Source organism: Silvania confinis, assembly GCF_025564085.1.
GTDB lineage: Bacteria > Pseudomonadota > Gammaproteobacteria > Enterobacterales > Enterobacteriaceae > Enterobacter > Enterobacter confinis.
On the sequence record NZ_JAMGZJ010000072.1, the window covers coordinates 115,343 to 173,013 of the forward strand.

At 57.4% G+C, this 57,671-nt stretch carries 54 protein-coding genes and 1 pseudogene (2 of these 55 running past the window's edge); 35 read left to right on the forward strand and 20 right to left on the reverse strand.

Features of this window, described 5'->3' with window-relative positions; translation table 11 throughout:
• The 10 genes in view from M8013_RS08375 to M8013_RS08420 are tightly spaced (at most 56 nt apart) and all read left to right on the forward strand, a layout consistent with a single transcriptional unit that may run on beyond the window.
• Positions 1–710, forward strand: the final stretch of a protein-coding gene (locus tag M8013_RS08375) for a putative virulence factor (RefSeq protein WP_271267330.1). Its footprint begins 1,942 nt before the window's first position; the window shows 710 of its 2,652 coding nt (coding positions 1,943–2,652); the start codon falls outside the window, past its left edge; its stop codon occupies positions 708–710.
• A 6-nt stretch (positions 711–716) separates the two neighbouring features.
• Positions 717–1,679 (forward strand): hypothetical protein, encoded by a 963-nt coding sequence (locus tag M8013_RS08380; protein ID WP_271267331.1) that lies wholly within the window; start codon positions 717–719, stop codon positions 1,677–1,679.
• A 9-nt stretch (positions 1,680–1,688) separates the two neighbouring features.
• Positions 1,689–3,644, forward strand: a complete 1,956-nt coding sequence (locus M8013_RS08385; protein WP_271267332.1) for a vWA domain-containing protein — start codon at positions 1,689–1,691, stop codon at positions 3,642–3,644.
• Complete coding sequence (locus tag M8013_RS08390) at positions 3,644–4,330, forward strand: ABC transporter ATP-binding protein (RefSeq protein ID WP_271267333.1); 687 nt, start codon at positions 3,644–3,646, stop codon at positions 4,328–4,330. Before M8013_RS08385 ends, M8013_RS08390 begins: the two co-directional genes overlap by 1 nt.
• Before the next feature lie 31 nt (positions 4,331–4,361).
• Positions 4,362–5,543, forward strand: coding sequence for an ABC transporter permease (locus M8013_RS08395; protein WP_272501587.1), 1,182 nt, complete (start codon positions 4,362–4,364; stop codon positions 5,541–5,543).
• Positions 5,533–7,068 carry an SUMF1/EgtB/PvdO family nonheme iron enzyme gene (locus tag M8013_RS08400; RefSeq protein ID WP_271267335.1) on the forward strand — a complete coding sequence of 512 codons (1,536 nt, stop codon included), beginning with the start codon at positions 5,533–5,535 and terminating at the stop codon, positions 7,066–7,068. Before M8013_RS08395 ends, M8013_RS08400 begins: the two co-directional genes overlap by 11 nt.
• Before the next feature lie 23 nt (positions 7,069–7,091).
• The gene (locus M8013_RS08405; protein ID WP_271267336.1) at positions 7,092–7,799 is read left to right on the forward strand and encodes a hypothetical protein; all 708 of its coding nucleotides are present in this window, start codon (positions 7,092–7,094) and stop codon (positions 7,797–7,799) included.
• 10 nt (positions 7,800–7,809) lie between these two features.
• Positions 7,810–8,292 (forward strand): hypothetical protein, encoded by a 483-nt coding sequence (locus M8013_RS08410; RefSeq protein ID WP_271267337.1) that lies wholly within the window; start codon positions 7,810–7,812, stop codon positions 8,290–8,292.
• A 56-nt stretch (positions 8,293–8,348) separates the two neighbouring features.
• Positions 8,349–8,825, forward strand: coding sequence for a hypothetical protein (locus M8013_RS08415; protein ID WP_271267338.1), 477 nt, complete (start codon positions 8,349–8,351; stop codon positions 8,823–8,825).
• 11 nt (positions 8,826–8,836) lie between these two features.
• Positions 8,837–9,271: an IrmA family protein gene (locus M8013_RS08420; RefSeq protein WP_271267339.1), complete on the forward strand. Its 435-nt coding sequence runs from the start codon at positions 8,837–8,839 to the stop codon at positions 9,269–9,271.
• Between the two features lie 152 nt (positions 9,272–9,423).
• Here the strand turns inward: M8013_RS08420 and cspE are convergent, their stop codons facing one another.
• Positions 9,424–9,636: a transcription antiterminator/RNA stability regulator CspE gene (gene cspE / locus M8013_RS08425; RefSeq protein ID WP_271267340.1), complete on the reverse strand. Its 213-nt coding sequence runs from the start codon at positions 9,634–9,636 to the stop codon at positions 9,424–9,426.
• 693 nt (positions 9,637–10,329) lie between these two features.
• On the opposite strand from cspE, the gene M8013_RS08430 reads away from it, so the two are divergent.
• Entirely contained in the window at positions 10,330–10,605 is a 276-nt protein-coding gene (locus M8013_RS08430) for a hypothetical protein (RefSeq protein WP_271267341.1), read from the forward strand.
• A gap of 241 nt (positions 10,606–10,846) precedes the next feature.
• Here M8013_RS08430 and M8013_RS08435 read toward each other — a convergent pair whose 3' ends face one another.
• Positions 10,847–11,413 (reverse strand): DUF6622 family protein, encoded by a 567-nt coding sequence (locus tag M8013_RS08435; RefSeq protein ID WP_418939529.1) that lies wholly within the window; start codon positions 11,411–11,413, stop codon positions 10,847–10,849.
• A gap of 517 nt (positions 11,414–11,930) precedes the next feature.
• On the opposite strand from M8013_RS08435, the gene M8013_RS08440 reads away from it, so the two are divergent.
• Positions 11,931–12,095, forward strand: a complete 165-nt coding sequence (locus M8013_RS08440; RefSeq protein WP_271267343.1) for a con-10 family general stress protein — start codon at positions 11,931–11,933, stop codon at positions 12,093–12,095.
• 92 nt (positions 12,096–12,187) lie between these two features.
• Entirely contained in the window at positions 12,188–12,688 is a 501-nt protein-coding gene (locus tag M8013_RS08445; protein WP_271267344.1) for a YciE/YciF ferroxidase family protein, read from the forward strand.
• 60 nt (positions 12,689–12,748) lie between these two features.
• Here the strand turns inward: M8013_RS08445 and M8013_RS08450 are convergent, their stop codons facing one another.
• From M8013_RS08450 to M8013_RS08460, 3 genes are read right to left on the reverse strand one after another with little or no spacing between them, the layout of a single operon-like run.
• The gene (locus M8013_RS08450; RefSeq protein WP_271267345.1) at positions 12,749–13,273 is read right to left on the reverse strand and encodes a 2-oxo-tetronate isomerase; all 525 of its coding nucleotides are present in this window, start codon (positions 13,271–13,273) and stop codon (positions 12,749–12,751) included.
• A complete protein-coding gene (locus tag M8013_RS08455) occupies positions 13,270–13,722 on the reverse strand; it encodes a DUF421 domain-containing protein (RefSeq protein ID WP_271267346.1) in 453 nt (150 codons plus the stop codon). Before M8013_RS08455 ends, M8013_RS08450 begins: the two co-directional genes overlap by 4 nt.
• Before the next feature lie 9 nt (positions 13,723–13,731).
• Complete coding sequence (locus tag M8013_RS08460) at positions 13,732–14,244, reverse strand: hypothetical protein (protein WP_271267347.1); 513 nt, start codon at positions 14,242–14,244, stop codon at positions 13,732–13,734.
• A 133-nt stretch (positions 14,245–14,377) separates the two neighbouring features.
• Between M8013_RS08460 and M8013_RS08465 the strand changes: the two genes are divergently transcribed.
• The 10 genes from M8013_RS08465 (at position 14,378) to M8013_RS08510 (ending at position 29,250) form a co-directional block, all read left to right on the forward strand.
• Positions 14,378–14,767: a YdeI family stress tolerance OB fold protein gene (locus tag M8013_RS08465; protein ID WP_271267348.1), complete on the forward strand. Its 390-nt coding sequence runs from the start codon at positions 14,378–14,380 to the stop codon at positions 14,765–14,767.
• Positions 14,768–15,049: 282 nt separating this feature from the next.
• Positions 15,050–16,672, forward strand: a complete 1,623-nt coding sequence (locus M8013_RS08470) for a ShlB/FhaC/HecB family hemolysin secretion/activation protein (RefSeq protein ID WP_271267429.1) — start codon at positions 15,050–15,052, stop codon at positions 16,670–16,672.
• On the forward strand, positions 16,672–17,220 hold the full coding sequence (locus tag M8013_RS08475) for a toxin-activating lysine-acyltransferase (protein WP_271267349.1): 549 nt from the start codon (positions 16,672–16,674) through the stop codon (positions 17,218–17,220). The genes M8013_RS08470 and M8013_RS08475 overlap by 1 nt, the downstream gene beginning before the upstream one ends.
• Positions 17,213–25,702, forward strand: coding sequence for a two-partner secretion domain-containing protein (locus M8013_RS08480; RefSeq protein WP_271267350.1), 8,490 nt, complete (start codon positions 17,213–17,215; stop codon positions 25,700–25,702). Before M8013_RS08475 ends, M8013_RS08480 begins: the two co-directional genes overlap by 8 nt.
• A complete protein-coding gene (locus M8013_RS08485) occupies positions 25,686–25,910 on the forward strand; it encodes a hypothetical protein (protein WP_271267351.1) in 225 nt (74 codons plus the stop codon). Before M8013_RS08480 ends, M8013_RS08485 begins: the two co-directional genes overlap by 17 nt.
• Before the next feature lie 90 nt (positions 25,911–26,000).
• Positions 26,001–26,249 (forward strand): hypothetical protein, encoded by a 249-nt coding sequence (locus M8013_RS08490; protein WP_271267352.1) that lies wholly within the window; start codon positions 26,001–26,003, stop codon positions 26,247–26,249.
• Between the two features lie 134 nt (positions 26,250–26,383).
• On the forward strand, positions 26,384–26,803 hold the full coding sequence (locus M8013_RS08495) for an SMI1/KNR4 family protein (RefSeq protein WP_271267353.1): 420 nt from the start codon (positions 26,384–26,386) through the stop codon (positions 26,801–26,803).
• 430 nt (positions 26,804–27,233) lie between these two features.
• Complete coding sequence (locus M8013_RS08500) at positions 27,234–27,650, forward strand: Imm63 family immunity protein (protein ID WP_271267354.1); 417 nt, start codon at positions 27,234–27,236, stop codon at positions 27,648–27,650.
• Between the two features lie 13 nt (positions 27,651–27,663).
• Entirely contained in the window at positions 27,664–28,308 is a 645-nt protein-coding gene (locus tag M8013_RS08505) for an SMI1/KNR4 family protein (RefSeq protein ID WP_271267355.1), read from the forward strand.
• Positions 28,309–28,689: 381 nt separating this feature from the next.
• The gene (locus tag M8013_RS08510) at positions 28,690–29,250 is read left to right on the forward strand and encodes an Ail/Lom family outer membrane beta-barrel protein (protein WP_271267356.1); all 561 of its coding nucleotides are present in this window, start codon (positions 28,690–28,692) and stop codon (positions 29,248–29,250) included.
• 92 nt (positions 29,251–29,342) lie between these two features.
• Here M8013_RS08510 and M8013_RS08515 read toward each other — a convergent pair whose 3' ends face one another.
• Positions 29,343–30,230: a LysR family transcriptional regulator gene (locus tag M8013_RS08515; RefSeq protein ID WP_271267357.1), complete on the reverse strand. Its 888-nt coding sequence runs from the start codon at positions 30,228–30,230 to the stop codon at positions 29,343–29,345.
• A 97-nt stretch (positions 30,231–30,327) separates the two neighbouring features.
• Here M8013_RS08515 and M8013_RS08520 point away from each other — a divergent pair, with 97 nt between their 5' ends.
• Complete coding sequence (locus M8013_RS08520) at positions 30,328–30,930, forward strand: short chain dehydrogenase (protein WP_271267358.1); 603 nt, start codon at positions 30,328–30,330, stop codon at positions 30,928–30,930.
• Here M8013_RS08520 and M8013_RS08525 read toward each other — a convergent pair.
• The 7 genes from M8013_RS08525 to M8013_RS08555 all read right to left on the reverse strand — a co-directional run bounded on the left by M8013_RS08525 (position 30,873) and on the right by M8013_RS08555 (position 39,579).
• Complete coding sequence (locus M8013_RS08525) at positions 30,873–31,658, reverse strand: class I SAM-dependent methyltransferase (RefSeq protein ID WP_271267359.1); 786 nt, start codon at positions 31,656–31,658, stop codon at positions 30,873–30,875. The genes M8013_RS08520 and M8013_RS08525 overlap by 58 nt on opposite strands.
• Positions 31,659–31,830: 172 nt before the next feature.
• On the reverse strand, positions 31,831–33,219 hold the full coding sequence (locus M8013_RS08530; RefSeq protein ID WP_271267360.1) for an amidohydrolase family protein: 1,389 nt from the start codon (positions 33,217–33,219) through the stop codon (positions 31,831–31,833).
• A 70-nt stretch (positions 33,220–33,289) separates the two neighbouring features.
• Positions 33,290–34,240 (reverse strand): carbamate kinase family protein, encoded by a 951-nt coding sequence (locus tag M8013_RS08535; protein ID WP_271267361.1) that lies wholly within the window; start codon positions 34,238–34,240, stop codon positions 33,290–33,292.
• Positions 34,241–34,355: 115 nt separating this feature from the next.
• Positions 34,356–35,900: a xanthine permease gene (locus tag M8013_RS08540; protein WP_271267362.1), complete on the reverse strand. Its 1,545-nt coding sequence runs from the start codon at positions 35,898–35,900 to the stop codon at positions 34,356–34,358.
• A gap of 11 nt (positions 35,901–35,911) precedes the next feature.
• Positions 35,912–37,330, reverse strand: coding sequence for a YlbE family protein (locus M8013_RS08545; protein WP_271267430.1), 1,419 nt, complete (start codon positions 37,328–37,330; stop codon positions 35,912–35,914).
• Positions 37,327–38,868, reverse strand: a complete 1,542-nt coding sequence (gene fdrA / locus M8013_RS08550) for an acyl-CoA synthetase FdrA (protein ID WP_271267363.1) — start codon at positions 38,866–38,868, stop codon at positions 37,327–37,329. Before fdrA ends, M8013_RS08545 begins: the two co-directional genes overlap by 4 nt.
• 105 nt (positions 38,869–38,973) lie before the next feature.
• A complete protein-coding gene (locus M8013_RS08555; protein ID WP_271267364.1) occupies positions 38,974–39,579 on the reverse strand; it encodes an ankyrin repeat domain-containing protein in 606 nt (201 codons plus the stop codon).
• 319 nt (positions 39,580–39,898) lie between these two features.
• On the opposite strand from M8013_RS08555, the gene M8013_RS08560 reads away from it, so the two are divergent.
• Positions 39,899–40,828: a LysR substrate-binding domain-containing protein gene (locus tag M8013_RS08560; protein WP_271267365.1), complete on the forward strand. Its 930-nt coding sequence runs from the start codon at positions 39,899–39,901 to the stop codon at positions 40,826–40,828.
• Here M8013_RS08560 and M8013_RS08565 read toward each other — a convergent pair.
• Positions 40,825–40,983 (reverse strand): YqaE/Pmp3 family membrane protein, encoded by a 159-nt coding sequence (locus M8013_RS08565; protein WP_271267366.1) that lies wholly within the window; start codon positions 40,981–40,983, stop codon positions 40,825–40,827. The two genes, M8013_RS08560 and M8013_RS08565, sit on opposite strands and share 4 nt — an antisense overlap.
• A gap of 210 nt (positions 40,984–41,193) precedes the next feature.
• On the opposite strand from M8013_RS08565, the gene M8013_RS08570 reads away from it, so the two are divergent.
• Together M8013_RS08570 and alaE are read left to right on the forward strand one after the other, a co-directional pair.
• A complete protein-coding gene (locus tag M8013_RS08570) occupies positions 41,194–41,373 on the forward strand; it encodes a hypothetical protein (RefSeq protein ID WP_271267367.1) in 180 nt (59 codons plus the stop codon).
• A gap of 275 nt (positions 41,374–41,648) precedes the next feature.
• The gene (alaE, locus tag M8013_RS08575; protein ID WP_271267368.1) at positions 41,649–42,098 is read left to right on the forward strand and encodes an L-alanine exporter AlaE; all 450 of its coding nucleotides are present in this window, start codon (positions 41,649–41,651) and stop codon (positions 42,096–42,098) included.
• Positions 42,099–42,128: 30 nt separating this feature from the next.
• On the opposite strand, the gene M8013_RS08580 is transcribed toward alaE, so the two are convergent.
• The gene (locus M8013_RS08580) at positions 42,129–42,482 is read right to left on the reverse strand and encodes a DUF2002 family protein (protein ID WP_271267369.1); all 354 of its coding nucleotides are present in this window, start codon (positions 42,480–42,482) and stop codon (positions 42,129–42,131) included.
• Between the two features lie 159 nt (positions 42,483–42,641).
• Here M8013_RS08580 and M8013_RS08585 point away from each other — a divergent pair, with 159 nt between their 5' ends.
• The 5 genes from M8013_RS08585 to nrdF all read left to right on the forward strand — a co-directional run bounded on the left by M8013_RS08585 (position 42,642) and on the right by nrdF (position 47,284).
• Positions 42,642–42,968 (forward strand): ElaB/YgaM/YqjD family protein, encoded by a 327-nt coding sequence (locus tag M8013_RS08585; protein ID WP_271267370.1) that lies wholly within the window; start codon positions 42,642–42,644, stop codon positions 42,966–42,968.
• Positions 42,969–43,536: 568 nt separating this feature from the next.
• The gene (nrdH, locus tag M8013_RS08590) at positions 43,537–43,791 is read left to right on the forward strand and encodes a glutaredoxin-like protein NrdH (protein ID WP_271267371.1); all 255 of its coding nucleotides are present in this window, start codon (positions 43,537–43,539) and stop codon (positions 43,789–43,791) included.
• The gene (gene nrdI, locus M8013_RS08595; RefSeq protein ID WP_271267372.1) at positions 43,788–44,198 is read left to right on the forward strand and encodes a class Ib ribonucleoside-diphosphate reductase assembly flavoprotein NrdI; all 411 of its coding nucleotides are present in this window, start codon (positions 43,788–43,790) and stop codon (positions 44,196–44,198) included. The genes nrdH and nrdI overlap by 4 nt, the downstream gene beginning before the upstream one ends.
• Positions 44,171–46,315, forward strand: coding sequence for a class 1b ribonucleoside-diphosphate reductase subunit alpha (gene nrdE, locus M8013_RS08600; protein ID WP_271267373.1), 2,145 nt, complete (start codon positions 44,171–44,173; stop codon positions 46,313–46,315). The genes nrdI and nrdE overlap by 28 nt, the downstream gene beginning before the upstream one ends.
• Before the next feature lie 9 nt (positions 46,316–46,324).
• Positions 46,325–47,284, forward strand: coding sequence for a class 1b ribonucleoside-diphosphate reductase subunit beta (gene nrdF, locus M8013_RS08605; RefSeq protein WP_271267374.1), 960 nt, complete (start codon positions 46,325–46,327; stop codon positions 47,282–47,284).
• A 19-nt stretch (positions 47,285–47,303) separates the two neighbouring features.
• Here the strand turns inward: nrdF and M8013_RS08610 are convergent, their stop codons facing one another.
• Positions 47,304–48,176 carry an EamA family transporter gene (locus M8013_RS08610; RefSeq protein WP_271267375.1) on the reverse strand — a complete coding sequence of 291 codons (873 nt, stop codon included), beginning with the start codon at positions 48,174–48,176 and terminating at the stop codon, positions 47,304–47,306.
• A gap of 68 nt (positions 48,177–48,244) precedes the next feature.
• Here M8013_RS08610 and M8013_RS08615 point away from each other — a divergent pair, with 68 nt between their 5' ends.
• Positions 48,245–48,763 (forward strand): MarR family winged helix-turn-helix transcriptional regulator, encoded by a 519-nt coding sequence (locus tag M8013_RS08615; RefSeq protein WP_271267376.1) that lies wholly within the window; start codon positions 48,245–48,247, stop codon positions 48,761–48,763.
• A gap of 291 nt (positions 48,764–49,054) precedes the next feature.
• Positions 49,055–49,945: an EcsC family protein gene (locus tag M8013_RS08620; protein ID WP_271267377.1), complete on the forward strand. Its 891-nt coding sequence runs from the start codon at positions 49,055–49,057 to the stop codon at positions 49,943–49,945.
• Between the two features lie 315 nt (positions 49,946–50,260).
• On the opposite strand, the gene M8013_RS08625 is transcribed toward M8013_RS08620, so the two are convergent.
• A complete protein-coding gene (locus M8013_RS08625; protein ID WP_200640315.1) occupies positions 50,261–51,226 on the reverse strand; it encodes a hypothetical protein in 966 nt (321 codons plus the stop codon).
• Between the two features lie 328 nt (positions 51,227–51,554).
• Between M8013_RS08625 and M8013_RS08630 the strand changes: the two are divergent.
• Positions 51,555–52,437, forward strand: a pseudogene (locus M8013_RS08630) (PhzF family phenazine biosynthesis protein).
• A 139-nt stretch (positions 52,438–52,576) separates the two neighbouring features.
• On the opposite strand, the gene fdhF reads toward M8013_RS08630, so the two are convergent.
• From fdhF to hypF, 3 genes are all read right to left on the reverse strand, one after another.
• Positions 52,577–54,724, reverse strand: a complete 2,148-nt coding sequence (fdhF, locus tag M8013_RS08635; RefSeq protein ID WP_271267378.1) for a formate dehydrogenase subunit alpha — start codon at positions 54,722–54,724, stop codon at positions 52,577–52,579.
• A 168-nt stretch (positions 54,725–54,892) separates the two neighbouring features.
• On the reverse strand, positions 54,893–55,912 hold the full coding sequence (locus tag M8013_RS08640; protein ID WP_271267379.1) for a HoxN/HupN/NixA family nickel/cobalt transporter: 1,020 nt from the start codon (positions 55,910–55,912) through the stop codon (positions 54,893–54,895).
• Between the two features lie 15 nt (positions 55,913–55,927).
• Positions 55,928–57,671, reverse strand: partial view of a carbamoyltransferase HypF gene (gene hypF / locus M8013_RS08645; RefSeq protein ID WP_271267380.1) — the 3' portion only. The gene runs 482 nt beyond the window's last position; the window shows 1,744 of its 2,226 coding nt (coding positions 483–2,226); the start codon falls outside the window, past its right edge; its stop codon occupies positions 55,928–55,930.

Sequence of the window (57,671 nt, forward strand, 5' to 3'; positions counted from 1 at the left end):
TGCCGACGCGCCGTTCGTTGCACGCCCTGTACATGCAGCAGGTGAGCCTGCCTGATGCGGCAGAAGAAGAAGATGTGTTTGATATCGGCCTCGACGATACCCAGGGTAGCAGCGCCACCAGCGTCAAGAGCCACAGCCACGAAGTCGCCTTTGCCCGCCAGAGCGTTCAGCACTGGATCAACCACCTGCGCGGCCTGCCGGAAACCCCGGCGATGCTCAATTACATTGGCCTGCCACGCGCTACCGCCGAAGAGCTGGTCGATGAACTGATCACCGGTCTGCTGCGTCTGCGTGCCGAAGAGGCGCTGGTTGCGGTGATGCAAAACACCGACCAGGCGGGCGTGCGTCGCGACTGGATGGTGAATCGTCAGGTGTCGCGCGTTCTGCACGTCATGAGCGATTTTATGACCTGGCTTGGCTATCAAAGCGTGCCGGAGAAGAAGCGTCCAACCCGCCAGAACCAGCCCGATCAACCGATCTTCACCCGTCCGGCCCAGTGCGACAGCGTGGTGTGGAAGGATGATGAGCGGCTGGTCAGCCTTACGCCGCAACAGCTGAACTACAGCGGCTATTTCATTCTTGACTGGCTGATCGGCCTGGAAGCCCTCATTACCGAGAACGCCGGGCACTCAGCCGGTCGTGAAATTAGCGTGGCGCAGAATGAAAAGCTGGGAGCCATCCTCAACCTTATTCAGCGTTCACAGGAGTAACCGGACGTGATCAAACCCGAATTAAAACCCTTAAACCCCGTCAATCCTGGCTACGCCACCCTGCTGCTCAAGGGCTGGAAAGGCGGTACCGAGGGAGTTGAGATCTCCATCCTGCGCAACCAGGACAGCCTGTACCTCGACAGCCGCGGCGGTTGGGTGAGCGGTGAAATGTTCCTTGGCCTGCCCGCCCTGAGCCTCGTTGACGAAGTGCCCGCCGTGCAGGTTGGCCCGTCGTTTATCGACCCGCTGCTGGCCAACCGTCAGGCGGCGTATCGCATCACCATTAAAGACAGCGCCACCCGCGATGTGGGCATTCTGGCCATCACAGACGGCCTGCTCAGCTCCCAGGCGGGAGGGGAAAACCCACTGGCAGAGAACAGCCAGACGCTGGATGTCACCCCGCCCGCCCAGCCTGAGCCGGTGGTGGACGCCCCGGCACCGGACCCGGTCGCTGACGTGCCAGCCGCCCCCGCAAGCCGCAAAGCGCCGTTGGCCATTATCCTCGCGGTGATCGCCCTGCTGCTGGCCGCTGCCGCCGCCGGATGGTGGTTTATGCGTACCCCTGCGGCGGCCGACGCGCCCGCCCCTGCTCCCGCGCCTGTTGCTGCCCCGGTAGCCAAAATCAGCGGCCCATGCGGTGACGACCAGATGAGCAGCGGCAACGCCATGGATTTCGTCAAAGGTTGTCTGCGCAGCCAGCCAAGCAGCGCCCAGCTGCTGGATGTGATTGCCAAAGCGAAAGCCGACAAAAAATGTGATGTCGCCCAACGCCTGTATGCCTACAAGGCGCAGTCCGGCGATAGCCAGATGGCGATGCGCTACGCGCAGGAATATGACCCGAAATCCGCCCAGGCGGAGGGATGTTTCAGCCCTGACCCGCAAACAGCCAGCTACTGGTACGAAGCGGTGGTGAATCAGGATCCGCAAAACGCCGAGGCGAAAGCCCGTTTAGCTGAGCTGAAAAAATAGGACGACGTAATGAAAAAGAGTCATGGATTCAGCGGCCTGCTGTGTGCGGCGGCATTAAGTTTGCCTGCCCACGCCGCGGACACAAAGCCGCTGCTACAGGAAGGTAAACAGACCCTGTTCCAGCGGGTGCTTACCTATCCGGGCTGCCAGCTGGCCGCCAAAGCCGGTGAAGCGGGCAAAGAGCAGCCTGCATTCAGCCGCTTTTACGTTTACCAGCGCGAAAAACAGGGCCAGGACGAGTGGTTGCAGATCGGACCGGACAGTTTCGGCCACGTCTCGGGCTGGATGAAGGCCTCGTGCACCGTGGACTGGAAAGTGCAGCTCACGCTGGCCTTTACGAACCCCGCCGGACGCCACCCGATGCTGTTCTTCAAAGAGAAGAGCGACGTCGAGTCGCTGCTGAACAACGCCAAACCTGCCGCCGCGCTGGAGCCGATGATCGCCAGCCTGAATAAGAACCAGCCGGTGCCGCAGGTGCTGGCCCGTGAGCCGGAGTACATGGTCGATCAGCTGAAAAACTTCTACCTGCTGCCGGTACTCGGTTCTGACGATGTCTTTACCGATACCGGTTTCCAGGTGCGGGTGCTGAACGTGGCCTCGGTCAGTGAGAAAGGCAGCGCCAGTGCCCCAGCCAAATCCACCGACGAGAAGAACATGATGAAGGGCTTCTCGGCGTCGGTGGTGTTCGTGATCGACTCGACCATCTCGATGGGGCCGTATATCGATCGCACCAAAGAGGCGATCGACAAAATCTACAAACGGATCGAAAAAGAGCAGTTACAGGACAAAGTGAAGTTTGGCCTGGTGGCCTACCGTTCCAGCGTCAAGGCGGTGCCCGGGCTGGAATACGATGCCAAAATGTATGTCGATCCGAACACGGTGAAAGACGGCAACGATTTCCTCGCCAAAGTGCATGACCTGAAGCAGGCGACCGTCTCCAGTAGCAAAGTGGATGAAGATGCCTACGCCGGGGTGATGACCGCGCTGGATAAAGTCGACTGGACGCAGTTTGGTGCGCGCTATGTGGTGCTGATCACCGACGCGGGCGCGCTCGACGGCACCGACAGCCTCTCTGCAACCCATCTGGGTGCGGAGCAGGTACGCCAGGAAGCGGCCTACCGTGGCGTCGCGCTGTACACCCTGCACCTGAAAACACCGGACGGGAAGAAAAACCACGCTTCGGCGGCGGCGCAATATCAGGAGCTGACGATGAATCCGTTCCTGCATAAGCCGCTGTACTACCCGATCGATTCCGGGGATGTGAACAGCTTCGGCACCATCGTAGACAGCCTGTCCAATGCCATTACCGGTCAGATCAAAACCGCCTGGAGCGGTGAAGAGACGGCAGGCAGCGCCCTGGGTGCCAGCCCGGAATATGCCGGTAAGAAAGCCGATCCGCTGCTGAGCGATGCCGAGAAACTGAGCAAGGCCATGCGTCTGGCGTACCTCGGTGACAAGCAGGGCACGCAAGCGCCGCCGGTCTTTAAATCGTGGATTAGCGATCGCGATCTGGTGAATCAGAACATCCCGGCGACCGACGTCCGCGTCCTACTGACCAAAAGTGAGCTGAGCGATCTGAGCGACGTGATGAAGAAGATCGTCAACGCCGCCAACGAAGGGATGATCTCGCCGGATGACATGTTCGCCAGCCTGCGATCGCTGGCGGCGACCATGGGCAACGATCCTAACCAGGCAAAAGGCAAAAATGCGACCCGCCTCGGTGAAATGGGCCTGCTGGGCGAGTACATCGAAAGCCTGCCGTACCTGAGCGAAGTATTGAGCCTCGATGAAGAGACCTGGAAGAGCTGGGATGGGCTGGAGCAGGAGCGTTTCATTCGCCGCCTGAACACCAAACTCAACTACTACCAGCGCTACAACGAAGATGCCGATCGCTGGGTTGCGCTGGCACCAGACAGCGACCCGCGGGATAACGTCTACCCGGTTCCGCTGGAGAACCTGCCCTGATGCTTCACATTCGCGATATGGACATCCGCCGGGGTGGGCCGCAGGGCTTCTACGTCTCGCTGCCGGGGCTTACGCTCCGGTCCGGCGAGGTGGCGGCGCTGACCGGCCCCAGTGGCTGCGGCAAAAGCACGCTGCTGGAGATGATCGGGGCGATCCTACGCCCCGGCAGCCTCGGTGCCTATCAGCTGGGCGAGCGTGACATTGCCGCCCCGCTGCTGGCCGAAGACGAGCCTGCGCTGGCCGCGATCCGCGCCCGCGAGCTGGGTTTTATGCTGCAACATGGTGGGCTGCTGCCGTGGCTGTCGGTGATGGAAAACATCACCCTGGCGCGACGGCTGGCGGGCCTGACCACTCAGTCATCCTGGCTGGAGACCGCCATCGATACGCTGGGCGTACGTCATCTGCTGAAGAGCCTGCCGTCCCGGCTCTCCATTGGCGAACGACAGCGGGTGGCGTTTATCCGCGCCATCGCCCATCAACCGCGTCTGCTGCTGGCAGATGAACCGACCGCCGCGCTGGATCCCGACAACGCCAGCCGCCTGTTTGCGCTGATCGTCGACATGGTACGCAGCCTGGAGATGACGGCGATAGTCGTCAGCCATGACTGGCAGCGCGTGGATCAATTCGGCCTTAAACGTTACACCGCCAGCATTGAGGAGGGGAAAAGTGTCTTCCTGCCCGGTTGACAGGCCGCCTGAACGCGGCCTGCTGTGGCGCATGGCGCTACGCGATCTGATCCACGATCGCAAAGTCGCCCTGTGCATTATCTTTTCGCTGATTGCGGTGATTGCCCCGCTGCTCCTGCTGTTCGGGCTGAAAAACGGCATCGTCAGCCAGCTGCGCCACCAACTGCTGGACGATCCCCGTACCCGTGAAGTGCGGATCACCGGCAACGGAAATTACGATTTCAGCTGGCTGGAGCGGCTGGCGGAACGCCCGGAAGTGGGCTTTTCAATCCCCCTGACCCGCTCGCTGAATACCCAGGCGGATCTGGTGCGCGATGGTCAGCATTTTATTGCCGGTGCGGAAGTGATCCCCACCGGCTCCGGCGATCCGCTGCTGTCGGACGTTGCGGTGCCTCGCCAGGATCATCAGGTGGTGTTAAGCGCCAGCGCGGCCCGCCGACTCGATCTCAAACCCGGCGAGTCATTCCGCCTGATGGTCAACCGCAAAGTTGAGGGGCAAAACCAACGCGCGGCCTTCGCCCTGACGGTGAGCGGCGTGCTGGACGACGCGCGTTTTACCCGCCCGGGAGCCTTTATCACCCTGCCGCTGCTGGTGGCACTGGAGGACTATCGCGACGGCTACCAGGTGCCGCTGCTACAGGTTAGCGAGGGCAAACCGCCCCGGGAGCGCACACGCTTCTCCCGCGCGCGCCTGTACGCCAGCACGCTGGATGATGTCCCGGCGCTGGCTCGCTGGCTGGAAGAGCAGCACATCGACGCGGTCACCCAGGCGGCACAGATTGAGGCTGTACGGGCGATCGATCGCGTACTGGGGGTTATCTTCGGGGTGATCGCCTGGATCTCGGCGACGGGCTGCATCGCCTCGTTGATCGGCGCGTTTATCGCCAATATCGATCGCAAAAGAAAGGACATGGCGGTACTGCGGCTGCTCGGTTTCCGCCGTCGCGCCGTGACCCTGTTTATTGTTATCCAGGCGCTGTTCCTGACCGGGGTGGCGTTCAGTGCCGGGCTGGTGCTTTATCTGCTGGGCAGCACCTTGTTTAACCGGGTGCTGGGCGTATCACTGCCGGACCAGGCGTTTGTCTGCCACCTCGAACCCCTTCATTTTTTGGCGGCGCTGCTGTGCGTGCTGGTGGTTGCACTCAGCGTTGCCGCTATCGGGGCATTACGCGCCCTGAAGATCGAACCTGCGGAGAGTTTACGTGAAATTTAAACTGGCACTGGGCCTGTCGCTGATTGGGCTGGGCTACTCCTGCGCCGTGCAGGCCACCTGGGATGAGAAGTTCTGGAACCCGAAACCGCTGGCGGACGATGTGATCCTGCCGATGCCGTGCGACGGCGCGATGGCGTTTCGCAAGGTCGCCATTCCGCAAAACAAGCCGTTGGAAGATTACAACATCACTCTCGGCCAGGAGGGCGATGAGTGGGGGTACGTGGAGCAATCCCGTCAGGAGCATATTGCCGGCAGCTTCCCGGATCCAAAGAACAAAGGCCGTTACTACCTGATAGCAAAATACGAACTGAGCGATGTGCAGTTCCGCGCCCTCTCTGGCGAGTGCCCGACAGCCGACATGAAAGGCCGCCTGCCGAAAGTGAACATCGGCTGGATGGATGCGATGGCATTCGCCAACCAGTACAACCTGTGGCTGCGTAAAGAAAAACTCGCCTCGCTGCCAAAAGACGACGGACAGCCGGGCTTCCTGCGTTTGCCGACGGAAACCGAGTGGGAATTTGCCGCCCGCGGCGGGCTGGCGGTATCGCCGTCTGAGTTTCGCGATCAGCACTTCCCGATGCCGGAAGGGCTGAATGGCTATGTCTGGTTTGCCGGAGCGCAGTCCTCCAACGGCAAGTTGCAGCTGACCGGCCTGCTAAAACCGAACCCTCTCGGCCTGCATGACATTCTGGGCAACGCCGCAGAGATGATGTTTGAACCTTTCCGCCTCAACAAGCTGGATCGTCTGCACGGTAAAGCGGGCGGCTATGTGGTGCGCGGCGGCAGCTATGTCACCACCCAGGGGGATATTCGTAGCGCCCTGCGCGGCGAAGAACCTTACTACTCCGACAGCGGCGAGAACGTGAGTAAAACCACCGGCGTGCGCCTGGTGATGGTCTCCACCACCCTCACCTCCCGCGATCGCGTGAAAGAGATCGAGAAAGAGTGGCAGGCCCTCGGCAGCGCACCCAAAACCGCCGCACAAGGCAAGGCCCCGGACTCACTGCAAAACCTGAATGCCATCTCTGCCAAAGTGCAGGATGACGGACTTAAAAAGGAGCTGGAAAAACTGCGCGGCGAGCTGCGCGCGAATGGCCAGCTGCGCGATGAGCAGCGCGACCAGGCCATTCGCACGTCGCTGCAGCTGGGCGCATTCCTCTGCACCAAAATGAAAGATGACGGGGAGTTCCTCGACCGCCTGAACCAGCTTTACAGCAAAACCTGCGCCGCCGACAGCCAGCTGGACGCCAACTGCGCGCGCCGCCAGGAGCAGCTGGGTCAGCACCAGAAAGCGCTGGAATTTATCTCCAGTTACTACGCTGACACGCTGGTTGATATGGGCTCGACCTACAACAAACCGCTTATCGACCCACAGATCGCCGTGGTTCAGCAGCAGATGGCTGCCCGCGGAAAAACAAACCTGAACGGCTACCTGGATACCTACTGGATGAACCTTCAGGGCTACTGGAAAGATGGCAAAGTCGCGCGCGATGCGTGGCTGATGGCATGCAAAAAAAATAATTAATTTCGACATGGAGATAGCAGTTAATGGTTACTTTTAAAGCGTTACGCACAGCAGCAGTTGCAGGTCTGATGGTGATTCTGGCGGGTTGTCAAAGCACGGGTGGCAGCAGCAGTGGCGGCGGCGTAGATCCTCGTCTGGCCAATAATCAGGACGTTGAGTTCTTTAACAAATCAGGCTGGCAGGCTTGCGCCGGCGGCGCGGCGCTGGGTGCGCTGGCGTGTGCCGTCAGTAACTCCAGCAACAAAGCGGTGTGTATGGCGGCGGCAGCGGTAGCCGGTTGCGGCGTCGGGATGGGTGCCAACGCCTATCTGGATAACCAGCGTAAGAAATATGCCTCGAAAGAGCTGCAGTTAAACGCGGCGATCAAGGATGTGGAAAGCGAGAACGCCCGTATTCAGAGCGCCACTAACGTTGCCAAATCGGTTATCGCATCCGACAAACAGACGCTGGCCAGCATCGAAAAAGAGATGGCGGCAAAAACGGCGAAAAAAGACGCTGTGCAGAAGCAGATCAAAGGGGTGGATGCCAATATCGCCTATCTGCGTAACACCATCACCGACATGAAAAAGCATGAAAAACAGTGGCAGGACGTCTCTGCAAGCATGGATAAAACCGGCAGCGACACCAAGGATCTCGACAGCAAAATTGCGCTGATGCATGACAAGATCGGCTCCCTGCAGGGCGAGATTGATAGCCTGTACACCCAGCGTACCGCGCTGAAAGTGGGATAAGGAGAGAAGGATGCGTTATTTACTGTTGGCCGTTAGCGCCCTGCTGTTAAGCGGCTGTGCGACCGACGCACGCGACTGTGACCCGACCACGGGCGATGTCAGTATCGTCACCAAATTTAACTGCAACTATTCCGGTACCTGGGATAAGCGGGTGGATGACAAACAGAGCACGCTGGCGCACGAGCAAGTGCTGAACGCCGAATTTAAAGCGGTGAACGAAGCCATTGAGAAAGAGAAAATGCAGAGCAACGCCAGCGTTGCCAGCAAACGTCAGTCTCAACAGGCGCTGCAAAACTCGCTGAATAAGCTGGTTGCACAGCTTAAAACGAAAACCGCCGGACGCGCCGGTGCGCAAAAACAGGTCGCCGACCTCGAAAAAAGTATCAAAGAGGCACAAAACCGGCCGAGCGACTCTGAAATGCAAAAACAGATGGAGCTGCAAAAGCTGCAGGGCCAGTTAACCGAACTGCAAGCCACCCTGGCGACCCAGTAACGTGCACGACCTGCCGGGTTCACACCCGGCAGGTTTACCCTTATCAGGACCACACCATGCAAAAAAACCTGATTGCCCTGAGCCTGCTGGCAACGGCAACGCTGATGAACCAGGCCGTCGCGGCCCCGCCTGACCCTGAACTGCTTTTCAACTGTGATTTATCCAATGACAAAATGGTGGTTGTGCGTCTCAATAACGACGTGCCAACCTACTACTACGGCTCGATTGATAAAGTCGAAATGACCCTGCCCAAATTTGAAGGGGATAAAACCCAGGTTCGTTCCGGGCAGATGGCCTTCGCCGGGGGCGGGGCGTCTTATTATCGCTTTATTAATGGCGTTTACAGCTATGTGGTGTACAGCGGCATCGGCAGAGGCTGGGAATTTACCGGCCTGAAGGTCTATAAAAACGCGAAATTGCTGATGAAAAAAGAGTGCACCAACGGCGGGTTCCTGACGCAGACGTATCGGGGAGAAAACCTGGTGCAGGAATCAGATACCGGCGACGACGGCACCTACGGGTATGCCGATTAATGACAGGTTCTATGATGAAGCAACAACTCAAAGCCGTTTCGATGCTGGCTGGCCTGCTGTTTGTGGCTCCCGTCAGCGCGCTGGAAATTTGGCACTCAAACACCGTATGGGCGAATCAGGGGATCTGTAGCGCCACCTTCATGCTGGACAGCGGCATGACAGAGGTGGGCCCGCTGGAGATTGGCGTAGAGCTGGTGAATGCGCAGGGCGTGGTTGTCGCCATCGAGACGCTGAACGTCGATGCGTTTGGCGATTCAGAAGCGACCCGCTATCAGACAACCTATCTGGAAGACGAAGCCGTCTGCGAGGATGACCTCACGGTTCGCTTCACCTCTCTGACGCAGGTTTCAGGCCAGAAGAAAACAGCGTTGCCCTTAAGTGAGCTGCAGATCCGTGATTTCAAACCCTTCAGGCTCATCAACCCACAAGAGGACAAGCGGGGATAGTCCCGCTTCGGCTAACCGCCACTGAAGAACAGCGCGTCAATCGGGCAACAAAAAACCCGCACAGGGCGGGTTTATTTTCTTATCAGCTTAGCTTATCTGCTCAGGTCATTGCCGTCATCGCTGTTGTAAACATTGCTGATAGTGGGCACGGCTTACAGCGGAGTTACGTTGCCCGCTGAAGGGCCTTTCGCGCCATTTTCAATGGTGAAGGAGACTTTCTGGCCTTCTTCAAGCGTTTTGAAGCTGTCGCTCTGGATAGCAGAGAAGTGTACGAATACATCTTTGCTGCCGTCGTCAGGAGTGATAAAGCCAAAACCTTTATCTGCGTTAAACCATTTTACTAAACCAGTCATTTTGTTAGACATAGATACTTCCTTAATTGATGAGCCACGCAGTGTGGCGATAATGGCCTGTATTAGAGTAGCTTATTTGGCACTTAGGAGGAGGCTCACGAAGAAGGGTATCTGAGGATAACACCTGAACTGAGGACTGCTTTACTAAAACTGCTTTCATAAGGTCTGTGTTCCAAACCGATGCCGTATTAAGACACAGGCAAATTCTTATAGCAACGTTTAAGTTTTTTATTTTGCACGCTTAAACACCTGGACGGCTGAATGTCCGTAACCGGAAAGGCGCAACCCTTTCAACACTTATATTAACGGGAGGAATTAGCACAACCCTTAATAACCCGTTTCAGGGTGACTGCCTGCCAGGAAATATAAAAAATTAAGTAGGCGTTTATGACAAATGTGATTCGGTTATAAGGACGAAGGGATTATTTAAATCAGCGAGATAACTCGTCATTGATGCCTGAAGTCAAATGCACGCCACTCGCGCTGCCACCTTCCTCGACAACGGCAACAATTCTCCAAATTTACAGGCTGCTCTGAAGACGCCTCGCAGGAATGAATTTGGCTGCATATCGCTGCTGTAACAGCGCTTATTTGCGGCGTATGTTGCTTGCACGCCAGCAATATCTGGCGTCGGGATTGGCATCCTGGGTAACATACTGGTGGCGCAGAGCTTTTTTTGCGTTATGCGTCCGGCTACACTCTCTGGTGGGCAGGGCGAAGGCGCTGAAAAGCGCGCCGGTTATCAGTATGTCCGGTTATGCCAACCTCGTCCGGCTCCGCCACCCACTTATCACCGCGCCATCCGATCACCACACGGATTTCACCGAGCTGGCCGATAACTGCGAGCGCTTCTGTGAAGCGATGCTGGAAGAAGAGGATCAGGCTGTCAGAACCGCGCTGTGCGGCCGTCTTGCCACCTGCCTGACGCTGCTGAAACCGACGCGCTATGTAGCTACTGTGAGGCAATCACGCAGCTATTAATCAGCAATGCGCTGGCTCGAAACCGAAGCGGGCGTGGAATGGATTAACTGACGGCGTGGCGGATCACTCAGTAAATTGTATTCCGTAAGCGATGCATTTCTGAAATTAAATGATGGAATTACAGCGATGACCTGGTCCGGCTGTAAGCATGTTCCCCCTCACCCTAACCCTCTCCCCAAAAAGGAGAGGGAACAGTCCGTGCCAGTATGTCCCCCTCTCCCAGAGTAGTCCGTGCCAGTCGTCAGCCAGGTATGACCTCTGCCGCCCTGTACACCCCCACATAGCGCACAAATTTCCCGACAAACACCCCGGCAAATACCCCACCGACGATAATCACGCAGGCGCTCACCCCGGGGCGCTGCAGCAGCTCGGGCGACATGGCGGTCATCACCCCCAGCGCGTACTTCACCGCAAAGGTCAGCAGCATAAAGGGCAACGCGGTGTAATCCGCCGGGCGATGGATACTGCGCGGCGCAGGGGCGCGGGTCACCGCCGCGCGTTTGATCAACGCGTACCCTATCGCCGCCCCGCAGAGTAACCCCACCAGCCACAGGGACCAGTTGGCGACGCTCTGGTCGCGGAACATCACCATGTCGTACAGATCCCAGGCAAGAAAAATGGCCGGGATGATGGCCAGTTTTTCCAGGGCGACAGTGGCAGGCTTGCGCGCTTTAATACCCCGGCTGATCAGAAACACCAACAGAACATACACCCAGACGGGCGTATGGGTCACAATCCCGGAAATCGTCTCAATCATAGGGTCCACCGTCGCTGACAACAGAAAAACAGTCGGATCAGTATTGCGCATCGCCGCCGTTACGCCATCATACTTTATAAGGTTATTCCCCCTGTGCCTACGCCTGTTGATGTAGAGACGTGCCGCACGGTGAGTCCATGTAATCGCTGAATAATATGCTCAAGCGTGACGCATTATTATTTAAAATATCATCAAAAACCCCTGCAATAATATAAAAACCAATTAAGAAAAATCCCACGTATTTTTATTTTTTATGCACTATAGCCGTTTTAACAAGATCGTAAATCTACGTAAAGACCCCCGTCACGCCTGGACCACAGCGCTTTACCGAGACGATGAAAAATCATTTCACCAATAGTCAGCGAAGGTTGTTTGAATACATCATGTTGCGCAACACTTATTCCAACAACAAACGAAGCGCTATTTATCAAAAACAGAACTTCACGAAAATATTTATCGAAGTTACCGCGTTTGACTCTTCAATAATAAAGACTAAATTTAAATCTGAACGACAGCGGAGATGAAAAAAATATCTCCACAACTAATAGCAACAAAGAGGATTGATAAAATGGCAGACCAACGCGAAAACCGTGATAAAGCCTCTGACACTGGCAAAAAAGGTGGTCAACAAGGCAGCGGCAATTTCAAAAATGATCCGCAGCGTGCTTCTGAAGCAGGTAAAAAAGGTGGTCAGCAAAGCCATGGTGGCGGGAATAAATCTGACAAATCCTAATTCATCTCATTATTAATACCTGTCTAACACGTTAACCAATAATCTGCGGGTCTGTGGACTCGCAGAGTTTTTGTGCCACTGGAGAAAGTCATATGAATATGAAGTCAATCGAAGATGTCTTTATTCATCTGCTATCAGATACCTACAGCGCGGAAAAACAACTCACTCGCGGTCTGGCCAAACTTTCTCGTGAAGCCTTCAGCCCTGAACTGAGCGCTGCGTTTAAAGCACATCTTGAAGAAACCCACGGCCAAATTGAACGTATCGACCAGCTTGTCGAGAAAACCCCCAACGTCAAACTGAAAAGAATGAAATGCGTGGCGATGGAAGGTTTAATTGAAGAAGCTAATGAAGTCATTGAGAGTACAGAGAAAAATGAAGTTCGCGACGCCGCACTGATCGCCGCTGCGCAAAAAGTCGAGCACTATGAGATTGCCAGCTATGGCACTCTGGCCACCCTCGCGCAGCAATTAGGCTATACCCAGGCGGTAAAATTATTAACCGCCACGCTGGAAGAAGAAAAATCTACCGATCTTAAGCTGACCGATTTAGCTGTCGGGAATATTAATCAGAAAGCGGAGAGCAAAGCCTGATACGCAATACAGTTCATCAGGCCGGGTCAACGATCCATAGCGCTGCGCTCGATCCCTGCGTTAATGCAGCTGTTTTTTCCACTGCGGTATTCGCCGGATCACCTCAGTCAGGGCGTAGCGCACCGCCTTTTCAATCACGTCGTCGCATTCGCCGGTAAAGTGCTGCACGGCCGCGCGCACCTCGCCGTGAAAACTCCATGCAAACCACACCGTCCCGGCAGGCGTGCCGTCATCGCCGCCGTCCGGTCCGGCGTAGCCGCTGATGGCGACGGCGATATCCGCCCCGGCGATGCGCAGCGCACCCTGGGCCATTTCGCACACCGTTTGCTCACTCACGGCGCTGTATTTCTCTAAGGTTTCGGCCTGCACCCCCAGCACCTTCTCTTTAGCTTCATCGGTAAAGGTGATTACGCCCACGCCATAAAAATCGGCGGTGTCATCCTCGGCACACAGGGCAGATGCCAGCTTCCCGCCGGTGCAGGATTCCGCGGTAGTCAGCCGCCATCCCAGTTCACTCAGTACATACGCCACCTGTTTGGTCAGCTCGGCGGCGGTTTTTGCCTCGTTCCAGATATTGGCTGTCATGATTCACTCTCTTCCGGAATAATGGAAATATGGCCATTGCTTTCAAGGATCGCGTATTTAATTTTCTCAAGCAGATAGATACCGTGATCCTGCCGGGCAGAGACCATCACGTCGTCGCAGGAGACGTTAACCTGCTTTAATTTCTCTTCCTGCGGTTTACCGTGCGCCACCAGAATAACCGGCGAACCGTCCAGTAATGATTCAGCGCGGGAGGAATATTTCTTCAGATAGCCAAACAGCATATCCACCACCACCAGCGTCACAATGGTCAGCATCGCGCCGGTTATCGAGAAGTCATTGCCCAGCAGCGCCTGCTGTGTGGCTTCGCTAATGATCAGCAGCAGGATCAGATCAAAACTGGTCATTTGTAACAGCGCCCGCCGCCCGGCAATTTTAAATACCACCAGCAGGATCAGATAGACGGCCACGGCGCGGAAGATCATATCCATCGCATTCTCCTACGGATAGATAAACTGCCAGAACGACATGCCCGGCGCGTTATTAACATGCAAAGTGGTGACCGCTTTTCCGGGCTGATCCGGCGCGGTATAGATCCAGACAGAAAAATCCCCTTTCTGCCCGGCGGGATGATAAACCAATATTAATTCCTGCCCCCGGCTGTACATATTATCCGGCTGCGGCCAGATAGCGCTGGTTTCAAATGACGCCATATATTCACCGCCAAGCACCAGGGTGGTATTTTCCCCAGGCTCTCTGGCAACGGTAATTTTTAACTGCATTTGATTTTGCAGCCGTCCGAAGCGTTGATATTGAAGATGGACGGTATTATTTGCACCGACCTGGCTGGCGTGGCTGAAATACCCCACCGAGAATACGCCCGACAGCGCAGCGGCAATAATGATAAGCAGAAAAACAAGACCGTAACGGCGGAAGCCGGCCTCCAGCGCCATAGCGAAGCGGTTCTCCTCTACCCCGTGCAATTTATCGGGAGTGTCTTTCCCATTCGCCATTTTTCACCCTACCGCCTCGTTTATCAACATTATGATTTTTAATCATAATTCCGTTTAAGACAGTTCTTGTTTGCAAAGGTAAAAATAGCAACCAGGCTTAATCTGTCAAGCCACTACGCACTCAGGAGGCAGTATGAAATTATCCGTTGCGCCGCTGTTTTGTTGTCTGTTAATCCCAACGGCCTGGGCCGATGATAATGGCGGATTGAAAAAAGACGCCGCACCGCCTCCGGCCCATGCGCTGGACGAAGGTTATCGCGGAACTGAAGATGCCAGAATAATGACCGTGGCGCAGGCAAAAGAAATGCATGATGGTGCCACTATCTCATTACGCGGTAATTTAATTGATGGCTCCGGCGATAAATATGTTTTCCGTGATAAAACCGGTCAAATCTATACTATTATTCCGCAATCTGTTTTCGATGGCCGAACGGTGAAACCGGATAATATGATCAGCATTAATGGCAGCTTTGATAAAAAATCCAACCCGCCGGTAGTACGCGTCGATCGTATTCAGAAATAACAGCGCCATAATTTCACTTAAGTTTCACGTGGATATTCCTGGATATCTACGTGAAACCCCCAATATATCCTCCCCCCTCCGCCAAACCTACCAGATTTAAGGAGGCCTGAACTCGGATAATTCCGGGCTTTAGGATTAATCCCCCTTTTATTCACCTCACAATAAATAAACAATTTTACACAAATTCACACAGCATCTCATTTGCTTACACGGCACGGATCCTCGATGAACGCCCGACACAACATTGCCATAATAATAACGACAGCCGCTGGCCTGCCTTTAATGTTCTCTGCCTACGCAGCGGAGCCGGATAATCAATTTATTATTCAGCAGCAGCGTCAACGCGCCTTAGAGCAGCAATTAACCCCGCCGGCGCCCGATGTGCGACTGTCTGAGCCGACCTCAAGCTTTGGCAAGATTGCCTTCCCAACGGAAACCCCCTGCTTCCCGATTAACCGCGTCGAACTGAGCGGCCAGCAGACCCTGCCCCACTGGCTGCCGCTGCAGCGAATGGCAGACCAGGCGCAGGGGCACTGTCTGGGCGGCAAAGGGATCAATCTGCTGATGAGCACCCTGCAGAACCGGATTGTCGATCACGGCTGGATCACCACCCGCGTACTGGCCCCGTCGCAGGATCTGAAAAGCGGCACCCTGCGGCTTGCCATCGTGCCGGGCACGGTCCGCCACGTCACGCTGACCCAAGAGAGCGACGACTATATCCAGCTGTACAGCGCCTTCCCGGCCCACGACGGGGAACTGCTGGATCTGCGTGATATCGAGCAGGGGCTGGAAAACCTGCAGCGCCTGCCAACGGTAGAAGCCAATATGGAACTGCTGCCCGGCGAAAACCCCGGCGAGAGCGATGTGGTGATCACCCGCAAGCAGCGCAAAATGTGGCGCGTCGGCCTGTCGCTGGACGATGCCGGAACCGAAACCACCGGGCGCTATCAGGGCGGCGTGACCCTGTCGCTGGATAACCCCTTCTCGCTGAGCGACTTGCTTTACGTCTCTGCCAGCCACGATCTGAATGACAAAAGCGGCAAAGGCAGCAAAAACTACACCGCTCACTATTCCGTGCCGTTCGGCTACTGGATGCTGGGCATCACCGGCAGCGACTACGACTACCACCAGACCGTCGCGGGCCTCAACGAGGATTATCGCTACAGCGGTAAAAGCAAAAACCTCGACATTCAGCTTAGCCGGGTGCTGCACCGCAGCGGCTCGCAAAAAACCACCTTCACTTACGACGTGCTGGCGCGGGAAACCCGCAACTTTATCGACGATACCGAAGTGGGCGTGCAGCGCCGTCAGACCGCAGGCTGGCGCGTGGGACTCGAGCATCGCCACTATATCGGCCAGGCGACGCTGGATGCGGGCATCAGCTATCAGCGCGGCACCCGCTGGTTTGGCGCGCAGCCTGCCCCGGAAGAGTACTGGGGCGATGCCACGGCGCTGGGCAAAATTACCCTGCTGAGCACCCAGCTCGATCTGCCGTTTACCCTCGGCTCGCAAAACTTCCGCTACAACGTCCAGTATCTGCGCCAGGTAAGCAACACCCCGCTCACCCCGCAGGATCAGTTCGCCATCGGCAACCGCTGGACGGTGCGCGGCTTTGACGGCGAGCGCACCCTCAGTGCCAGCCACGGCTGGTACGTGCGCAACGATCTGGCCTGGCGCACGCCGCTGCCTAATCAGGAATTTTATCTGGGGGCCGACTACGGCGAAGTGGGCGGCTACAGCTCGGATCTGCAGGTCGGTAAACACCTGGCGGGCGGCGTGGCGGGCCTGCGCGGGAATGCCTTTAACACCGGTTACGACCTGTTCGCCGGAACGCCATTCTCGAAGCCGGACGGCTTTGCGACCAGCGATTTGACGCTCGGCTTTAACCTGAACTGGAGCTGGTGATGCGGGTCGGAAATCTGGAGATCAAAGCGCCGCTGATCCTCGGCGGCGAAGAGAACGAAGCCGAAGTGCTGGGCGCCACCGTCTGGCTGTGGATGCACTCCCCGATGCACCGGGATGCCCCGCTGCATGCCCTGCCGACGCTGCTGCTGCCGATCATTAAGCGCCGTCAGTACGTGCTGGTGGTCGAAAACGACCGCCCGGTCTTTTTCCTCAGCTGGGCCTGGCTGAACGAGGAATCGGAAGCGCGCTTCCTGACCCGCCCGTCGATTGAGATGCCCGAGGCGGACTGGGACAGCGGGGAGCGGATCTGGTTCTGCGACTGGATCGCCCCGTTCGGCCACACCGCGCAGATGTCGGCCCTGCTGCGTCGGGAGATCTTCCCCGACCACATCTGCCGCGCGCTCTGGCACCGGGGTGCCGAGCGTGGCAAGCGCGTGATGCTGTTCCACGGCAACCACGTCAGCCGCCAACACGCCAGAGCCTGGCAACAGAATCACCCGCTCGCCGTAAACCTGCCGGAAGCGTTTAAAGGAACGAACCATGAATAAGAACCTGTACCGAATTGTGTTTAACAAAGCGCGCGGCATGCTGATGGTGGTGGCCGATATCGCCCGCTCCGGCCGCGCCGGTTCGTCCCGTTCTTCCGGTTTAGGCCAGACCCACAGCCGTCTGATTGGTAAGGTGAGCGCCTTAAGCTTTAGCCTGTGGCTGGCGATGGGGGCAGTGCACACCGCGCAGGCCAACATCGTTGCCGACGCCGGTGCGCCAAAAAATCAGCAGCCAACGGTCGTTAACAGCGCCAACGGCACCCCGCAGATCAATATCCAGACCCCGTCCCAGGCCGGGGTATCGCGCAATAACTACACCCAGTTCGACGTCGATAACAAAGGGGCGATCCTTAACAACTCGCACAGCAATGTGCAGACCAATCTTGGCGGCATGGTGGCGGGCAACCCGTGGCTTGCCAGGGGCGAAGCCAAAGTGATCCTCAACGAGGTCAGCTCCCGCGACCCGAGCAAGCTCAACGGCATGATCGAAGTCGCCGGCAAAAAAGCGCAGGTGGTGATCGCCAACCCGTCGGGGATCACCTGTAGCGGCTGCGGCTTTATTAACGCCAACCGCGCCACCCTCACCACCGGTCAGGCGCAGATGAAAGACGGTAATCTCACCGGCTTTAACGTCGAGCGCGGCGAAGTGGTGGTCGACGGTGCCGGGATGGACACCTCCGGGGCAGATTACACCGACATTATCGCCCGCTCGGTGAAGGTTAACGCCGGGCTGTGGGCCAACGATCTGAAAGTCACCACCGGACGCAACACCGTCGATGCCGCCCACGAGACCATCGAAAAAGGCAGCGACGATCCCGCCACCCGTCCTCAGATGGCGGTCGACGTGGCCAGCCTTGGCGGCATGTACGCAGGCAAAATCCGCATGGTCGGCACCGAGCAAGGCGTCGGGGTGCGTAACGCCGGAGCCATCGGCGCGCAGGCAGGCAGCGTAACGATCTCTGCCGACGGACGCATCGAAAACAGCGGTGTGATACGCGCCAGCGACGCTGCCCGCCTGCAAACCGCGGGCGAGGTCAGCAACAGCGGCGCGATCACCGCCGCCAACGCCACCCGGGTGCGCGCCGCCAGCTTTAGCGGCAGCAAAACCAGCGTGCTGGCCGCCGGGGTGACAAGCGACGGCAAGCTCGCCGACGCGGGCGATCTGGAACTCAGCGCCAGCGGCCAGATTAGCGCCCACGGGCAAACCCTGGCGGGCGGCACTCTCAGCGCCAGCGGCCAGGGGGTGGACGTCAGCGGCAGCCAGACTCAGGGAAAACGCGTCCTGCTCGACGGCGGCGCGGAGGACGTGACCACCGCCAGCGCGACGGTCAACGCCCGCGAGCTGAACGTGCGTAGCGGGAAATTACTCAATAACAACGGCGGCGCGCTGGGCGCAGAGACCATTAACCTCAACGCCCACGACATCAGCAACCAGAAAGGTAACATCGTCCAGCGCGGCAGCGGCGCGCTGGCGGTAAACCTGCCGGGCACCCTCGATAACCAGCAGGGGCAGATTGGCGCGGCGAACGGCGTGCAGCTGAAAGCGGGCGCGATGGATAACACCCGCGGGCAGATCGTGGCGGTGGCGGGCACTACCCGGCTCGAGGCCGGTGTGCTGGACAACAGCCGGGGGCTGATCTCTGCCGCCGCAGGTGACAGCGAGATCGCCAGCCAGACGGCGCTCAACAACGCCAGCGGGCGCATCGAGGCGGCGAAAACCCAGCGCATCAGCGCCGGGACCCTCAACAACCAGCAGGGGGTGATTGTCGCCGACGGCGCAACCCTGAACATCAACGACGAAATGAACAACCGCGCCGGCTCCCTGCTCTCGCTCGGCTCGCTGGACGTAGCCAGCGGCGGGCTGAATAACCAGAGCGGTTTCCTGGCAAGCGACGGCGACTTTACGCTTAACGCGGGCGCTATCGACAACAGCGACGGCCAGATTGGTGCCAATCAGCGCCTGAGCGCCAGTTTCGACACCCTGATTAATAATGACGGCACGCTGAAATCGGTCGGGGCGATGACCCTGACCGGCGGCCTGCTGGATAACCGCCAGGGCGCGACGCTCTCCGCCGACAGCCTTGCGTTTTCCGGCGACCAGCTTAACAACGCCGACGGGACACTGGCGGCGGCCAAAGATTTGTCGCTCACTGCCACCCGCGGGCTGAACAACCAGAACGGCCTGCTGCAGGGCGACGGCGTCAACATCACCGCCGCCACGCTGGATAACCGCGCGGGCGGGCGCATCATTGGCGAGGCCGATACCGCCGTGCACAGCGCCAGCCTGCAAAACGGCGGCGGGCAGATCCAGTCGGTCGGCGATCTGCTGCTCGACAGCGCCACTGGCCTGGTGGACAACGCCGCCGGGCTTATCCGCAGCGGCAAAAGCGTGACTCTTAACGCCCTGAACTTTGTGAACCAGAACACCCTCGGGGCCAATCAGGGTATCGAGGGGCAGAGCCTGGCGCTCACGACCGGTGCCCTTAATAACCAGCGCGGCAGTATGCTGGCCAATAACGCGCTCAACATCACTAACAGCGGCGTGCTCGACAACCGCGCGGGGGTACTGGCCTCGGCCGGTTCGCTGGATCTTAGCGGCAACGGACTGAATCTGATCAACGCCGGAGGCACCCTCAAGGCGGGTAAAACGCTGAACGTGGACGCCGCGTCGCTGGATGCAAGCGGTCAGCTGCTGTCGCTGGGGGACATGAATTTACACAGCAACAGCGGCGTGACCCACAGCGGCGACACCCTTGCCAACGGCAATCTGACCTTCACCACCGGGGGCGATATCACCAACAGCGGCACGCTGATGGCGGGCAGCGCGCTTAACGTGCAGAGCGCCAACCTGACCAACCTCGCCAGCGGCGAGATCAACGCCGGTAGCACCACGCTCAACACCGCCGGGACGCTACGCAACACCGGCCTGATTGACGGGATCATCACCCGCATCAACGCCAACACCCTGACCAACATCGGCACCGGGCGGATCTACGGCGATGCGGTGGGTATCAATGTGGATACCTTTAACAACCTCGCCGAAAACGGCACCGCAGCGACGCTTGCCGGACGCGAGCAGGTCAACCTCGGCGTGCAGACCCTGAACAACGTCGATCACGGCCTGATCTACAGCGCAGGCAGCATGAACATTGGCGGCGACCTGGACGACAGCGGCGCCGTTATCGGCCGCGCAGGAGCGATCAATAACCACAGCTCGACCATTGAGTCCGCCGGGGACATGGCGATTGCCGCCGGGCAGATCAACAACATTAACGACCACTTCGCCACCGAAGTGGTACGGGTATCGCAGCAAGATCTGACTGACTACCAGCACTCGGGTTCCACCAACCGCTGGAGCTCGACCGACGAGGGCGTGTGGGTCGATCGCAACTCGGCCGACGGGCTTAAAAACCTCAACACGCCGGATAAAACCGGCCACGGCAACGACAATTTCAACCAGTACGACTACACCCGCACCATTGACGAAACGCGGATCACTGAGAGCGATCCAGGGAAGATCCTCGCCGGGGGCAACCTGCTGCTGACCGGCGACAAACTGTTTAACGACAACAGCCAGGTGATTGCGGGCGGCACGCTGGCGATTGACAAGCTGACAAGCGTGCAGAACGACGACGTGCCCGGCAAGCGCTACACCAGCGATGAGGGCACCGTCACCCACTACCACCGCATTCGCCACAAAGGCGACGATGAGCAGGGTCGCGATCGCACGGCGTACACCCCGCCGACGGTGATCCAGGGCATTTCCCTGAAACCGGGTCAGCTGGTGAGTAACGGCAGCGTCGAAGGCAGCAACCTCAATATCACCCCGCTGGTGCTGACCGGGCCGAATGTGGCGATCGGCCAGGCCGCAGGCGTTAACCCTGCGCCGCAGCAGACCGTTTCGCCGGGCGAGCCGGTGACGCCGCCTGCCGGACAGCAGTTTGAAGTGACCCCGGCCGAGGGGGCAATCCGCATTATCGGCCCCAACACCACCCTGCCGGATAACAGCCTGTTCAAGGTGAATCCGTCGGCCGAGGTGCCGTATCTGGTCGAAACCGATCCGCGCTTTACCAACGAGCGCCAGTGGCTCGGCAGCGACTATATGCAGAAGGCCTTCACCACCGATGGCGACACCACGCAAAAACGGCTGGGGGATGGTTATTACGAGCAGCGCCTGATCCGCGAACAGGTGGTTGGCATTAGCGGCCAGCGCTACCTCGACGGCTACAGCAATGACGAAGAGCAGTACAAAGCGCTGATGGATCAGGGCATTACCTTCGGCAAACAGTACGCGCTGAAGATTGGCGTGGCGCTGACCCCAGCGCAGATGGCGCTGCTGACCGGCGACATCGTCTGGCTGGTCAACACCCGGGTGAAGATGCCGGACGGCACTATGGAGAACGTGCTGGTGCCGCAGGTGTACGCCAAAGTGAAACCGGGAGATATCGACGGCTCCGGGGCGCTGATTGCCGGGAACAACGTCTCAATCAAGCTCAACGGCGACCTGTTTAACCAGGGCACCCTTGCCGGGCGCAAAGTGTTGCAGGTGGATGCCGACAACATCACCAACCAGTCCGGCACGCTGCAGGCGGCTGACGTGAGCCTGAACGCGCGCACCGATATCAATAACGTCGGCGGCGCGATCGTCGGCGACAGCAGCGTGCTGGCCAGCGCCGGACGCGACATTACTCTCACTACCACCACCGTCAGCGCCGACAGCGTCAACGGCGAAAACCGCTTCGCCCGCACCACCCTCGACAGCGTGTCGGGCATTTACGTGCAGGGCGACGACGGCAGGCTGGCGTTGCAGTCCGGGCGCGATATCACCCTGACCGGGGCGCAGGTGATTGCCAGCGGCGAGAACGGCAAAGCGCAGCTGGTGGCCGGGCGGGATATGAATCTCAACACCGTCACCACCGCCAGCCGCGATAATCTGGTGTGGGATGCTGACAACACCCTCAAACAGGGCGAAACCCGCAGCGTCGGCAGCGAAGTGACCGGCAAAGGCAACGTGACCCTGGCGGCAGGCAATGACCTCACCGCCCGCGCCGCGGCCCTTTCCGCCGGACAGGCGCTGAACGTCAGCGCCGGGAATAACCTGACCCTGGCGGCAGGCGAAAACACTCAGGATCTGGACGAACGGCATAAAGTGGTCGGTGGTAACGGCTTCCTGTCGAAAACCACCACCACCACCCACGACCAGGTTTCCCGTCAGACGGTGCAGAGCAGCGAACTGAACGGCGACACCGTGAACCTCACCGCTGGCAACGATCTGACCGTGCGCGGCAGCAACGTGGCGGGCACGGGCGATGTCGCCCTGCTGGCGGGCAATAATCTGACCGTCGATACTCAGGGCGAACGCAACACCGAACTGCACCAGAAGCAGGAGAAAAAATCCGGGCTGTTAAGCTCGGGCGGGATCGGCTTTAGCGTCGGCACCCAGAGCGTTAAAACCACCGACACCGGGGCGGATACCACCCAGGCGGGCAGCACCGTCGGCAGCGTTAACGGCGACCTGTCGCTGCGCGCGGGCGATCGCCTGACGGTGAGCGGCTCGGATCTGGTGGCCGGGCAGGATATGGCCCTCAGCGGCAAAAACGTCGATATCACGGCGGTGAGTAACCGCAGCCAGCAAACCCACGAGGTAGAGCAGAAAACCTCCGGGCTGACGCTGGCGCTCTCCGGTACCGTCGGCAGCGCGCTGAACAGCGCCGTCGAAGCCTCCCAGCAGGCGAAATCCTCCGGCAGCGGTCGCTTACAGGCGTTGCAGGGCGTGAAGGCCGCGCTCTCCGGGGTGCAGGCTGCCCAGGCGGCAAGGATGGATCAGGCGCAAGGTGCGGCTGCCGACAACACCAACACCGTCGGGATCAGCCTCTCTTACGGCAGCCAGTCGTCGAAATCAACCCAGCACAGCGAGCAGAATATCGCCCAGGGCAGCACCCTCAACGCCGGGCGCGATCTCAGCGTGACCGCCACCGGCAGCGGCGAGCGCGGCGCGGACGGGGATCTGACCGTCGAAGGCAGCCAGCTGCGGGCGGGCAACGATATCACGCTCGCCGCCAACCGCGATCTGTACCTGCGCTCGGCGCAAAACACCCAGCTGCTGGACGGTAAAAACGAAAGCAAAGGCGGCAGCGTCGGGGTCGGGATTGGCGTCGGCTCCGGCGGCTTTGGCCTGAACATCTCCGCCAGCATCAACCGGGGCAAAGGCAGCGAGAGCGGCAACGGCACCACCCACAGCGAAACCACCGTGGATGCGGGCCGCCAGGTCAATCTCCTGACCGGACGCGACGCCACCCTGACCGGGGCGCAGGTGAGCGGCGAAACGGTGAAAGCGGACATTGGCCGTAACCTGACCCTGACCTCCGAGCAGGACAGCGATCGCTACGATTCTAAGCAGCAGAACGCCAGCGCCGGGGGCAGCTTCAGCATCGGTTCCATGACCGGCTCGGCCAGCATTAACCTCAGCCGCGACAAGATGCACAGCAACTACGACTCGGTGGTGGAACAGACCGGGATCTTCGCCGGCAAAGGCGGGTACGACGTCACCGTCGGCGAGCATACCCAGCTCAACGGGGCGGTGATTGGCTCCACCGCCACCGCCGATAAAAACCGTCTTGAGACCGGCACTCTCGGCTTCAGCAATATTGAAAACCGCGCCGATTTCGAAGTGGAACACCAGAGCGTGGGCATGAGCACCGGGGGCAGCATCGGCAGCCAGTTTGCCGGCAACATGGCCAACGGCCTGCTGGTGGGCGCTAACCGCGAGGGGCACGACAGCAGCACCACCCACGCAGCAGTCTCGGACGGCACCTTGATTATCCGCGACCCGAGTCGTCAGGTTCAGGATGTGAATCAGCTCAGCCGCGACGTGGAGCACGCCAACCAGACGCTCTCCCCTATCTTCGACAAAGAGAAAGAGCAGGAGCGGCTGCAGCAGGCGCAGCTGATTGGCGAGATTGGTAATCAGGTGGCCGATATTGCCCGCACCGAGGGCAGCATCCGCGCCACCAACGCCGCCAAAGAGAAGCTCAACAACGTTAACGCGAAAGATTTGCAGGAGGCGAAAGCCGCGTGGGAAAAAGCCAACCCGGGCAAAACCGCGACCCTGAGCGACATCAACGGCCAGATCTACCAGACGGCCTATAACGACGCGCTCAACGCCTCCGGCTTTGGCACTGGCGGCCAGTATCAGCAGGCGATTCAGGCGGCGACGGCAGCGGTTCAGGGGCTGGCCGGGAGCGATCTCAGCGCCGCGCTGGCGGGCGGAGCCGCGCCGTACATTGCGGAAGTAATTGGTCACCACAGCGGCCTGAACGACGCGGGCAAAGTGGCCGCTCACGCGGTGGTCAACGCCGCGCTGGCCGCCGCCCAGGGGCAAAACGCGCTGGCGGGTGCCGCCGGTGCCGCCACGGGCGAACTGGTGGGGATGATCGCCACCGAGATGTACGGTAAATCTGCCGACGAGCTGGACGAAACCCAGAAGCAGACCGTCTCTGCGCTGGCGACGCTGGCGGCGGGGCTTTCCGGCGGGCTGGTGGGCGACAGCTCTGCTTCTGCCGTATCGGGGGCGCAGGCGGGCAAGACCACGGTTGAGAATAACTATTTGAGTACGGCTGAAGCGCGTCAGCTGGATAAAGAGCTACTGGAGTGTAAAGCCTCCGGCGGTGACTGCATGAAAGTGGTTGAAAAGTATCTGGCAATCAGTAATGAGAAAAGCAAAGAGCTTGCAGACGCCTGTACCGGTGGAGGGGTGACCTGTGTCACCTGGCAGGAACTTATCCAGGCCTCGACCAACGTGGCCAACGACCCGCAGCCGGGGCAGTTCCGCCTGGATGAAAAACTCAAAGACCCGACGGCGGCGGCGCTGGTGAATTATCTGAACGGCGCGGACCTGAAATTCCTGCAGGACAATATCACCACGGGAGATCGCGTGCTGTCTGTGGTGATGGATCCTACCTCCTGGCCGGTGATCGTCATGGGCGGACGAGCAATTCTGACCAACGCCGTAAACAACAGCAAAGAGCAGCTTATCGCTGTGGGCGTGGGCGTCGGTTTAGGGGCGGGTATTCAGTACACAACTACGGGTGAAGTCAAACTTGCCGATCTGATTGGATCCGGTGTTATTGGGGCGATCACTGCGGGTAAAGGCTATAACCCAACCGTGACATGGAACGCAGCAGGTGGTTACTATCAGGCGAAAATCAGTGGCGACGATCCTATGCTCGCGGCTTTACTGAGTAAAGCAGGTGCCTCCGCAGGTTTTGCTACAGGGAACATGATCAAAGTGCCGTTTGATAAAATATTCAACCCGATATCAAAACAGTACGAATGGGTTCCGACAGGCGTCTGGACAATAACCAAACCTGTACCACAGAGCCCATTACCTTCAATAATGGGGAACGCAGGGGACTCTGCAATGTCCGGGATGGTTTCAGATAAGCTGAAAGAGAGCAGTAGTAAGAATGAAAAACAGAACTAAGTCGTTTCTTAACCTTGTTTACCTGTGCTGCGCAATAGGTCTGGCCGTGTTCATCCTGACGCTGGTTGGCCGTTTGATCGGCGCAGGGTTGGCCTGGAATGTGAAAGAAGACTTTCCGTTCTCTCTGAAGGACGTGTTGATATGTCTTGAGTTAACCTGGCTAGGGCTGCCTGCGGGTCTGATTATCTGGTTTTTTTATCATCGGTAAAAAACCTGGCGCAGACAGCATGGTGAATAACCTCCCGCCCCTTCCGGCGGGAGTTTAACTTTTACGGTAGGGATAAGAGGACAAAGTGCTATGTCTGACTCAGATCATCTGATTAAAATTATCGCTAATATGGCCATTTTTCTTGAATTCACGGATGAGGATTTACTCTGTCCCGATGCTGCTGTTGAGATGATGGAAAGTATTGCCGCCGGACTTCAGCCATTAACGGACGTTGGAAAAGCGAGGGTAATCGAATCCTTTGCAGAGATTGCAAAATCGTATCGGCCCGATGAAGCTGACTTTGTTAAAACCCTTCCAGATACGCCAGGTTTACGTTGAAACACTCGAAATAAACATTGATTTTAAATATGAGAATTAAAAAAGCCTTTATTTTTAGAACATCGTGCACAATTCAATAAATGGCGCGCTGAATACTGGAAACAGCGATCTGACGATTTCAAACAGGGGATGGTATGACAGATAGCCTGAATGATGTTATAGAGGAATTAAAGGTCGTATCCGGTAACGAGAGAAGCAATGTTCCTTTGCCGGATGATACAATTATTTCTCAGTATGAAGAGGAAGTGGGTTTTTCTTTTTCACTTGGCTACAAAAAACTTCTCCAGGAAGTTGGCAATATCTCTTACGGAACAATCGAACTCTTGTCTGTCACAGTAGATAAAAAGTTCCATGGCGAGTTATCAACGGCTATAAATGATGCAAAAGAAATCGGTGTACCTGCGTCGTGGTTACCCATATGTGAAGATAACGGTAGTTATTATTGTATAGACCCACAAGGTCGCGTCCGATATTGGACTGGCGATGGTGCTAGTGAAGAACAGTGGCATGATTTAGCCGCCTGGGTGAAAGATGTTTGGCTCGATGGCAACTAAGGTAAGCCAAGGTAGTATTTTACAAGGAAATCCCTGTAGCCATAAAATATGTTTTTTGGAGCACCTGTAGAAGCGGCGATCCAAAAACGCCCATGTCATGGCATAGTCCTCATACCCCGGACATCGCCTGACAAACGCGTCGGCTGTGATGAAATTATGAAGATACAGACGATAAAATGACTATCGAGAAGACAACGCCAGTCTTAGATAAAATGCAATGCATGGCTACTGGGTTTAAAACACAATGAATAAATGACGTTAATAGAACATCAGAGCAATACAATGCATTAGGTCCTGAGGATTCACCTTTCTGGTTACGATAGAATAATAAATCATGGCCCGCCTTCAGATGAATGTTAAGATAGTTCCATTCAATGATGGGGACTCAGCAAGATCACCCTGTACTAACACATTCGGAAGGTGAACTGAGATGTTAATGAAAATTAGCGATCTACAGAAACAGGTTGAAACCCGGATAGCAAAAATAAGTTTTCCGGCTCATGCGATTGTCCTTCATACTTCACCGGTTGATGATGGGACCCCTTACATTTCGTTCGAAAACGGAAAATATAATTATATCATTTCGGAAAGGGGATATGAGTTTTCCAGACAAGTGACAGCGTCTTCAGATGAGCTCCTTTATTGGATTATTTATGATTTTGTGCACGTCATAGCTGTAGATTATGAACGCGCGCATCGAATTCCCGGCAGAGACAGCCGACGTCTCTATTTCCCTAAGATCGTCGAACTTATGGGCAAAATAAATCAAAGTTGGGGTGTGAAAGCACAGAGTCATCACGATGAAATACGGGTAAACAGCCCTTTTGACGATAGCCTTTACCCTTAAATGAGAAATAAAAATGCCTGTATTTTTAGAACAAATTTTATCCGTATGCAGTAATGACCTATCTTTATCCAAGGGGATTACGCTCCCGTCTGATTTTCATCATTATCCTCTGATTGAGGATTTAACTACTTTATTAAATGAAAGAAACGGATTTTATGGTTTTGAGTCAGCCTTGCATTTTTTTCCTTTAGAGACAGACGGGGAAGAGATCGGCGTGATTGACTGGAATGACAATACGTTATGGATTGATTGTTACGACGATCTCGCTCGTAATGCCATCTTCTTTGCGGAAGATGTTTTTGGTGGTCAATTTTGTATAAAAGAAGATGGAATATACTCTTTCGATCCTGAGACGGGCTCTGTTGATTACCTTGCACCCGATATCAATGAATGGTGTAAAACAATACTTGAAGATTATGAGGTCTTAACAGGCTACCCACTGGCAAACGCATGGCAGAAAAAGCATGGGCTAATCCCAGCGGGTTATCGCTTAGTTCCGAAAATACCGTTTGTTGTAGGTGGACAGTATGTGCTGGATAATCTTTATTTAGAAAAATCGACAGTAGCCATGAAAGCAAGAGCCAATATTGCATTGCAAATAAGAGATATCCCTGATGGTAGCAATATTAAGATAAGATTAATTGGCAGTGACAAATAAAAGAATATCGCCTGTTCGTTTCGATAGCGTATGGGCAATGAATCACAATGTTCACCATTCTAAAAATCAGTGTCTTAGGTATACCCACAGGGTTGGTGTTCTGGATTTTGGTATCCATTAAAAAACAGGCATCATCTTCCAGTGCGAAGATGATGTATAACGTGACGTAGCATCACAATACTTAATCCAAATTACTGACTACCCTACCAAAATAGGGGAGGCAAATTCCAGGACTATTCCGGCCTTTAAGATTATTCCCTATTTCATCCCCTGCCAAAAAAACCAACAATTTAACCGCTTTATGTGGCGTGGAATATCTCCTGATTTTGATAAGGATATATCCGACATAACTTACAAAAAATGGTGACAAGGATTACGGAAATGAAAACTCTCTCTCTGGCGGTATTGGTCGCGGCGGGTCTGATGAGCGGTGCGGCACTGGCGGATAATCACACCGTCTCTGTCGGATATGCGCAGAGTAAAGTCGAACATTTTAAAAATATTCGCGGCGTGAACGCGCAATATCGCTATGAGTGGAATTCTCCGGTCAGCGTGATGGGGTCATTCACCTATATGAGCGGCGACGACGACCAGAATTATTCTATTGCGTCTGACTCGATTCGTAACCACGTTGACGTGAAATATTACTCCCTGATGGTCGGCCCGGCTTACCGGATTAACGACTTCGTCTCCCTGTACGCGCTGGGCGGTTTTGCCCACACCAAAGCGGACGGCGACACCACCTGGGTCAACGGCGGGGATAACTATACCCAGCGCGACAGCATCTCCGAAAAATCGTCCTCTTTCGCCTACGGCGCGGGCGTGCAGTTTAACCCGACCGCAGAGCTGGCGATTAACGTTGGTTACGAAGGGACCACCACTGATATCGACGGCGATCGTGGGATCAACGGCTTCAACGTCGGCGTAGGCTATCGTTTCTAATCTCTGCGGCCTGATGCCGGGTGGCGGCTTCGCCTGACCCGGCCTGCGATCCGCATGTTGTGTAGGCCCGGCAAGCGCAGCGCCGCCGGGCGCTACAGAACGCACGTTGCCTGCATAATGTGGGCGATAAACTGAGTCAATTTCGGCAGCGGGCGTAAGTCCTGCCGCCACAGCAGATGCACCGGCCGCGGTTCAGGCGTGAAGTGTTCCAGCACCCGAATCAGCCGACCGTTCGCCAGCTCGTCGGCCACCAGCACCTCGGGTTGCAGCAGCAGTCCCGCCCCGGCAATGGCCGCCATCCGCAGGCCGTAGCCATCGTTACAGCGCAAAATCGCATCGCGCTTCCAGCGCACCTCCCCTTCCACACCCGGCAAGCGCCATTCGTTGCGCGCGGTCCAGACCGTGTGGGACAAGCACAGATGATCCACCAGATCGGCGGGCGTCACCGGCGTGCCGTGACGGGCTAAATAGTCCGGTGCCGCGCAAATCACCATCCGGTACGGGCAGAGGTATTTCGCCACCAGACCCTCGGTATGAAGATCGCCGATGCGGATCGCCAGGTCCACCCCCTCATCCACCAGATCCACCCGCCGGTTGGTCAGATCCAGCTCGACGCGCACGTCCGGGAAGCGCTGCAAAAAGGTGGCGGTCAGGGGCGCAATCACGCAGCCGCCAAACGAAGTGGGCGCGGTCACCCGCAGCGTGCCCGCCGGTGTCGCACGCAACCGTTCGACCGCGCTTTCGGCAATGGACACTTGCTCCAGCACCCGTTTTGCCTCGTCAACGTAAACCCGCCCGGCATCGGTCAGGCTCTGACGCCGGGTATTGCGCTCCAGCAAGCGGGTGCCGAGCTGGGTTTCCAGCAGGGCGATGTATTTCCCGACCATCACCGCCGACATCGCCAGCCGCGTCGCTGCCCCGGTAAAGCTGCCGCTCTCCACCACCGCAATAAACGTTTCCATGCCGCGAAGCTTATCCATATTACAAACCCCTGGTTAGTAATCATCTAACGTCAGGCCAGTTTATCCGGCTTTCGGTTTGTTAAACAATGGCGGCTCACAACATAAGGAGTCGGCTATGAAAATCGTCATTATTGGTGCCAGCGGTACGGTCGGTCGGGCAGTAACCGAGGAGTTGAGTCGTCGTCATGAGGTGATCCGCGTGGGTCGCACGCAGGGCGAGTACCCGGTGGATATCACCTCCCAGGCCAGCGTGCAGGCGCTGTTCGAAAGTATCGGTCCGGTGGATGCGATTGTCTCGGCCAGCGGCGGGCTGCACTTTGGCCCACTGGCGACCATGACCGACGGCGATTTTAACCAGGGGCTTCAGGATAAATTGCTGGGACAGGTGCGGCTGGCGCTGACCGGACAGCACTACCTGAATGAGGGCGGGTCGATCACCTTGATCAGCGGAATTGTGGCCGACGAGCCGATTGCCCAGGGGGTGAATGCCACCACGGTCAACGCCGCGCTGGAAGGCTTTGTCCGCGCCGCCGCCTGCGAACTGCCGCGTGGGATCCGCATCAATCTGATAAGCCCGACAGTATTAACCGAATCGGCCGCCGCCTACGACGGTTTCTTCCCGGGCTTTACCAGCGTCCCCGCCGCCACCGTCGCCCAGGCCTATCGCCGCAGCGTGGAAGGGGTGCAGAGCGGACGGGTGTATAAGGTGGGGTATTGAGCCTTAACGGCTGCGATCAACACCAGCATCGGGCGTTCTGCCTCTTCGGCCAGCGCAGGCCAGGCGTCAATCTGCGCCTGCGTTGGCCCCCATTCGTTGACGTCGCGAATCGTCAGCCCGGCCTTGATCAACGCGTTGAGGATCGTGCCCAGCGTGCGGTGGTATTTGATCACCCCTTCTGCCAGCCAGTTGCTGACGCGCTGGCCCTCATTCTGATACTGATTAACGCCCCAGAAACGCGCCCCGTTATCGTCAGTCAACCAGCCCTGGCGCGTGGCACAGGTGTAGATGGGGTGTTCAATGGAAAACACCAGGCTGCCGCCCGGCTTGAGCGCGGACTGAATTTTTGCAAACAGGCCATCAAGGTCCGGCAAATAGTGCAGCGCCAGTGAGCTGTAGACCAGATCAAGGCTGTTCCCGGTAAGGATAAGGGATTCGAGGTCGCTGCGCTGGTAGTGGATGCTGGCGTCATCGGTGAGCTCAGCGGCACGCGCGAGCATCTTTTCGGAGAGGTCAACCCCGGTCACGTCAGCCGCACCCAGCTCACGCGCCACGCGGCAAAACCATCCGTAGCCGCAGCCAAGATCGATAACCGACTTGCCCGCCAGGTCCGGCAGCATACTTTTGAGAGCAGGCCATTCCGGTGCGCCGTCCAGGCCCTGTACCGAGCGCGGTAGCTGGGCGTAACCGTCGAAAAAGGCCGGATTATCGTAGATGTTTTGTGCCATGACAGATCCCTTTGAGAATGTGCATAGCAGTATACGGCATTGCCGGGGGCGCTTCGCTTGCCCGGCCTACAAAATCCTACAATGCGGCCTGTTGCCCTCACCCCTCCCTCTCCCACAGGGAGAGGGCGCAAACACTAAAAACGGTAACTGGCGTTACCGTTTTGCTTTTACCTCAGCCTACCGAACCCCACACCAGATTCCCGTTATGGAAGGTGGCGGTACGCGGCGAGATGCGCGCCACCGCTTCGGCGGAACAGGAGGCATCCACCAGCACAAAGCTGGCGGCGTCCTGCGCCTTCGGCCATACGCGCTCACCTTTGTCGTTCAGCGGCAGCACGTCACCGGTGGCGATACCCAATGAGCGGGACAGCGTCTGCTCGTTCGGGCGGATATAGAGCTGGGCATACAGGTTGGCTTTTTCCAGCATGTCGCCCAGGCCATACGGCGACCAGTGGTCGATCACGCTGTCGGTACCGGAGATCACAAATACGCCCTTGTCGCGCAGCTGCTTGAGCGGCATATGCAGGGTGCCAATCGGCACCGTCGATGCCACGGTGATTTGCTGTGCCGCCATGCGGGTGGCGATGTCATCCACCTGCTTCTCGTCCATCATCGCCAGCGCAAAGCCGTGGCTGATGGTCAGTTTGCCCTTCAGCTCCGGGGTTTTCTCAACCGTCGAGACCATATAATTCACCGCCGCAATGCCCGCCGGGCTGGTTTCGTGCAGGTGGATATCCACCCCTTTGTCGTAATCCAGCGCAATCTGGAACATCAGGTCGAGGGATTTTTCCATCGCCCCGTCGACGCTGGTCGGATCCAGCCCACCGACGTAATGCGCCCCAGCCTGCATCGCCTCGCGCATCAGCGATTCCGAGTTGGAGAGCAGCAGCCCGTGCTGCGGGAAAGCAACAATCTCACAGTCAAATCCGGGTTTACGGCGCGCCAGTACCGCCTGCAAATTTTCGAGGTTCTTCAGGCCGGAGGTCGGCTCGATGTTGCAGTGGCTGCGGGCGATGGAGGAGCCTTTCGACTGAATCAGGTCGATCAGTTTTTCTGCCCGCTCCTGAGTATACGGCTGCAGTTCCGGGAGCAGCTTGTGCTCGAGGCGGATCATGTCCTGAATGGTGGTGCCCGCCGGGCGGTTCAGCGAGCGCCACGGGCCACCGTAGAAAGTTTTATCCAGGTGGATATGCATGTCGCGCATCGCCGGCAGCAGCAGTTTGCCGCCCGCGTCGTAGTGCGGCAGCGTGGCATCGGCGTGGCTTTTGTTGTCACGCAGGGCGGCGATTTTACCGTCCTTGATCTCCAGCGTTTTCAGCTCGGTGAGAGTGCTGACGGCCACGTTGCCGTCGAAGTTAAATCCGGCCTCCAGCAGGACGTTATCCAGATAGTAGTGTTTGGCGGTGATGTTCATCGGTTTGCCGGTCTCGCAGGTCGGTTTTGCGGTGTCAGCAGCATACGCGACGGAGCCGGTCGCGCCAAACAGCGCGCAGGCGGTGGCAGCGGTTGCGATTTTGCCGCTCTGGCTGAGAAATTCCCGGCGGCTTTTATTCTCACTCATTGTCTTTTCCTTTTACTTACGCATTCACAAGGTTCGCCGCGCAGCAGCGCGGGCAGGCAGTCCAGTCAGGTCACGCATTCACAATATGGGTGCCGGTCTCGCCGCGCAGCGCCGCAGGCAGGCACTCCGGCGAGGTGATGATCACCCGGCTGCCGCCGTGGTGCAGGAATTCCAGGCTGGCGACAATTTTTGGCAGCATGCTGCCCGCCGGGAAATGTCCCTCTTCCATATAACGGGTCATCTGCGCCACGTTCACCGTCTCCAGCGCCTGCTGGTTTGGCTTGCCGAAGTTAACGCACACTTTCTCGACGCCGGTGGTGATGACCAGCACGTTGGCGTGGATCTCACGCGCCAGCAGCGCGGTGGAGAGATCTTTGTCGATCACCGCATCCACGCTCTGGTAATCCCCTTCGGCGCTGCGCACCACCGGGATCCCGCCGCCGCCCGCGCCGATCACCACAAAGCCTTGTTGGGTGAGCGCCTTAATGGCGTCGGCTTCGACGATGCGCACCGGCTGCGGCGAGGCCACCACGCGGCGATATCCGCGGCCTGCGTCTTCGACAAAGTGCCAGTCAGGGTGGGCAAGCTGCAAAGCATCGCGCTGGGCTTCGCTAAAAAATGCGCCGATCGGTTTGGTCGGATGGGCAAAGCCGGGGTCGTTTTTGTCGACTTCGACCTGGGTCACTACCGTCACCGCTTTCTGATCGCCGCGCGCGGCCAGCTTATTGTTCAGCGCCTGCTGGATCAGGTAGCCGATCCCGCCCTGGGTATCCGCCACGCAGTTGGCCAGCGGAGTCAGCGGCAGGCCTTCCCGCTCGTGAGCGATCTCGGCGCGGCGCAGATCCAGCCCCACCTGCGGGCCATTGCCGTGAGTGAGGACGATGTCGTAGTCGGAGGCCAGCATTTCAAGCACCGATTCCGCAACCGACTTAACTGCCTGGGCCTGGTGCTGAATCGACTGGCTGGCATTGTCTTTGATAATGCTGTTGCCGCCGATGGCGACCACCATGAGTTCTTTCATTGTGTTTCCTTTGGCTTGGGTGCGGTCTGGTGCCCTCACCCCGGCCCTCTTCCACAGGGAGGGGGTGTCATCGTTCCCTCTCCCTGTGGAAGAGGGTTAGGGTGAGGGGACAAAATCAGGCTTCTGAAACCGGTACGCCGGTACGCGCCTCTTCCCGGCTATCCAGAACGTGTTTCAGCACAAACATCGCCCCCATCATCAGGTAGGCCGTGACGAACGTCAGCGAACTGCCTTCGGCAAAGCCGACCACCGGGGCGTGGATCACGCCGAACAGCGCCAGCAGTGCCCCCATCACCGCAGCGATAGCGCCACGCAGCGGTTTGTTGATGATCGAGAAGATGGCGATACAGCCCCACAGCATACTGGCGAGCGGTGCGCCGTTACCCAGATGCATCAAGCCCTCGTAGTAAATGCCTTTGCTGTGCAGCACATCGAGACCGATTTTTCCCGCGTTGGTGCCCGCCGCCGCCATCACGCTGTTCATCATGGTTAGCGCCCAGTTGGCGATCCACGGGAACAGACAGATAAAGATGACGGGCACCTCCACTTTGGGCGTTTCCCTCACCACCTGGTTGGCGGTCACCACCCCGATAAACACCAGTATCGGCACGATGGCGGTCATCGGGATGATGGCGAGCATAAAGGCCCCGAGCCCGAACAGCGGCACAATGAACATGGTCACGCCGGAAGCCAGCGTGTAGCCGATGCTCGCCCCCATTGCTTTCCAGCCCGCGTGGCCGACGTACACCGTCACCGGGAACGGGTTGCCCATCAGGCAGCCGAGCATCGACGCCAGGCCGTTGGCGAGCATCACCTTGCGGGTTGGGTATTCATCCCCCGCCGCGTGGGCGCTCTCGATGTTCTCGAGGTCAAAGATGTAGTTCGCCAGCCCCAGCGGAACAGCAGACGCCAGGTACGGCAGCGCGTGCGGCAAGCCCTGCATAAAGCTGTCGATATGCACTTCCGGCGGGTTAAAGCCGAACGACGACATCGAGGCTTTGATGGCGTCCGGGCTTTGCATACCGGAGATCCACGCCAGCGCGGTTCCGGCGATCAGCAGCAGCAGACCGGTCGGGATGCGGGCGAAGATTGGCTTTTTGCCAAACCAGTTGATGAAGATCAGCAGCAGGACGATAAACGACACGGTCGGCGCTTCGAACGCCTGCAGCATCGGGTTCATCGCCAGCAGCAGCAGACCCAAACCGGACAGGCACGACAGCAGCACGGTGCGCGGGATCATCTTGCGGATGGTTTCGCCTAAGAACGAGCCGCCCGCGAGGATCATCGCCTCAACAAAACACCACACCAGGCCAATCTGGATCGCAAAGTCCGCATCGCCGGTTTGCTGATAAACCGGCATCAGCACCAGGAAGGTCACGGTAAAAATCGACGGCGCGCTGGGCCCGGACGGCAGCGCGGTAACGTCGCTGCGCCCGGTCTGGCGCGCCATCTGCAGGCCAAACCACGTGTAGCAGAGGCTCGCCACCAGCACCGCCAGCCCGAAGGCCGGGGCAATACGGCCATACACAATCTCTTTCGGGATGCCGACGACAAAAATGAGCAGCCCCATCATGGTCAGCAAATTGGTCAGGTTGTTGGTCATCAACCCGAAATATGCCGCCCAGTCACCTCTTTTCCACTCCAGTTTCATGCTTTTCATGGATGCTTACCTTACAGGACGTAGCGATCGCGGAAAGTTAACAGCGCCTTTTCAAAACAGCTAAATGGCGGGTGGACAATGCCCGCGCCAATCATACCGATCCCGGCATCTTTGTGAGCGATGGCGGTGTTGATCACCGGCAGAATGCCGCTGCCCGCCACTTTGGTGATGTCGATAGCGGTCGGGATGCCCATAAACGACAGCAGCGGAATGGTGACGTTCGGGTTTTCGCCGAGGGTGATTTCACGCATCTGGCGCGAGAAATCGACGGCTTCGTCCACCGTCCCGCCCACCAGCGCCACAATCGCCGGCGCTGTCGCCATCGCAAAGCCGCCGATGCCGTAGGTTTCGGTGATGGCGCTGTCGCCGATATCCAGCCCGGAGTCTTCTGGTCGGTAGCCCGCAAACATCGGGCCGATGACCTGCTGTGCCGGGCCGGTAAACCACTGTCCCGGCAGGCCGGAAATGCGCAGACCAAACTCGTAGCCGTTGCGCGCCATGGTGGTGACCACGGTGCTGTACTCGATGCCGTGCGCGGCATCCAGCGCGGCTTTACACATCGCCATCCACGTCGGGCCGGAGAAGTAGTCGCTGCTGGCAACAAACTCAAACACCTGGCGCTGCTGCTCCACCGGATAGCCGGCCTGAATCAGCCCTGGGGTCAAAGCCTGGATCAGCAGCGTGGTGCCCGCGTTGTTACGGTTGTGGCACTCGTCGCCCATGTGTAGCGCCTGGGCCAGCATCAGGCGCAGGTCGATTTCGCCGATGATTTTCATGGCATCGCGCAGCATCGGGCCAAGCACGTCACGCATCCAGTTCAGACGGTCGATCACGCTCTGGTCGTTGGCGCCCATGCGCAGGATCTTGGCCATCTGCTCGCTGAGGTTGGTAAACGCCCGGTTGCCGTAGGTTTTGTTCTCGACGATGTGCATAAACATCGATGCCGAGGTGACGCCCGCCATCGAGCCCACGCAGTCGTGCTCGTGGCACGGCGAGAAGGTGATGTCGCCGGAGGCCGCCAGCCGCGCCGCGTCGTCCAGATCGCTTGCCAGCCCTTCAAACACCAGCGCCCCGGTCACCGCGCCTTTCATCGCCCCGCACATGTTTTCCCACGCCACCGGCGGACCGGCGTGCAGGATGGTGGTGCGGGTCATGCCCGGCACCACGTTGATGGCCTGATCAAAGCCCACCAGCACCGGATGGGACTGGACAATGCGCTCCAGCGCAATGTTGTTGGCGGCGGCAATTTTCTCGGCCAGCGGTTTGAGGGCCAGCTGATCCAGCGCCTCCACCACCTGCATGTTGCCCTGCCCCGGCGGCGTCCAGTCGAGATGGGTCACCGGCACGTGCTGTTTTTTCAGGTCGTCGCTGAACAGGGAAATCCCGACGTTAATGACATTCAGCGGCTGGTTAAATAACGATTTCATCAGGCTTTCTCTCCTTTGCAGACAAATTCACGTGCCAGTAATCCGGTATTGGTACTGCTGCTGGCCCAGATCACGCCTGCATCGGTTAACAGCTGGCACTGCTGGCTGAGCGACGGGGTATCCAGATCGGTGCCCAGCACGTAGCCAAGAATTTCCAGCGGACGGTTGTCGGCCTGCGCAATGGCCTGCGCCTGTTTGATGGCGTCGATCATCACCCCGACCGGGTCTTCGTGCGAGCCGAAGCCGAGCACAAAGTCCATCACGATCACCCCCACTTGCGGATCGCGCGCTTCCTGCAGCAGGCGGCTGATGCGGTTGGTCGGGTCGATCATCGGGTGCGGCTTGCCGTTGGTGAAATCGTCATCGCCAAAGTCGAGGAAGGTGTGGGCCTGGCTGACGTTGATGTCGGCCAGGCGTTTGGTTGGATCCGGCTGGATGTTGCTGTAGACGTCGTCGTACTTTTCCAGCGCGGCGAACATCGCTTCATCGCACAGGGTGCCGCCGCAGAACAGGCCGCGAATGTACTTCTGCTGCGGGGTCAGACGAGCGCGGACCTCTTCGATCAGCGGCCAGTTGAGCGGGTGCAGATCCAGCGACTCTTTTTTAATGCCGGTGAGCAGGACTGCCTTCAGCGCCGCCTCTTTGGTGCCGCGAGCAAACTGCAGGCCGTCTTCGTCGGCAGGCGGCTGATTGCGCCCTAAGAAGCAGACGACCACCGGTTTGCGGCAGGTGCGGGCGCGGGCCAGCACTTTTTCGGCCACTGCCGGAGCGGGCGGTTTGGAGATCAGCACGATTGCCTGGGTGGCATCGTCGGCCTCCAGCATCGCGATGGCGTCGAGCATCATCAGCCCGCCGATTTTCTCGCTCAGATCGCGACCGCCGGTGCCGATCAGCTGAGAGATGCCGCCGCCGAACTCATGAATGCGCGCGCTCAGCTCCTGGCTGCCGGTGCCGGATGCGCCAACGATACCAATCGGCCCACGACGGACGGCGTTGGCAAAGCACAGACCCGCGCCGTTAATAATGGCGGTGCCGCAGTCCGGGCCCATCATCAGTAAGCCTTTCTCGTGCGCCAGCTGCTTGAGGGCCAGCTCGTCATCCAGCGACACGTTATCGGAAAACAGCATCACGTTGAGGTCGTGTTCCAGCGCCTGTCGCGCTTCGCGGGCGGCAAAGGTGCCGTTGACCGAGATCACCGCAAGATTGCTGTCCGGGCGATGGGTTTTGGCGCTGGCGAGGGTGGCATAGCGTGACTCGTGGCTGCCACCGCTCTCTTTGCGGGTGAACAGCGCTTCGATGGCGGCCAGCGTTTCGTCGTTGGCAGCGTCGCCTTTAATCACGATCATCAGGTCGCCATTTTTGGCCTCGGCTAATTCCGGGGTCAGCAGACCGAGGTTTTTCAAAACCCCTTTGTTCATTTCTGTCGCCATGGCGACAAATGCCTGCTCGACGCCGGGTAATTTATTGGCTTTGGTGGAGACCGACATCAGTGAGACAGAATCAAAATAGGTATTCTTTTTTATAACGATTTTGGTGGGCATGGGTTCCTCCCGAATGCGGGCAAAAGGGGGCCACATCACGCCCGAAGGCGTGATGGAAAAGGCTATGTTTATTACCGGCCAGCCCGAATCGGCTGGCCGGGGGTATTACGCGCCTGCGGCGATCAGCAGGTCGGCAATCTCGTTGAAGCCTTTTTCACGGGCCAGCGCGAGCGGGGATTTGCCGTATTTGTCGGTCATGTGCGGGTTGGCGCCGTGGTCCAGCAGCAGCTTGACGATTTCCTGCTGGCGGGCACCGCCGTCATTTAAGACGATGGCTTCCAGCAGCGGCGTCCAGCCCACAAAGTTGGTGTGGTTGACGTTAATGTCGGTGTGGGTCAGCAGCTCCTGCACCACTTCCAGATGGCCTTTTTCGCTGGCGGGGGTAATGCCGACGCCGCCAAAGCGGGTCAGCCTGTCCAGATCCGGGTTGGCCGGCAACACCAGGCGCAGCAGGGTGAGATCGTTGGTCAGGCAGCTGATTAAAAACGGATTGAAACAGGTCTGATCCTGCTGATCGACACTGGCCCCGGCGGCAATCAGTAATTCCACGCAGGGATAGTGTTTATTCAGGCTGGCAATAATAATGGCGGTTCTTTTCTGGCGGTTGGTGGCATTAATATCCACCCCTTTATCCAGACAGGCTTTTAGCGCGTCGGTATTACCCTGTTCGGCAGCAAACAGAAATTCAGTAACGAGTTCATTGGTAGACATATCCACACTCCTGGTTTTCCTTTCTGATGGACTGAGCATAGCAACCGCCTGGTCAGAAAAGAATCCGCTTAAAAAGGATTCATCGACAGGAGTTTCATTGTTGAGTTAAATTTAACAGTCGAGCCAAAATGTGCGTCTGTGCAACCTTTTCCTTATGTTTTGCCGCGTTTTAGCTCGCTAAGCTGCATTATGCTTATGGCTGCGCAGCCCTTGCGCTGCGCGGCTCGCAACAAATATACAGAACTGTGACCGGCGTCAAATGAGTTGTAACCGCGCTGTTAAAATATGTTCAAAACTGATGACTGCCTGGAGCCGTGATATGAATTCCATCTTTACCGAAGAGAATCTGCTGGCCTTCACCACGGCGGCACGTTTTGGCAGCTTCAGTAAAGCCGCCGGTGAGCTGGGGGTGACCACCTCGGCCATCAGCTACACCATCAAACGGATGGAGACCGGCCTCGACGTGGTGTTGTTTGTGCGCAATACCCGCAGCATCGAGCTGACCGAGTCGGGCTTTTATTTTTACCGCAAAGCCATTGACCTGCTGAATGACTTTCACGCCATCAAGCGCGGGATCGACACCATATCGCAGGGGATCGAGACGCGGGTGCGGATCTGTATTAACCAGTTGCTTTACACCCCGCGCCACACCGCCCGTCTGCTGCAGGTGATGAAAAAGCAGTTCCCCACCTGCCAGATCACCGTCACCACCGAGGTGTATAACGGCGTCTGGGATTCGATCATTAATAATCAGGCCAACATTGCGATTGGCGCGCCGGACACGCTGCTGGACGGCGGCGGCATTGATTACACCGAGATTGGCGCCATCCGCTGGGTGTTTGCCATCGCCCCGGACCATCCGCTGGCGCTGGCCCCGGAGCCGTTGGCCGAAAGCCAGCTGCGGCTGTACCCCAACATCATGGTCGAAGACACCGCCCACACCATCAATAAAAAAGTCGGCTGGCTGCTGCACGGCCAGGAGGCGATCCTGGTCCCGGATTTTAATACCAAGTGTCAGTGTCAGATTTTGGGCGAGGGGATCGGGTTTTTACCGGAGCATATGGCGCGCGAGGCGGTTGAGAACGGATTGCTGGTGACGCGGCGGATCAATAATACCCGGCAGGATTCGCGCATGCTGCTCGCCACGCAGCATGCGGCCACCGGTCAGGTCACCCGCTGGATCAAACAGCAGTTTGCCCCGCAGGGGGTGCTGACCGATATTTATAACGATTTACTGTGGCGGGCTTAGTCGCGGCTCTGCACCCAGAACGAATGAATAAGGCCGGGGATGTAGCCCAGTAAGGTCAGAATGATGTTGAGGATAAACGCCCAACCGAAGCCCTTGCCCAGCAGCACGCCGAGGGGCGGTAACAGAATAGTGATGACAATACGCCAGAAACCCATAAATTCTCCATGTAAGCAGTCAGGTCATTGTATAAAAAGAGATTTTAACTCTAAGCGTAGTGAATTTAAGCCGGTCTGCCACCCTTCGCGCCCGCTTTTACCCTCCTTTACCGTCTGATTGTAGCGATTTAGGAGTAGTCTGCCGCTGACGCTGTACCCTGGCCATCGCCTGGGCTATGTTAAGAGCACACCAACCAGAAGGAGTTAAGTATGTTTTCTGTAGGCGATTTTGTGCAGCCGCGTATGGGCGGTCCAAAACTGAAAGTGATCGAAGTGCATGAGGATCAGGTCGTGGCTGTGCAGGCCAGCAACGAGCAGGGCGAAAAATTCACCCTGAAAGCCGCCGATGTGACGCTGTATAAAGAAGACGGTGATTTCGGCGTCTGCTAAATTTGTCGGGCGGAGTTCTCCGCCCGCGCTGTCACCTTCCCTGTTTTACCCATCTTCACTATCCCTCTGTTTAGAAACGAAAAAACCAAACCTCAAAGACAAAATAACGCCCATCACGCAAAACCGCTTCGCCCGGAGTATTTTGTGGCCAAACCGCCATTAAATAAAAATTTATCGCTAATTGTGAGTTTCAATCCAGCGATATACCCTATGCGTGAAAAATTAATCAAATTAAAGCACTACCCCACCTACTATTTCTCTCAAGGAGTCAGGACATGTTTTCACGGCAGTCTCGCCTGCGCCACGCGGTCGCGGATACGTTCGCGATGGTGGTTTACTGTTCGGTGGTGAACATGCTGATTGAAATCTTCCTCTCCGGCATGTCCTTTGAGCAGTCGCTTTCGTCGCGACTGGTGGCGGTGCCGGTGAATATCCTGATTGCCTGGCCGTACGGCTTTTACCGCGACGCGATCATGCGCCTGGCCCGGCGCTACAGCCCGGCAGGCTGGATGAAAAATCTGGCGGATATTCTGGCGTATGTCACTTTTCAGTCGCCGGTGTACGTGGCGATTTTGCTGACGGTGGGGGCAGACTGGCACCAGATCGCCGCAGCCGTGAGTTCCAACATCGTGGTCTCAATGCTGATGGGCGCGGTGTACGGGTATTTTCTCGACTACTGTCGCCGACTGTTCAAAGTCAGCCAGTATCATCAGGTCAAAGCGTAGGGCGCGGACTGGCGCAAGCCAGTCGCGTGATTACGGCGATTCGCCAAACAACCCAGCCAGAAAGCGCTCCAGCGCCATACGGGAACTGAAGCCGTGCGGGATGCCATAATGCTGGTGCGTGTCGCCGCTGAGTCCGCCTAAATAGAGCGGAAACTGCTCGTAGTGGTCGCTGGTTTTCATCTCTGACGCCGGTTCCGCATAGGAAATACTGCGGTCTTTCAGCGTTGGGTGAATGATCAGCGCCATGCGCCCCAACCGGGCTTCCCGGTTGACGTAAACGTAATTATCCCCGCGACGGTAGCCGTAGGCTTTATGGGTTACCACATCCACGGTAAATCCCGCTTTTTCCAGTTCACGCGCCACTTCATCGGGTCGTAAATACATATTTAATCCTCGTTATCATTCCTGCGGGGCAACCTTAACGTATTCAGCAATAGCAGGGCTTTCAGATAAATCCATAAACGGCCTGATTAGTCGTGACTCGCTTCAGAGTTTAAAAAGCTGGTCTAAACTGACTATTACCGCAAATCAAGGGAGCAGCGTATGTTTAACAGACTTAATAAAAACGATGTAGATAACGACGTTCAGGATATTCATAACGATGTCAGTCAATTAGCGGACACACTGGAATCTGTACTGAAATCCTGGGGTTCGGATGCGAAGGGCGAAGCTGAAGACGCCAGACGTAAAGCTAAGTCGCTGCTGCGCGAGACGCGTGCGCGGATGCAGGGGCGCTCGCAGGCTAAGCAGGCGGCGTGTGATGCGATAGGGTGTGCGAATACGTTTATTCGTGAGCGACCACTGTATGCAGTGGGGACGGTAGCGGCAGTGGGGATCTTTATTGGCGCGCTGCTGAGTATGCGTAAGTAATTCGATAGTTCCCTCTCCTTTGGGAGAGGGTTAGGGTTCAGCTCGGACGGTTCCCTCTCCTTTGGGAGAGGGTTAGGGTGAGGGGGAACATGCCGCTCGGTGGTGGTTCCGTTCACTTTACGTTCTCTATTTCTCTGTAAACCACGTCACACGTGAACGTGTTAAGGGGGTCGCCACCCCCTTAACAATCCCGGCTCCCGGCAAGAAAATCGCCGCTTCGCGGTTCCTTCGGCTTATTCCTTCCGGCTTTCGGGGACGGGCGGAGGTAACATCCCTGTAAATCCGCCCTCTCGGCGCATCCATGCGCCTCGCCCCGGCCTCCAGGCAACGCCTCAGCGATTTTCAGCCGGACGTTGGTGCCCGCTGTGATTTATTGAATCTCTTTTCTGGTTTTTTTTTATTTCTTTCTCTAAATTCGCGCTATCCCGCATCATGCCTGCCCTGGCCTCAACCCAGCCAAATTTCCCATATATTGTATGGTTGAAACTTAAGATATCTACATCTAGTATTCTCTCTATCGACACAGACCCGAATCGACGCATTTAATCGCGCCGGATCCTCATTTTAAATGGAAATACGAATCATGCGTATTATTATTTACACTCGTAATGACTGCGTGCAGTGCCATGCCACCAAACGCGCGATGGAGAGCCGTGGCGTGGCTTTCGAGATGGTCAATGTGGACCTCGAACCGGACGCCGCCGAGACGCTACGGGCGCAGGGTTTTCGTCAGTTACCGGTGGTGGTCGCCGGAGAAACCAGCTGGTCGGGGTTCCGCCCGGACATGATTAATCGTCTGCACGCCCAGGCCGCTCACGCATGAGCCTGCTCGTCTACTTCTCCAGCAGCTCGGAAAATACGCACCGCTTTATTGCACGCGTCGGGCTGCCCGCCGTGCGTATCCCGCTGAACGAGCGGGAACGTATTCAGGTAGACGAGCCCTATATTCTGGTGGTGCCAAGCTATGGCGGTGGCGGAACGGCTGGCGCGGTGCCGCGTCAGGCGATCCGCTTTTTAAACGACCCGCATAACCGGGCGCTGCTCCGCGGCGTGATTGCCGCCGGGAACCGTAATTTCGGCGAGGCGTTCTGCCGTGCCGGGGATGTTATTTCGCAAAAATGCGGCGTGCCGTATCTCTATCGCTTCGAGCTGATGGGGACCCAACAGGACGTCGACAACGTGCGTACAGGAGTGAACGAATTTTGGCAACGACAACCGCAGAGCGCGTGATGCAGGCATCGATGGATTTCCATGCCCTTAACGCCATGCTCAATCTGTACGATCGCGACGGGCGCATTCAGTTTGGCAAAGACGCCGAAGCGGTAGACGCCTTTTTTACCGCCCACGTCTACCCCAACAGCGTGACCTTTGCCAGCCAGCAGGCGCGTCTCGATTACCTGGTCAGCGAAAGCTACTACGACGCCCGGGTGCTGTCGCGCTTTGACAGCGACTTTGTGCTGAGCCTGTTTGCCCACGCCCACGCCAGCGGTTTTCGTTTCCAGACCTTCCTCGGCGCGTGGAAGTATTACACCAGCTACACCCTGAAAACCTTCGACGGTAAGCGCTATCTGGAACACTTCGAAGACCGGGTGGTGATGGTGGCGCTGACCCTCGCGCAGGGGGATCAAACCCTCGCCCGCCAGCTCACCGACGAGATGCTGGCCGGGCGTTTTCAGCCCGCGACGCCTACCTTCCTCAACTGCGGTAAAGCCCAGCGCGGGGAGCTGGTCTCCTGCTTCCTGCTGCGCATCGAAGACAACATGGAGTCGATTGGCCGCGCCGTGAACTCGGCGCTGCAGCTTTCCCGACGTGGCGGCGGCATGGCGCTTTTGCTCTCCAACCTGCGTGAAGCGGGCGCGCCCATTAAGCGCATTGAGAACCAGTCTTCCGGGGTGATCCCGGTGATGAAGATGCTGGAAGATGCGTTCTCGTACGCCAACCAGCTCGGTGCCCGTCAGGGCGCGGGGGCGGTGTATTTGCACGCCCATCACCCGGACATCATGCGCTTTCTCGATACCAAACGGGAAAACGCCGACGAGAAGATCCGCATCAAAACCCTGTCGCTGGGGGTGGTGATCCCGGATGTCACCTTCCGGCTGGCCAAAGAGAACGCCGAGATGGCGCTGTTCTCGCCGTATGACGTGGAGCGGATTTACGGCAAGCCGTTTGGCGACGTGGCGATAAGCGAGCTGTATGACGAACTGGTCGCCGACGCGCGCATCCGCAAAACCTGGCTCAACGCCCGGGACTTCTTCCAGCGTCTGGCGGAGATCCAGTTTGAATCCGGCTATCCGTACATCATGTATGAAGACACGGTGAACCGCGCCAACCCGATTGCCGGGCGCATCAACATGAGCAACCTGTGCTCGGAGATTTTGCAGGTCAACAGCGCCTCGACCTATGACGAAAACCTCGACTACGCGGCGATCGGCAAGGATATCTCGTGCAACCTCGGCTCGCTGAACATTGCCCACACCATGGATTCACCGGACTTTGGCCGCACCGTCGAGACCGCCGTGCGCGGCCTGTCGGCGGTGTCGGACATGAGCCACATCCGCAGCGTGCCGTCGGTGGAGGCCGGTAACGCCGCCTCGCACGCCATCGGACTGGGGCAGATGAACCTGCACGGCTATCTGGCGCGGGAAGGGATTGCCTACGGCAGCCCCGAAGGGCTGGACTTCACCAACCTCTACTTCTACACCATCACCTGGCATGCGCTGCATACCTCGATGATGATGGCGCGCGAGCGCAGCCAGCGCTTTGCGGGCTTTGAGCAGTCGCGCTACGCCAGCGGCGAGTACTTTAAACAGTATCTGGAAAACGACTGGCAGCCGAAAACCGACACCGTGCGCGCCCTGTTTGCCCGCGCAGGAATCACCCTGCCGACGCACGCCATGTGGCAGCAGCTGCGTGACGACGTGATGCAGTACGGCATCTACAACCAGAATTTACAGGCGGTGCCGCCGACCGGATCAATCTCGTACATCAACCACGCGACCTCGAGCATTCACCCTATCGTGTCGAAAATCGAGATCCGCAAAGAGGGCAAAATCGGGCGCGTTTACTACCCTGCCCCGTTTATGACTAACGAGAACCTGGCCCTGTATCAGGATGCCTATGAGATCGGCCCGGAAAAAATTATCGATACCTACGCCGAGGCAACTAAACACGTCGATCAGGGGCTGTCGCTGACGCTGTTCTTCCCGGATACCGCCACCACCCGCGACATCAACCGGGCACAGATTTACGCCTGGAAGAAAGGGATCAAGACCCTGTACTACATTCGCCTGCGTCAGCTTGCGCTGGAAGGCACAGAAACAGAAGGCTGCGTGTCCTGCGCGCTGTAAGGAGAAAAGATGCAACCGTCGCTCGTCCGAGCCGTTAACTGGAACAAGATTGAGGATGATAAAGACCTGGAGGTCTGGAACCGTCTGACCAGCAACTTCTGGCTGCCGGAGAAGGTGCCGCTGTCGAATGATATCCCGGCGTGGCAGGCGCTGAGCCCCGCCGAACAGCAGCTGACCATCCGGGTGTTTACCGGCCTGACCCTGCTCGACACGGTGCAAAATACCGTTGGCGCGCCGGGGCTGATGGCCGATGCCCTGACGCCGCATGAAGAAGCGGTGATGTCCAACATCAGCTTTATGGAGGCGGTGCACGCCCGCTCGTACAGCTCGATTTTTTCTACCCTCTGCCAGACGCAGGATGTGGATGCGGCCTACCGCTGGAGTGAAGAGAGCCCTTCCCTGCAGCGCAAAGCCCTGCGGGTGCTGGAACATTATCGCGCCAATGAGCCGTTAAAAAAGAAAATCGCCAGCGTGTTTCTGGAATCGTTCCTGTTCTATTCCGGCTTCTGGCTGCCGATGTACATGTCGAGCCGGGGCAAGCTCACTAACACCGCCGACCTGATCCGTCTGATCATCCGCGACGAAGCGGTACACGGGTACTACATCGGCTATAAGTACCAGAAAGGGCTGGAGAAAGTTAGCGCAGCCGAACGCGAGGCGCTGCAAGGCTTTGCCCTCGATTTGCTGATGGATCTGTATGATAACGAGCTGGCGTACACCGACGAGCTGTACGCCGGAACCGGCTGGGAAGAGGATGTGAAAGCCTTCCTGTGCTACAACGCCAACAAAGCGCTGATGAACCTCGGCTACGAGGCGCTGTTCCCGCCGGAAATGGCGGCGGTTAATCCTGCCATCCTCTCGGCATTGTCGCCGAACGCCGATGAAAACCACGACTTCTTCTCCGGTTCCGGCTCCTCGTATGTGATGGGCAAAACGGTCGAAACCGAAGACAAGGACTGGGATTTCTGAAGAAGAAGCCGGATTGCTGTTAACGCGCGCGCGCTGAGGTGCGCTGCACAACGAAAACGCTGATCAGCACGATAGCAAGCCCAACCAACGCGGTGCTGCTGAGGGCCTGGGACAGGATTATCCAGCCGAGCAGCACCGCGGTTAACGGACTGAGTAATCCCAGCGACGCCACCGCCACCCCCGGCAACCGGGTGATGCCGCGAAACCACAGGCCGTACGCCACGAACGCCCCGGCCAGGCTCAGCCAGCTATAAGCGGCATAGTGCGTGGCGGTAAGCGTGGGCAGCGGCGCGTCGAACAGCCAGGCGGCGGGCGCGAGCATCAATCCCCCCAACACCAGCTGCCAGCCAGTGAGCGCCATCACCGGCATGTCAGTCTGCCAGCGACGCGTTAACCAGACCCCGGTTGCCATGCAGCTCGCCCCCAGCAACGCCGCCGCTATCCCGATGGGTTCAAAAACGGTCTGCGGCGAAAGCAGTAAAACGGCCATCCCGACCACGCCTGCCAGCGCGGCCCACAGCGTGATGTTGTGCGGCGCACGACGGTCGACTGCCCAGATTAACACCATCACCAGCAGCGGCTGGATCGCCCCCAGCACCGCAGCCAGCCCACCGGGCAAGCGGTATGCCGCCACAAACAGCAGCGCTTGAAACACGCCAATATTGAGTGCGCTGAGGATCAGCAGCCGCCCGATGTCACGGTACGCAGGCAGGCGCAACGTGAACAGCAGCAGCAAAATCCCGGCCGGAAGCACGCGGATCAGCGCCGCCGTAAAGGGCCTGTCCGGCGGCAGAAACTGGGTTGTCACGATATAGGTTGAGCCCCAGATCGCTGGGGCCAGCGCCGTCAACAGCACGTCGCGCCAGTAAGAAAGAGAAAATGACGAATCCATAATTTTGCACTTACCTTCAATTCAAGATAAAATCAGTCTGTCGAGCAATTAACTTGAAGTCAAGATAAATGAGCCAACCAACCAAACCGTCACCTGATGCCGTTGATGCCATTCTTGCGCAGTGGCAGCGCGAACGACCGGACCTGGACTGCAGCCCGATGGGCCCGATTGGGCGCATCAGGCGCTGTGCGATACTGCTGGAACAGCGGCTGGAATCCACGTTTGCGCAGTTTGAACTGAGTGGATGGGAGTTCGATATGCTGGCGACGCTGCGCCGCGCGGGTGCGCCCTACAACCTTAGCCCCACGGAACTGTTTTCGACATTAATGGTGACCTCCGGCACCATGACCCATCGCCTGAAACGCCTGGAATCGCGAGGCTTAATCAGTCGGCAGGCAAATGCCCACGATGCGCGGAGTATGCTGGTGCAGCTCACGGATGAGGGACTGACGCTGATAAACCACGCGGTCGAAAAGCACGTTGAGAATGAAAGGCAGATATTGTCGGGGGTGTCGGCTGAATCGCTGGCGGAGTTGGATCGGCGGTTGAAGGAGTTGTTGGGGGAGCTGGAGGGGCTTGCTCGGTGAAAGTTGTAGAGGGGAGTGCTTTTTGATTAGGTGGGGATTGTAGATGTCTGCTGAGGGCGAGGAGCGGAGGTTATACAATCGGAAATGAAAGTTATGCTGCTTTAACATGTCAAAGTGATCTTTTCCATCGTTGAACCTCACAAGCCAGCATCCTTCTAGACCCTCACTTTTCTTTTTTGCGCTCTATCTTCAAAAGAACTTTAAATTACTCATCTACGCGTTTTTATTGCCGATAACATTAATATCAAATTCACGTCATACAAACACTGATGACTTCAGGCAAGGGATAAAATGGAACTGATCGATTACGATAAAAATGCACTTCAGCAAATTCACGACTGGAAAAACCCACAGCGAGGTTTTCTAGCTAAATCATTTGAATTAATAAGCAAACCTTTAAACAGCGCCGGAGAGTTGGTTCTTTCAACGCCTGTCGTCGGTGAAGCCATTCAATCTTCTGTGCAGGGCCTGGTGGGTGTCTGTAACGATGCCGCACTGTGGTCAGTGCGACCAGAGGCGATTTTCGAAGAGTTCCGTAATGACGGGCATATCCACATCAATCACTACGCAGATATTGAAACGTTACGTCTTGAGGACATTGATAAAACCGTCGGCTGGCTGGCAGCTAAATACAAGGGTATTGCGCTGGCGGAAGGTGCAGGCACGGGTATGATGGGGATTGCAGGGATAACCATCGATATACCTACCCTCATTACATTGAATCTGCGAGCAATCGGAGAGTATGCGACGTATTACGGTTTTGATATCACCCGTCAGGAAGAACGGCTTTTTGCCTTTAACATATTGGGGCTTTCATCTGCTTCATCGACTATGGCGAAAAACGTCGCCATGGCGCAACTGGTAAAAATATCGCAGCAGGTCGCCAAGAAAGTAGTTTGGGAAGAGTTGGAAAAACAAGTATTTGTGAAGATTATTAAGCAGATTGCCAACAGCCTGGGGGTTCGTCTCACTAAAGCAAAACTGGCCCAAACGATTCCTATCGCAGGCGCGGCCGTTGGCGGTAGTTATAACGCCTATTTCACCAGTAACGTCTGTGATGCGGCCTACCACCTTTATCGCGAGCGCTTCCTGGCGATGAAATACGATCCGTCTGTGATTGATATCACGGTAAAGCCTGCGGATGGTTTTTTACCCAGCGACGGCGATCCGGTTTTCGAATGAGTAAAAATGGGTCGTCTTCGACTCTTTTTTCGGTATGAAAGACTGTTTTCATAAACGATAACTGAATCTGAATAGCCACAAATTTAACAGATACTTCAGTAGTCAACTTTCAACCTGGCAAAAAATACCAACTTCGTTTTTGTTAAGAAGCGGACCAAGTAACTAAGCTGTGGTCCGCTATGAGCGAAAAGCGGGCATTAACGCCCAATTAAAGTGTGAAGCACGTATTCACCATACTCAATTTGAATACCTTAATCACTAAATTTGAACCAAACTGAAAATGCCAAGCGTGCTGAGCCATTCTTAAATTGTTTGTTATATTTCAAGCACGACAGAGTCAATAGACAACCTTGAGTTATCAGAAATATCCTCGACAAACTCAGCCCACGTACCTCTCTCGACTCTTCGACTGCAATAATGCGAAGTAGCCCTAATGAAGCCAATAGCGACGTCATACAAATCTTGGATAAATTCTTCTATAATAGCTTCGTTGTTGTCACCGTAGGATAAAAATATAGAGTCACGATAGTTCGCTTTACCACGGTATCTAAATGCCTGAATAAGGAAATTAACTTGTCCTTTTTCTAGTGCGTGATCGCGAACTTCGCGAGCAGCTTTCGTGCGAAAGTTGTCAACACCAAGAGCTTTGAAATCACGAGAAGTTCTCACCCTCTCTTCTGTTTCCCACTTTTTGTAGCCATGAGTCCCCTTTAGATAGGAAACCAGTGCACCATGAGCAGTTTCATTATCATAAGCTCTATCATTCAGGTCGAAACGGTTAGCACCTCTATATGCAGCAATCTCGGCATCAGCAGTGTTTGAAACTAAACTAGTTAGAAGAAGATTAAATGGATATGGGATAAGTTCTTTTTCCGCGATATCTGACTGCCAAACTTTTGCTGTGGCTGTATGTGTCTCTTGAATAGAACCAGAAGATGCTGCAACCATCGCGCTAGCGGAAAAATAGATACTGTAATACCAAGAAATAATAGCTGAACGACATATGTCATATTTATCTTCGACATCTTTATTCATACTTTTCAAAGATGACAGATTATGTAAGGCCATCATTGTGTTCTCAAACACAAGCGTATCAGCTTCACGATTGACAGGTCTACGTTGTACCCGAGCATATAAATCATTTAGTTTATCATCGGCACAAGCGTCACCGTTAACGACTTCGGCAAGGGCCCTCATCCAATTTACAGTCCCCTGAAACGCAAACCGGGGCTCTGCCTGATCACCGGCTTCAAATAGCCTGTCTAATAGCCACTTACTCATGATAAACCTTTGGAAATATGCGGTTATTCAGCGGAAAAATCTGTATCTAAACACGGACTTTTCCACGTTTGTAAATTTAATGTGTGGAACACTACATCGCTTTTGTATAACTGACAACAGCTTATAGGTACAGCCGGGAATTGTATTTGTTATAAATACGGATTAATCCACCTAACAAGTGGTGGCGATACCTTGATCCGGACAAGATATTTTTGCAGTGCAACAACGTCTGCAATTGGCACAAAGCTGCCTGAGATGACAAGCCTACCCTGCATCCCCAATTAACGATATCCTCCGATCACCCTAGCGCCCTCACTCAGGACCCACAATGAAAAGACGTTACGCCGTTGCAGATGTTTTTACCGGATACCCCGTTCCTCGGCAATCCTGTCGCCGTGGTGTTAGATGCTGAGGGGATGAGCACTGAGCAAATGCAACAGATTGCCGTGGAGTTTGGCTACAGTGAAACGACCTTTGTTCTGCCACCCGAAAAAGCGGAAAACACCGCGCGGGTGCGGATTTTTACCCCCTCGCGTGAAATCCCGTTTGCCGGGCATCCCAACGTCGGCACCGCTTATGTGCTGGCACATTACGCCGCTCTGGCTGGCACGCCGCTGCCTGACACCCTGCGCTTCGAAGAGATTGCCGGGCTGGTGCCGGTGAAGATCCTCAACGATAACGGTGCGATTAGCGGTGCGGAGCTGCTGGTGCCGGAAGCATTATCCTGCCGCTCTGAGGTCAGCCCTGAAAAGGTCGCCGCCTGCCTGTCTCTGGCAGCGGAACATATCTGCACCCAGGCGCACAAGCCGGTTGTCGCCTCGGTGGGGCTGCCATTCCTGGTGGTGAAGCTGACCTCACGCGAGGCCCTGCGCCAGTGCGTGCCCAATTTACAGGGGTTCCGGGCGGTTCTGCCGCTTGATGGCGCGGTCTCTGTTTATGCCTACACCGATGAGACGGATCCAGACGATCATTGCGATCTGCAGGCGCGCATGTTTACGCCCCGGATGACCGAGGATCCGGCGACAGGCAGTGCGAGCGCCGCGGTTACCGCCCTGCTGGCAAAATTGCAGAATAAAAAGACGCTTGATCTGCACATCCGTCAGGGCGTGGAGATGGGACGGGCAAGCTCGCTGTATACCCGCTCAGATGGCACCTCGATTCGGGTGGGAGGCAAAAGTGTGATTACGATGGAAGGATCATTTAACCTTTAGTGGCATTGCCTGGCGGCGCTGCGCTTGCACAGGCCTACGGTTGCACAGCACAGGTTTTGTAGGCCGGGCAAGCACCGCGCCGCCCGGCAAAACACCCGCACCATACCAAAAAAAACCGCCCCTGAGGGCGGCTTCTCCATCAACCTATCGCCAGTTCCCGCAGGTGCGTTTTCAGCTTGTGATACTCATCAATCACATACTGTTCCGCAGCCTGCTGGTCGGCAATCGGCTCCACGCGCACGGCGCAATACTTATACTCCGGCGTTTTGGTAATCGGACTCAGGTTCTCCGTCACCAGCTCGTTACAGGCCCCAATCCACCACTGGTAGGTCATGTATACCGCACCTTTGTTCGGGCGATCGCTCACCTGGGCACGGGTAATAACTTTACCTTTGCGCGAGGTGACCCACACCAGCGCTTCGTCCTCAATGCCGAGACGCGCGGCGTCTGCGGTGTTGATCTGCGCGTAGCCAGGTTCATCCGCTAATGCCGCCAGCGCCGCACAGTTACCGGTCATCGAGCGGCACGAGTAGTGGCCGACTTCACGCACCGTCGACAGCACCAGCGGGTACTCCGGGGTAAGTTTGTCGATTGGCGCGACCCAGTCACAGGTATAGAGCTGCCCCAGCCTGTTCGGGGTGGAGAACTCTTTCTCGAACAGGTAATCCATCCCCTGATCGGCCTCGGACTCATCCCGGCACGGCCACTGGATGTAGCCCAGCTCGCCCATCTTCTCGTAGGTGGCACCAAAGAATTCCGGACACAGATGGCGCAACTCATCCCAGATTTGCTGGGTGTTGTCGTAGCGCATCGGGTAGCCCATCCGCGTCGAGATCTCGCTGATGATCTGCCAGTCCGTTTTCAAATCCCACTTTGGCTCAACCGCTTTAAAGAAGCGCTGGAAACCACGGTCGGCGGCGGTGTAAACCCCTTCGTGCTCACCCCAGGAGGTGGACGGCAGGATCACATCGGCGGCGGCCGCCGTCTTGGTCATAAAGATATCCTGCACGATGACCAGTTCCAGGGTTTCAAACGCCTTACGCACGGCTGAGAGTTCCGCATCCGTCTGGAGCGGATCTTCCCCCATGATGTACGCGGCACGCACTTCGCCATGCTCCGCCCGGTGCGGCAGTTCGCTGATGCGATACCCGGTATGGGCTGGCAGTGAGTCCACTCCCCAGGCTTTGGCGAACTTGGCCCGGTTGTCCGGGTTGTTGATGTACTGATAGCCCGGATAGGTATCCGGCAGCGCACCCATGTCGCACGCGCCCTGCACGTTGTTCTGCCCGCGCACCGGGTTAACCCCTGCCGACGGCTTACCGAGGTTGCCGGTCAGCAGCGCCAGGCTTGTCAGGGAACGCACGGTTTCGACACCCTGATAGAACTGGGTCACGCCCATGCCCCACAGGATCGCCGCGCTTTCTGCGGCGGCATACATCCGCGCGGCCTGGCGGATCTCCAGCGCGCTGACGCCGGTTACCGCTTCCACCGACTCCGGCGTGTAGCCTTCAACGATTTTGCGATACTCCTCGAAGCCTTCGGTACGCGAGGCGACATATGCCCGGTCGTACAGCTGTTCTTCGATAATCACGTGGCCGATCGCATTCAGCAGCGCGATGTTAGAGCCGTTTTTCAGCGCCAGGTGCATATCGGCAATGCGCGCAGTTTCAATTTTGCGCGGATCGCAGACGATAATCTTCGCCCCTTTGCGTTTCGCTTTGATCACCCGGTTCGCCACGATAGGGTGCGAATCCGCCGGGTTGTATCCAAAGACAAAAATCATGTCGGCATTTTCAATTCCGACAATCGAGTTACTCATTGCGCCGTTACCGACCGACTGGTGCAGACCTGCAACCGATGGGCCGTGTCAGACGCGCGCGCAGCAGTCGACATTGTTAGTGCCGACGGCTGCGCGAGCAAATTTTTGCATCACATAGTTGGTTTCGTTCCCGGTGCCGCGCGATGACCCGGTGGTCATGATCGCATCCGGGCCGTATTTGGCTTTGATGGCGCTGAGCTTGTTGGCCACGTAATCCAGCGCTTCGCCCCAGGAGACAGCCTCCAGCTTGCCGCCGCGCTCGCGACGGATCATCGGCGATTTCAGGCGCGGGGTCAGGATTTTGGTGTCGTTGATAAAGTCCCAACCGTAGTAACCCTTCAGGCACAGATCGCCCTGATTGGTTTTACCCATTGCGGCTTCAGCCTTGACGACTTTACCGTTATCGACCACCAGGTTGATTTTGCAACCCGATGCGCAATAAGGGCAAACCGTGATGACTTTCTTCATCGGTCAATATTCCCGTTAATGATTGTGTGCACCGTTATGCATGAACTGTGCCACTCTGATAAATCACGATAACCGCAGGAATTAACAGGAAAAATGGAAAGGGATGGGGAGGTGTGCCGCCCGTTCGTCATAAATGTCATGACGAACGGACAGCGATGTCGGGCAGGATCAGCGAACCACCAGCGCGTCGTAGCCTTTAAAGCGGTAGTTAATCAGGGACAGCAGCCAGCAGGCGATAAACAGCCCGACCACGATAAACCCGGCGTTGCCGAGGTTGTCGTTCAGCGCGGCCACACCGTTCCACAGCCCGCCTTCGAAGCCAAACTTATCCGCCAGCAGGCCCAGCGCTTCCAGCCCACCGATAAACAGCGCCACTACTACCGAAGTGCCGGTGATGGTCATGTTGTAATAGAGTTTGCGCTGCGGCTTGTTGAAGGCCCAGCCGTACGCGCCGACCATAATCAGGTTGTCGAGGGTGTCGATAAGCGCCATTCCGCTGGTGAACAGCAGCGGGAACACCAGAATCGCCCACACCGACATGCCGTTCGAGGCCCCGGCGGCGGAGATCCCCAGCACGCCAATTTCGGTGGCGGTATCAAAACCGAGGCCGAACAGAAAGCCCACCAGATACATGTGCCAGCTGCGGGTCACCAGACGGAACGCCGAGCGGAACAGCCAGTTCATCACCCCACCGCGCGCAAACGACACCTCGTCCGGGACGCGTTCACCGCGCTTCATTTTGTTAAAGCTGCCCCACACGTCGCGCAGGATCACCAGGTTGACCAGCGCCATCACCAGCAGGAAAAAGGCCGACACCGCGGTGCCGATCATCCCGCCGGTTTCATGGAACCATTCCATGTTGCGGCTAAAGGCGGTGGCGGTGGCGGCGATGGCAATCGACGCCAGCACCACAATCGTCGAGTGGCCGAGCGAGAACCAGGCCCCCACCCCGCACGGGCGTTGGCCCTGCTGCATCATCTTGCGGGTGACGTTATCAATGGCGGCAATGTGGTCCGCATCCACCGCGTGGCGCAGGCCGTAGCACCACGCCAGCAGGCTGGCCGCCATCAGCGACGGGGTGTTGTGGAACAGGTAAAACGCGGTGCCCCAGGCAACGATATTGGCGGCGATCAGGGCCAGCATCAGCGCGATAGCGCGCGGGTGGTTATTGAAGTGTTTCATATTCATCGTGATGTCCAGATTTTAAGAAAGAGTGGCGGCGGCAATCACTGCCTGCCCAAATGCAATCGCCCCGTCCCCGGCGGGCAGCCGCGCGGGAAACAGCACGTTAAAATCGCGTAACCAGACCTGCAGGCGCTGGCGCAGCAGGCGGTTGTGCAGCACGCCCCCGCTGCAGACAATGGTCGTGAGGCCACGCTGGCGGGCGTGGCGGGCGGCGAGCGTCGCCAGCCCGTGAGCCAGCGCATCGTGAAACGCCCACGCGCGCTCGGCGTCGGTGGCCTGCCAGCCCAGCCACTGCTGCCAGAAGGTCGCCATGTCCAGTTGGTCATTGACGATCGTCAGGCTTAGGGGATGGCTGACCGGCGCTGTATTCAGGGCCAGAGCTTCGAGCCGACAGGCGGCCTCCCCTTCGTAGCTGAGCTGTGCGGGCGCGCAGCCTGTGGCGGCGGCCACGGCGTCAAACAGCCGCCCGGCGGACGACGCCAGCGGGGCATTCACCCCGCGCGCAATCGCCTGCGCCAGCGGCGGCCAGGGTTTATCGGCCAGAAGTGTTGCCTCGGGCAGGCTCTGCCAGTTCGGTACAAACGCCTGCCACTGGGCCAGCAGGTTGCGCCACGGCTGGCGGGCAGCCAGATCGCCGCCGGGCAGCGCCACCGCCGGGAGTCCACCCAGCTTTTCACAGTGGCTGTAGCTGACCCGCAGGCACTCCCCGCCCCACAGTTCGCCGTTATCGCCCTGCCCGATCCCGTCCAGCACCAGGGCAATCACCTCGCCGCCGTCGCGCGGCCAGCCGTGTTCGGCCAGGCACGCCGCCGCGTGGGCGTGGTGATGCAGCACCTGATGCTGCGGATACGGCATCTGCTCCCCGAGCCGGGTAGAGCGGTAGCCGGGATGAGCATCGGTCACCACCCCTTCGGGGGTGAACTGCCAGAGATCCATCAGCGCACTCAGGGCCTGCTGCCACTGGGCCAGCGCCTCGTCATCGCCCAGATCGCCCAGATGCTGGCTGAGCACCGCCTGCCCGCCGCGTACCAGGCAAAAGGTGTTTTTCAGATCCGCACCCAGACACAACAGCGACGGCGCGTGGGCAAAACCGGGCGGCAGCGGCAGCGCATCCGGCACAAAGCCGCGCGAGCGGCGCAGCATTTCGCCGCTCGCGCGCTGCACGGAGTCGTCCATGCGCTGGACGATATCGCGGTTATGCAGCAGCCAGCCGTCGGCGATCCCGGCCAGATCCTGCCTCGCCTTGTCATTGGTCAGTGCGGGCGGGCAGCCGTTGAGGTTGCCGGAGGTCATCACCAGCGGGCAGTCCAGATCCTGCATTAACAAGTGCTGGAGCGGGTTGGCGGCGAGCATCACCCCGACCTCGTTCAGCCCAGGGGCGATGGCCTCGCAGAAAGAGAATATGCGTTTGTCCACCAGCACAATCGGGGCCGCCGTCGCCCGCAGCAGCGCCTGGGTGGCTGCGGGCAGGCTGGCCGCCAGACGCGCCGGGATCATCACCGCCAGCGGCTTGGTCGGGCGACGCTTGCGTTCCCGCAGCCGGTTCACCGCCTGCGCGTTGCTGGCGTCAACCGCCAGATGAAAACCGCCCAGCCCTTTTATCGCCACGATCCCGCCGCTTTTCAGCATCGCCACCGCCGCCTGCAGGGCGGGGTCTTTCTGTTCCTGCGCCTCGCCGCTGACCCAGCTCAGCTGCGGCCCGCAGTCCGGGCAGGCCACCGGCTGGGCGTGAAAGCGCCGATCCGCCGGATTGCGGTACTCC

Coding starts and splice junctions, on each gene's coding strand:
- M8013_RS08570 (WP_271267367.1), top strand. CDS start 41,194: ATGTTTTCTGTAGGCGATTTTGTGCAGCCGCGTATGGGCGGTCCAAAA.
- M8013_RS08510 (WP_271267356.1), top strand. CDS start 28,690: ATGAAAACTCTCTCTCTGGCGGTATTGGTCGCGGCGGGTCTGATGAGC.
- nrdH (WP_271267371.1), top strand. CDS start 43,537: ATGGAAATACGAATCATGCGTATTATTATTTACACTCGTAATGACTGC.
- M8013_RS08480 (WP_271267350.1), top strand. CDS start 17,213: ATGAATAAGAACCTGTACCGAATTGTGTTTAACAAAGCGCGCGGCATG.
- M8013_RS08420 (WP_271267339.1), top strand. CDS start 8,837: ATGATGAAGCAACAACTCAAAGCCGTTTCGATGCTGGCTGGCCTGCTG.
- M8013_RS08565 (WP_271267366.1), bottom strand. CDS start 40,983: ATGGGTTTCTGGCGTATTGTCATCACTATTCTGTTACCGCCCCTCGGC.
- M8013_RS08460 (WP_271267347.1), bottom strand. CDS start 14,244: ATGGCGAATGGGAAAGACACTCCCGATAAATTGCACGGGGTAGAGGAG.
- M8013_RS08390 (WP_271267333.1), top strand. CDS start 3,644: ATGCTTCACATTCGCGATATGGACATCCGCCGGGGTGGGCCGCAGGGC.
- M8013_RS08515 (WP_271267357.1), bottom strand. CDS start 30,230: ATGGATAAGCTTCGCGGCATGGAAACGTTTATTGCGGTGGTGGAGAGC.
- M8013_RS08395 (WP_272501587.1), top strand. CDS start 4,362: ATGGCGCTACGCGATCTGATCCACGATCGCAAAGTCGCCCTGTGCATT.
- M8013_RS08435 (WP_418939529.1), bottom strand. CDS start 11,413: ATGCGCAATACTGATCCGACTGTTTTTCTGTTGTCAGCGACGGTGGAC.
- M8013_RS08470 (WP_271267429.1), top strand. CDS start 15,050: ATGTTCTCTGCCTACGCAGCGGAGCCGGATAATCAATTTATTATTCAG.
- M8013_RS08615 (WP_271267376.1), top strand. CDS start 48,245: ATGAGCCAACCAACCAAACCGTCACCTGATGCCGTTGATGCCATTCTT.
- M8013_RS08415 (WP_271267338.1), top strand. CDS start 8,349: ATGCAAAAAAACCTGATTGCCCTGAGCCTGCTGGCAACGGCAACGCTG.
- M8013_RS08440 (WP_271267343.1), top strand. CDS start 11,931: ATGGCAGACCAACGCGAAAACCGTGATAAAGCCTCTGACACTGGCAAA.
- M8013_RS08625 (WP_200640315.1), bottom strand. CDS start 51,226: ATGAGTAAGTGGCTATTAGACAGGCTATTTGAAGCCGGTGATCAGGCA.
- M8013_RS08490 (WP_271267352.1), top strand. CDS start 26,001: ATGTCTGACTCAGATCATCTGATTAAAATTATCGCTAATATGGCCATT.
- fdrA (WP_271267363.1), bottom strand. CDS start 38,868: ATGCCCACCAAAATCGTTATAAAAAAGAATACCTATTTTGATTCTGTC.
- alaE (WP_271267368.1), top strand. CDS start 41,649: ATGTTTTCACGGCAGTCTCGCCTGCGCCACGCGGTCGCGGATACGTTC.
- M8013_RS08535 (WP_271267361.1), bottom strand. CDS start 34,240: ATGAAAGAACTCATGGTGGTCGCCATCGGCGGCAACAGCATTATCAAA.
- M8013_RS08445 (WP_271267344.1), top strand. CDS start 12,188: ATGAATATGAAGTCAATCGAAGATGTCTTTATTCATCTGCTATCAGAT.
- M8013_RS08385 (WP_271267332.1), top strand. CDS start 1,689: ATGAAAAAGAGTCATGGATTCAGCGGCCTGCTGTGTGCGGCGGCATTA.
- M8013_RS08640 (WP_271267379.1), bottom strand. CDS start 55,912: ATGAATATGAAACACTTCAATAACCACCCGCGCGCTATCGCGCTGATG.
- cspE (WP_271267340.1), bottom strand. CDS start 9,636: ATGTCTAACAAAATGACTGGTTTAGTAAAATGGTTTAACGCAGATAAA.
- M8013_RS08405 (WP_271267336.1), top strand. CDS start 7,092: ATGGTTACTTTTAAAGCGTTACGCACAGCAGCAGTTGCAGGTCTGATG.
- M8013_RS08585 (WP_271267370.1), top strand. CDS start 42,642: ATGTTTAACAGACTTAATAAAAACGATGTAGATAACGACGTTCAGGAT.
- M8013_RS08540 (WP_271267362.1), bottom strand. CDS start 35,900: ATGAAAAGCATGAAACTGGAGTGGAAAAGAGGTGACTGGGCGGCATAT.
- M8013_RS08580 (WP_271267369.1), bottom strand. CDS start 42,482: ATGTATTTACGACCCGATGAAGTGGCGCGTGAACTGGAAAAAGCGGGA.
- M8013_RS08610 (WP_271267375.1), bottom strand. CDS start 48,176: ATGGATTCGTCATTTTCTCTTTCTTACTGGCGCGACGTGCTGTTGACG.
- M8013_RS08560 (WP_271267365.1), top strand. CDS start 39,899: ATGAATTCCATCTTTACCGAAGAGAATCTGCTGGCCTTCACCACGGCG.
- M8013_RS08455 (WP_271267346.1), bottom strand. CDS start 13,722: ATGGATATGATCTTCCGCGCCGTGGCCGTCTATCTGATCCTGCTGGTG.
- nrdF (WP_271267374.1), top strand. CDS start 46,325: ATGCAACCGTCGCTCGTCCGAGCCGTTAACTGGAACAAGATTGAGGAT.
- M8013_RS08525 (WP_271267359.1), bottom strand. CDS start 31,658: ATGGCACAAAACATCTACGATAATCCGGCCTTTTTCGACGGTTACGCC.
- M8013_RS08495 (WP_271267353.1), top strand. CDS start 26,384: ATGACAGATAGCCTGAATGATGTTATAGAGGAATTAAAGGTCGTATCC.
- M8013_RS08475 (WP_271267349.1), top strand. CDS start 16,672: ATGCGGGTCGGAAATCTGGAGATCAAAGCGCCGCTGATCCTCGGCGGC.
- M8013_RS08505 (WP_271267355.1), top strand. CDS start 27,664: ATGCCTGTATTTTTAGAACAAATTTTATCCGTATGCAGTAATGACCTA.
- M8013_RS08465 (WP_271267348.1), top strand. CDS start 14,378: ATGAAATTATCCGTTGCGCCGCTGTTTTGTTGTCTGTTAATCCCAACG.
- M8013_RS08485 (WP_271267351.1), top strand. CDS start 25,686: ATGAAAAACAGAACTAAGTCGTTTCTTAACCTTGTTTACCTGTGCTGC.
- M8013_RS08530 (WP_271267360.1), bottom strand. CDS start 33,219: ATGAGTGAGAATAAAAGCCGCCGGGAATTTCTCAGCCAGAGCGGCAAA.
- M8013_RS08500 (WP_271267354.1), top strand. CDS start 27,234: ATGTTAATGAAAATTAGCGATCTACAGAAACAGGTTGAAACCCGGATA.
- M8013_RS08410 (WP_271267337.1), top strand. CDS start 7,810: ATGCGTTATTTACTGTTGGCCGTTAGCGCCCTGCTGTTAAGCGGCTGT.
- nrdI (WP_271267372.1), top strand. CDS start 43,788: ATGAGCCTGCTCGTCTACTTCTCCAGCAGCTCGGAAAATACGCACCGC.
- M8013_RS08450 (WP_271267345.1), bottom strand. CDS start 13,273: ATGACAGCCAATATCTGGAACGAGGCAAAAACCGCCGCCGAGCTGACC.
- M8013_RS08555 (WP_271267364.1), bottom strand. CDS start 39,579: ATGTCTACCAATGAACTCGTTACTGAATTTCTGTTTGCTGCCGAACAG.
- M8013_RS08620 (WP_271267377.1), top strand. CDS start 49,055: ATGGAACTGATCGATTACGATAAAAATGCACTTCAGCAAATTCACGAC.
- M8013_RS08520 (WP_271267358.1), top strand. CDS start 30,328: ATGAAAATCGTCATTATTGGTGCCAGCGGTACGGTCGGTCGGGCAGTA.